The following is a 57,671-nucleotide window of genomic DNA, read 5'->3' as shown; positions in this document are numbered from 1 at the left end:
GCGGCTTCTTTTAAGGCCTGATTTCGGTACTCAACCGGAGTTAGGCCTTTTAGTTTAACCTTAATTCTCTTTTGGTTGTAATACGTTATGTATTCTTTGATTGCGCTAATTAGCTCATTTGCGCTTTCAAATTGACGTCCATGATACATTTCTGTTTTAAGTAAAGCGAAGAAGTTCTCTGCTACTGCATTGTCTAGACAGTTCCCTTTTCTCGACATGCTTTGAGTTAATCCTGCATCTTTCAACATTTTCTTGTATTTGCTATGGCGATATTGCCAACCTTGATCACTATGAACGATTGGCTTTGACCGACTATCAAGCTTTGCCAATGAATCTTCTAACATGCCAGTGACCAATGTTAAACGAACATGCTTTTCAACTCGATAAGCGACAACTTCTTGATTGAACGTATCTATTACAGGTGATAAATAGACTTTTTGCCCCTTTACTTTGAACTCTGTAACATCGGTTACCCATTTTTCATCGGGCTTGTCGGCGTTGAAGTCACGCTTTAAAACGTTAGGTGCTACTTGGCCTTGCTCACCTTTGTAAGAGCTATACTTTTTAGGCCTAACCGTGGATTTCAAGCCTAGCTCAAGCATTAATCTCTGTACTGTTTTCTTATTCATTTTGTACGTTTTACGCAACTCTAAGTGCACTCTACGGTAGCCATATCGCCCTTTATGTTCATGGTAAATATCACTAATGAGCTTCCGCTCCTCTTGATAAGGGACCGGTTTACCTAATGACTTTTTTTGGTAATAGAACACGCTTCTAGGTAGCTCTACAGCGTTAAGTAAGTGCTTAAGGGAATACTCATTTTTTAGAGCCAGAACTATCAACGCTTTTTCTTTGTTTGTTGACGTTTTTGCTGTTCCAGCTCCTCTAACTTTTTTAAAACAGCGTTCTCCGCTCGAAGGTAGGCAAGCTCTTCTTTTAACTCTTCAATGCTCTTCTGGTCATCAGATTTTTGGGCTTGTGAATTTGAGCGAAGTTTCATTTTTGGCCGACCTTTAGTTTTTGAGCGCAAGCCGTTTATGCCATCAGAGATATAGTGTTTTTCCCACATATATAAGATGCCTGGGCTAGACAAATTTAAGACAGCGCTAGTGTGGCTGATTGACCATTGATTTGTCCACATCAGATTTAATGCAGAGAACTTTGCATCTGCAGTCTGATATTCATGCCCGTCACGAAAGGCCTCAAATTGATGAATGGAGTATACCTGACTCCAGTATTTGACCAGCCTAGGATGTATTTTAAACTCTTTAGCTAGTTGAATAGGTGACTCACCAGATAAATGACGTTTTGAAACAGTTAATTTGAATTCTCGTTTATGCTTATACATAAAAAGACCCCCAATAATTGGTGTCCAACTATTGGGGGTCTGTTCAAAATGAACCAATTCGTTTTTAAAGCCTTTAAAGATGACTACAGATACCCATTGATTTGACAGCAGTTAAAAATGGTCATTGTTTTGCTATTTATCTAAATTTATGGATTTAAGGTTAAAGGATTAATGGATTTATCAAAGTTTGTCCCCTTATGGGTGTGCGCGATGCTTTTTGTCGTCCTAAGTGGTATCAGTCCAAGCGCTATTGGTGACCAAACTGAAAATGAAACTCGCGCTGATGAAATTTTGTTGCAATTACTTGAAGGCCTTATTCCTTTAGAAGATGATATTCAGCAAGCGATTGCTGAATTAGCAACATTAATCCACCCTGATGATACAGAAAGGCAAAAACGTTATGTACGAACTTATTGCTGGTATCAAAAAAACTCGACCCCAGAGCTGCTTCAGCAAGGTATCCGTTACGCTGATAACCAAATCATCCTTTATTCAGATCCGTTTCCATCAGAGATTTTAGCGGATTTATACCTGTGTCGAGGTTGGTTTAAAGACATGGCTTCTGATCCTGATGGTGCTTTTGGGGATGTCAATAAAGGGATTGAGTATGCCTATAAAATCGATAACCCTCGTCTAATTGCCGATGGTCGTAACATTCGTGGCAGAATGTATTCTTTCAAAGGCAATTACAGTGCCGCATTAGAAGATTTTATCACCGCCCAACAGTTATACGAGTCATTAAACTCTCCTTATTGGGAAGCCTATAATTTAAGTGATATTGCTTCGACTTATAGTCGCTTTGGCGATCCCGCTTCCGCGTTAAAGTATCAAATGAAGCTAGAGCAATATTATATTGATTCGGGGCAATTATTTAATGCTAATGACATTAATTATCAAATAGCTATTTCATTCCATAAGCTTAAAAATTATCAGCAAGCCATTGAGCGTCTTAAAAAAAGTCAACAATATTGGTTAGATGAGGGGCATCAAATCAATGCTGAGCTTATGTCTATTGAGGTGGCAGGTAGCATGATTATGCTTGGGCAATTTAATCAAGCTAAACTCCGTTTATTACAAGCTAAAACTCACATCAATGACAGTTTACCTAATGTGATGGGGCACTTATATTTTTATCTTGCACAAGTGATGGTGCATGAAAATAATCTGCAACAAGCTTTGGTCTATTTCACTAAAGCAAAACAAGCCTATCAGACGAGTCAAAATGATGTAAGGATCAGTGAAACGTTATTACTACAAAGTGAAGTGTTAGCTGGGTTAAACCGTTGGCAAGAGTCATTTCATACTCAAGCTGATTATATTGCGCTGCATCATCAAATGGATGAAAAAATCCTTGATGAACGTAATGCTGAAATGCAAGCACGTTTTGATACAGAGCAAGTTATCTCTGAAAATGAATTGCTCATAGAGGCCGCTAAAATCAAAGATGCGCAATTCGCTATTATGCAGCGCAATGAAAACATGCAGATCATTATTATTATTTTAAGCTGCATTATTTTAATTTTTGTTTCTATTTTTGCTTATAAGCAAATTCTCACCAAACGGACTTTTAAACGTCTTGCATTAACAGATTACCTCACTAACCTTTCTAATCGACGTGATACTTATGAGCGTGGAAATGATTTTCTTAAGCAAGCCGCTGCCGATAACCAACCATTTTCAGTTATTTCGTTTGATGCCGACTACTTTAAAGCTGTTAATGATTCACTTGGCCATGAAGTGGGCGATCATGTGCTGATTAAACTGGCGGAGTTAGCGGCAAATACAATGCGTGAAACTGACCTTGTTGGTCGGGTGGGTGGCGAAGAATTTTTAGTGTTGCTTCCGAATACCAATAAAGATACTGCCATATTCATTGCGCAGCGTTTAATTACCACTGTCGCGCATCACGATTGGTCAAGTATTGCACCTGAATTAAAGCAAACCATTAGTGCGGGTGTTGCCTCGTTTACGCATGAGCAATCATTTGAGTCGTTGCTGATTAAAGCCGATGAAGCGTTATACCTAGCAAAATCAGCAGGGCGTAATTGTGTTAAAGCGGCTTGATGGATTATTTGCTCAAAGATATTGGTTCGCCTGATGTATTTTCTTAATGCTGTTTGCTTTATTTAGCCTTGCGGGCAAGGTAAGTTGGGGGCTTCGCCCACACTAGACCAAAAGGTTGTGAACTGCGCCCCCTCTTGGAGCATCATGAAAATGCGATATTTAAATAACAGTCGGTACTTTCTAGGCTAAACCTTAGGCATAAAAAATGTGGCGCATAGACCACATCTTTTATCCAAACGAAGTTTGCAAATGGAGTAGCCTAATAATTACTCCACATCACTCTTTACTCTGGGTCGTAATCCAACACTGGCGCTAACCACTTTTCTGCTTCGGTCACGCTCATGCCTTTACGTGCGGCATAGTCTTCTACTTGATCGCGGCCAATATTGGTCACGCCAAAGTAACGTGATTTAGGGTGAGCAAAATACCAACCTGATACAGCAGCGGTTGGGAACATGGCGTAGCTTTCGGTAATATTTAAACCAATGGTTTCATCGGGTTTTAATAAATCCCACAGTAAGCCTTTTTCGGTATGATCTGGGCAGGCTGGATAACCCGGTGCAGGGCGAATACCTTTATAGCGTTCACGAATTAAGGCCTCGTTATCTAGCTGCTCATCAGCAGCATAACCCCAAAACTCTTTACGAACTCGCTCGTGCATGCGCTCAGCAAAGGCTTCAGCTAATCGGTCAGCAAGGCATTTAAGCATGATGGCGTTGTAGTCATCGTGGTTTGCTTCAAAACGGGCAACATGCTCGTCAATACCGTGGCCTGCAGTAACCGCAAAGCCACCCATGTAGTCAGCAACACCAGAGTCTTTCGGGGCTACAAAATCAGCTAAACAGAAGTTGTCATTACCCACTCGCTCAAGTTGCATCCGCAAGTGATGGGTCGTCATTTCGACTTGGGTTCTTGTCTCATCGGTATACAGTTCAATATCGTCATGGTTGACGGTATTGGCTGGGAATAAACCAATAACAGCTTTGGCAGTTAACCATTTCTCTTTGATAATGGTTTCTAGCATGGCTTTACCATCGGCATACAGCTTACGGGCTTCTTCACCGACAACTTTATCATCTAAAATTTCTGGAAAATGACCATGTAATTCCCAGCTTCTGAAAAACGGTGTCCAGTCAATTCGTTCAACTAAATCCGTCAATGGGTAATCATCAAACACCTGACGACCAAGTACGTTGGGCGTGAATGGGGTGTAGTTTTGCCAGTCATGTTGGCAACGGTTTTCTCGAGCCGCTTCAATTGAAACAATGGTTTTACGCTTGGTTTGCGACAGGCGTTTTTCTCTCATGATGTCGTATTCAGCGTAAGTTGCATCAATGGTTGCTTGGCGCGTTTCATTGCTAACTAATTTGCTCACCATGGGCACTGCGCGCGAGGCGTCAGCGATGTAAATCGCACCATGGGGGTAATGTGGGGCAATTTTTACTGCGGTATGAATTTTAGAGCAGGTGGCACCGCCAATAATGGCTGGAATGGTTAACCCTTCACGTTGGAAGGTTTTCACGTTATGCACCATTTCATCAAGGCTTGGGGTGATAAGCCCAGACATACCAATAATATCAATATTGTGCTCTTTTACGGCGGCAAGAATCTTCTCAACCGACACCATAACGCCAAGATCGAACACTTCAAAACCATTACAGGCAAGTACAACACCCACAATGTTTTTGCCGATATCGTGTACATCACCTTTAACGGTCACCATTAAAATTTTACCGTTTGATTGGCCTTCCACTTTTTCTGCTTCAATATAAGGGTTTAAATAAGCCACGGCTTTTTTCATTACCCTTGCTGATTTCACCACTTGCGGTAAGAACATTTTGCCTGAGCCAAATAAGTCGCCCACTACATTCATGCCATCCATTAATGGCCCTTCAATGACATCTAACGGGCGAACGGCTTGTTGGCGTGCTTCTTCGGTATCTTGGTCAATAAATTCGGTGATCCCTTTGACAAGCGCATGGGATAAACGCTCATTAACGGACAGGCTACGCCATGCTAAATCTTCCTTTTTAGCGACTTGCTGGCCATCACCACGATATTTTTCGGCAATATCGAGTAGTTGTTCGGTATTGTTTGAATCTGCAACTGGACATGGCAGGTTAAGTACCACGTTTTCAACTTTCTCTTTTAACTCTGGGTCAATGTCATCATAAATGGCTAACTGCCCGGCGTTAACTATGCCCATGTCCATACCGGCTTGAATCGCATGATATAAAAATACCGCGTGTATGGCTTCTCGTACTGGGTTGTTGCCTCTAAATGAGAACGACACATTAGATACGCCACCTGAAATCATCGCATAAGGCAAGGTGGCTTTTATGTCTTTAATGGATTCAATAAAGTCGACCGCATAATTGTCGTGCTCGTCAATACCGGTAGCGATGGCAAAAATATTTGGGTCGAAGATGATATCTTCTGGCGGAAAACCAACGACATCGACTAACAAGCGATAAGCACGGGTACAAATTTCGGTTTTACGTTGGCGGGTATCGGCTTGGCCGTCTTCGTCAAAGGCCATCACAATGGCTGCTGCGCCATAACGTTTCACTAAGGTGGCTTGTTCAATAAAGGCTTGTTCGCCTTCTTTCATCGAAATAGAGTTTACGATGGACTTGCCTTGTACGCATTTTAGCCCAGCTTCTATCACTTCCCACTTTGAAGAGTCGATCATAATCGGTACTCGGGAAATATCCGGCTCTGAGGCGATCAAGTTTAAAAACTTGGTCATCGACGCTGCGCCATCAAGCATGCCTTCATCCATGTTGACGTCGATAATTTGTGCGCCGTTTTCTACTTGCTCACGCACCACATCTAAGGCTTCTTCAAACTTTTCTTCTTTAATTAAGCGTAAAAACTTTGCCGAGCCTGTGACGTTAGCGCGCTCGCCAACATTCACAAATAGCGAGTTACCATCGATGGTTAGTGGTTCAAGTCCTGATAAACGACAAGCTACAGGGATGTCAGGAATACTGCGAGGTGCGTGGGTGATAACGGCATCGCGAATCGCGCTGATATGTGCTGGTGTGCTTCCACAACAACCGCCAACAATATTTAGCATGCCTTCCGCTGCCCAGTCGACAATGACCTCGGCCATTTCTTCTGGCGTTTCATCATAACCGCCAAATTCATTCGGCAGGCCTGCATTGGGGTGTGCTGATACATGACATTCAGCAATGCGAGATAATTCTTCGACGTAAGGGCGCAGTTCTTTTGGGCCTAATGCACAGTTTAGGCCGATTGATAATGGTTTAATGTGGCGTAAAGAGTTGTAAAATGCTTCAGTCGTTTGGCCTGTTAAGGTGCGCCCAGAAGCGTCGGTAATGGTGCCCGAAATCATCACTGGCAGGCGTTCGCCAATGTTGTCAAACACGGTTTCGATGGCAAATAAAGCGGCTTTGGCATTTAAGGTATCAAAAATGGTTTCAACCATAATGATATCTGCACCGCCTTCAATTAATGCGCTGGTGGATTCAATGTAAGCAGCCACTAGGTCATCAAAATGAATGTTGCGATAACCAGGATCGTTCACATCTGGGCTGATAGAGCAGGTACGATTGGTTGGACCAAGTACCCCGGCAACATAGCGTGGTTGGCCCGTTTGTTCGGCTATTTCATCGGCAGCTTGGCGGGCGACTCTGGCGCCTTCAAGGTTAATTTCAGCCGATAACGACTGCATGTCATAGTCGGCCATGGCAATTGTGGTGGCATTAAAGGTGTTAGTTTCAATAATGTCGGCACCGGCCAGCAAGTATTCTCGATGAATTTGCTTGATAATGTGTGGCTGTGATAACACCAATAAATCGTTGTTGCCTTTGACATCGCAATGCCAATCTTTAAAGCGCTCACCACGGTAATCGGCTTCTTCCAATTTGTAGTCTTGGATCATGGTGCCCATTGCGCCATCAAGAATAACAATGCGCTGTTTGAGAAGAGCACTAAGCTGCTGATATGTTTGACTGTAATGAGTCGTCTTCGCCATAACCGAATACCTTTTTAATGCAGGGCAATGCCGCCAAATTGCGTGCAAAGCGATTTTTTGCCAAATTGACTTTACCTTGATTGGCGGGCTGCCATCTAAAATTGCCAAGATAAAAAATATTTTGGACATTTATACGTATAGACGTCCATAATACGTGAGTTGTGACTAACAGGGCAAGGCTAAATTAAATGAAACATCTTCAAATGGTTTTCTTGCGTCATGGCCATTGTGAAGGCGGTGACATAGTGCGAGGTCGAACCGATGTTGCTTTATCATTTGAGGGGGAAGCTCAAATGAATCAAGCTTTTAATAGTCTGCCCAAACTGCCTGATTGTGTATTTACGTCGCCATTACAGCGCTGCCAACTATGGAGTGACGATATCGCAAAACAGCATGCTTTGCCCATATCGACATTAGCCGATTTACAAGAAATTGATTTTGGTGACTGGGATGGTGAGTTATGGCAGCACCTGTATCAGCAATATGGCGGGCAGGTAAGTGCTTATTACGCTAATCCTTGGGATGCAGATAACACGCCAAACAATGCAGAGCCATTGGCATTGTTTACTCAGCGGGTTGAGCAAGTACTCTTATTTATTCTGCAACAGCTGAGTCTTACTAAAAGGTGTGAGGATCAATCACACGCAAGCAGCTTAGTAGTTACCCATGGCGGGGTGATCCGCACTGTTATCGGGTTAATTTTAGATATGAGGAAATCGGCGACATTGTATAGCCAGCTTGCTATACCCTATGGTGCACTCGTTAGTGTTGACGCTTATATAGATGATAAACCACTCGTTTCACTTGATGACATCAGTTTTAGATTGAATTGGCCGACGCTAAGCGCCAAAATAGGCCAGCATTAACCCCTATTTTATAGGTGATAGGTATTGGGAATCGGGCAAGCCCGAACTGTACCCGCAACTGTGATTTATATGTGTTTATTCACCTTTAATAAGCGCATTTAAAAAGTCAGATACCAGCTTATCACTTTCATTTTTAACGCCTGAGCGGGAACACTCAGTGGAGCGTATATGAAGTTATTAATTTGCCGTACTTGCCAAGCAAGTGCCGCCCCTCATCTTTCTAGGCGTCATTTATGACAGCCGCTGCTTTGTCCGTTAGTCAATTAGCTTGGCGCGTTGATGATATCGATATTTTATCGGGTATTGAATTTGAGCTACCCCAAGGGCAAATGCTGGGGATTATTGGCCCTAATGGCGCTGGTAAATCAAGTTTGCTGCGCTGTCTTTACCGCTTTATTCGCCCAACTTGTGGTGAGATTGCCTTATTTGGCGATAATATCTGTCGCTATTCTGCCAAGAAATTTGCAACCCAAGTGGCGGTGGTGCAACAAGATACTCCCCCATTTTTTGATATGAATACCACCCAATTAGTTGCAATGGGATTAACACCACACAAAGGTCTGTTTGATGGTCAAACGACTCATGATATTCAGTTAGTTGAGCAGGCATTGCTGAAAGTGGGCTTAGCTGATAAAGCCTTTTTACAATATGGGCAATTATCAGGTGGCGAAAAACAACGGGCGTTAATTGCCAGAGCGATTGTTCAGCGGCCTAAGTTACTTATTTTAGATGAGCCAACCAATCATTTAGATATTCGTTATCAAATTCAAATTCTTGAATTAGTCAAAAGCTTAGGTATTACCGTAATTGCTTCAATTCACGATCTTAATTTAGCCAGTGCCATGTGTGACAGCTTATTACTGCTTAATAAAGGCCAGCTTGTTGCTAAAGGTTCCCCATCAGAGGTGTTAACTGAGGCGCAAATTGGTCAAGTGTTTGAGGTGTGCTGTGAAGTAACCGAGCATCCACAACATGGTAAGCCACTGATTAGTTACTATTATGGTTATCAGCGCGCCATTGGCAACAGTACCAGTAAAATAGCGAGCCCACATGAGTCAGAGTAAACACCAAGTTCGTTATCAGCTGTTGCTATTTTGCTTAATCCTTGTGACCTTACTCACCCCTATGGCTGCGGCAAGTTTTGGGGCTGCCAATATTCATTTTAGTGATGTGGTTCACCTTCTTGTTAATAGCCTATTTAAGTCAGAACTCACCCCCACGCAAGATCCATCAACCAGTGGCACTTTGGGGGGAAGTATTGTTGAGCGAATCATCTTTGAACTACGTTTTCCTCGCATAGTATTGGCGTTTGTGGCAGGCGCTGGACTGGCGATTGCAGGTAGCGTGTTACAAATTGTCACCCGTAATCCGTTGGCTGATCCATATTTATTTGGTATCAGTTCAGGGGCTTCTTTTGGCGCTGTGGTGGTGTTTTCAGTTTTAGCTGATACAGGCTTGTTTGCGGGTGTTGTTGATTCATCATTATTACAGGCTGCTGCAATTGCTAGCTGGTGGAACTGGCAAAATTTACTCCTGCCTATTGGTGCATTTTTAGGGGCGAGTTTATCGGTTTTAGTGGTGCTGAGTTTATCGGGTTTAGGGCGGGTCAGTCAGGTTGAACGCATGCTGTTATCTGGGGTGGCTACCTCATTTATGTTTGGCGCATTAACCAGTTTGTTGTTGTATTTTTCTAGCCCACAGGCTGCCGCGTCAGTTCTGTTTTGGACCCTAGGCAGCTTTGCTAAAGCCAGTTGGTCTGGGGTTGTGTTACCCGTATTGGTTGTACTTTTTAGCTTGGTCATTATTTTAGCCCTAAAGCGACAAATTGTGGCGTTGCAAGCGGGGGATGAAGCCGCCCATACCTTAGGGGTAAATGTGGCGAAGCTTCGTTTAAATATGCTGTTGTTATGCTCATTGATCACTGCGGTGTTAGTTGCTAGCTGTGGTGGCATTGGCTTTGTGGGATTGATGATCCCCCATTGTGTGCGCTTATTATTGCCCGGCCGTCAGCCAATGGTTATTACCGCGCTTGTGGGCGGAATTTTTATGGTGTGGATTGATGTGATTGCCCGCTGTGTTTTGGGTAATCAAGAGTTACCTGTTGGCATAATTACCGCTGCCATTGGCAGTGTTTTTTTCTTGTTTATTTTGCGTCATCGTCGTTAATGATGACCTAGTTGGTGTTATTTATAAGTAGTTGCCAAAAGGCATGGAGTCACTATGTTTGCCGTTGATCCTGTAACGCATCGATTTGATGAACAAATTCAAAGTAAAATTGATCAAAAAACCAAACCTAAAGGGGCATTAGGCCAACTTGAAGGTTTGGCAAAAAAAGTCGCTCAAGTGCAGTTAAGTCGTGATCCTAATATCAGCCAATTACATATAAAACAGCCGGGATTATTGGTGTTTGCTGCTGATCACGGCATTGCACAATATGGGGTATCGATAGCGCCCAGTGAAGTTACCCGCCAAATGGTGGCTAATTTTGTTCAAGGTGGTGCGGCCGTTAATGTATTTTGTCGCCAAATGGGTTTTAACCTTGAAGTGATTGATTGCGGTATGTTGGCGCCTCTAGGGGCAAAAGGGGTGACTGAACATCGTTTAGGTAATGGCACCGAGGCCATACATTTAGCCCCCGCAATGACCCTAGAACATGTTAGAAAAGGCTTTGAAGCCGCTGCAGAAGTGGTTGAGCGTCATGCGTTATCTGGCTGTAATTTAATTGCCATAGGTGAAATGGGCATAGGTAATAGCTCGTCGGCCGCAGCGATTATGGCGTCCTTATTAGATTTAGATGTACAAAAATGTGTGGGGCGTGGCACTGGCGTAGATGACAAAACCTTCGAGCTTAAAAAGGCATTAATCAATGAAGCCTTAAAAATGCATCGCAGTAAGCTGGTGTCGCCAGTGCATGTGTTAGCTCATTTGGGCGGCTTTGAAATTGTGCAAATGACAGGGGCTATTTTGGCCGCGGCTGAGCGTAAAATGCTAGTCGTGATTGATGGCTTTATTGCGAGCGCCGCTGCATTAGTGGCAGTGAAACTTCACCCTGCGGTAAGTGATTATTTGATTTTTGCGCATCAGTCAGATGAGCAAGGACATAAACTGATGTTGACTCATTTAAATGCCACGCCCTTGTTGTCACTCGGCTTACGTTTAGGTGAAGGAACCGGTGCAGCATTAGCACTGCCGTTAATTCAAGGGGCAGTCAATTTTTATAATGAGATGGCCAGCTTTGACAGTGCTGGTGTTAAAAACGTAGTGTAATTGTCATTAAAGGAACTTATGTCGACTAAATACCTAGGCTTGCGCCAATTAACTCTTTTTTTTGTGGCACTGAGCTTTTTTACCCGCTTACCTATCCCGTCATGGGTAACAGTTGATGCTGAAAAACTGAATAAATCCAGCCGCTATTTTGGCGTGGTGGGACTGTTAATTGGCGTTATTACTGGCGCAATCTTCTGGTTGGCACAACTAATTTTACCGGCCAGTGTGGCGGTATTATTGGCCATGGTCGTTGGCGTATTGCTGACCGGTGGTTTTCATGAAGACGGCTTGGCTGACACTGCCGATGGTTTTGGTGGTGGCTGGAGTGTTGCAGACAAGCTGAAAATAATGAAAGATTCTCGCCTTGGCAGTTATGGCGCGTTAGCCATTGGCCTCGCTTTGCTACTGAAATGGCAATTGTTGGTAGAGCTAGCCCTTTTTAGTCCGATGGCCGCAGTGACTGGTTTAGTGGTGGCTAATACCTTAAGCCGTGTATTGGCCAGCAGCCTGATTTTTAGTGAACAATATGTGCGTGATGATGACAGCGCGAAATCAAAACCGTTAGCCGAGCAGCAATCCTTAAATGACTTGTTTATTTTATTGGCGTCAGGGTTGTTTGTATTGCTGTGGCTTAATGGTGTGGTGGCTTTTAGCTTATTTATTATTTTATGGTGTGTCCGCTTTTTACTGGCCAACTTTTTTAGACGTCAAATCGGCGGTTACACTGGCGATACCTTAGGAGCGGCACAGCAAATATCAGAACTTGTCTGTTATCTGGTTATTCTTGCTGTTGGCTTAAGTTAATGCTGCATTTGGTGTTAGGTGGCGCGAGAAGCGGCAAAAGTCGCTACGCTGAGCAACGGGTGGCTGAAAGGCTTGTTGATGAAGACTTATCGGCAATTTATATTGCCACGGCAACCGCCGGTGATGATGAAATGCAGCGCCGTATTCAGCGGCATCAGCAAGACCGAATTACCAGTAACGTGAAATGGCACACCATTGAAGCCCCGTTGGCACTGGCAGCAACCCTGAAGCAAATTGATAAGCCTAATCAAATTATCTTAGTTGACTGTTTAACCTTATATATCACCAATCATTTATTCGCCTGTGAGCAAGGCGATTCAAATCAATGTGCAGCGCTGAACAGGTCTTGGTTAGCTGAAAAACAGCAATTATTGAGTCTGTTACCTAAGTTGCAAGCGGATATTATCTTAGTCAGTAATGAAGTGGGATCAGGCATTGTGCCGCTTGGTGAGCTAAGCAGAGAATTTGTCGATGAGGCTGGTTGGCTAAATCAAGCCATTGCCACCATTGCCGATGATGTCAGCTTAGTGGTTGCCGGATTACCTTTGTCACTTAAGTCGAGTAAACCATCATGAAAGCCGCTGATAGCCAAATTCAAGGGGCGTTAATGGTGCAAGGCACCACATCAGATGCCGGAAAAAGTACCTTAGTGGCGGGGTTATGCCGTTTATTTGCCCGTAAAGGCGTAAAGGTTGCACCATTTAAACCACAAAATATGGCGCTAAATAGTGCGGTAACTCTTGATGGTGGCGAAATTGGTCGTGCTCAAGCGCTGCAAGCCACGGCCTGTTATTTAGCACCCCACACTGATTTTAATCCAGTACTGCTTAAACCTAGCTCCGACACAGGGGCACAGGTCATTATTCACGGTAAAGCGTTAACCACACTAGAAGCAAACGCTTTTTTTGGCCCGCAAAGTCGTGGTTATAAAGCGCATGCATTAACGGCTGTGATGCAGTCATATCAGCGTTTAACCGCACAATACCAATTGGTACTGATAGAAGGGGCCGGTAGCCCTGCTGAAATCAATTTACGCCAAGGCGATATTGCTAATATGGGCTTTGCTGAAGTCGCCAATTGCCCAGTGATCATTATTGCTGATATTGATAAAGGCGGGGTTTTTGCCCATCTGGTTGGCACATTAGCCTTGCTAAGTGAAACCGAGCAAGCACGGGTCAAAGGCTTTGTTATTAACCGTTTTCGCGGTGATATAAGCTTACTGCAATCAGGCATTGACTGGCTTGAAAACCACACCCAAAAACCCGTACTAGGGGTATTACCTTATTTACATGACTTACATTTAGATGCTGAAGATGCGTTAATTCCACAGTCAAACAGTGTGACAAGCTCACCTGTAAATAGCGCTGAGCGTACCAAGCTAAAAGTATTGGTGTTGGTGTTTCCGCGGATCAGCAATCACACAGACTTTGATCCACTTAGATTACATCCCCAGATTGAGTTTAGTTATTTGTCGTTAGCCGACAATCCTTTACAAAGTGTGATTCAAGCCGATTTAATCATTTTACCCGGTAGTAAAAATGTGCGCGCCGATTTAGCGTTTATGCGCCAACTGGGCTGGGATAAACTGGTTAGTAAACACTTACGTTATGGCGGCAAAGTGATTGGTATATGCGGCGGCTATCAAATGCTTGGTCAGCACATTAATGACCCGCAAGGCATTGAAGATACCGCAGGATGCGAACAAGGTTTAGGTTTATTGGCTATCACCACTGAGCTAATGGAACATAAAACATTAACTCAAGTAAGTGGTTACTTACATTTAAATGGCCAGCAAGCAAGCTTCTGTGGTTATGAGATCCACTGTGGTCAATCAACCTCAACCCTTAGCGGTTTAGCCACGCCCATTGAGTTAACAACAGCCTCATTTGCCCCTAAATCCGATGGTCAAATCAGCGCCGATAATCAAATTTTTGGTACTTATATTCATGGTTTGTTTGATCAACCTGATGCCTGCCAATTAATTTTACAGTGGGCAGGCCTTGAACAAGCCGACCTAATTGATATCAACCAAATTCGAGAACAGCAATTAAATCGTCTAGCGGATGTGTTGGAAGCACATCTTGATGTCGATAAATTAACAGGAGTGATTGCATGAGCCGTGACACAAATGAAAACGACAACCAAGTCGATCAAAAGGCCCAACGCCATAAAGCGCGTCAGCAAAAAGTAAAGCAAGGCGTTGATGCTAAAATTGCCGCAGCTCAGGAAGAAAAGGGCATTTTGCTGGTACTGACAGGCAACGGTAAAGGTAAGTCGACATCAGGTTTTGGCTCAGTTGCGCGTGCTGTTGGTCATGGTCATAAAGCTGCCGTGGTGCAATTTATTAAAGGCACTTGGGCATGTGGTGAGCGCAATTTATTGGAAGGTGCTGGGGTTGAGTTTCACGTAATGGGTACAGGTTTTACGTGGGAGACCCAAGATAAAGCAAAAGACACTGAGGCCGCCATGGAAGCATGGCTTGAAGCTGAAAAGCTGCTAAAAGATGAGTCCGTTAACTTAGTGTTGTTAGACGAGCTAACCTATATGGTGAGTTACCATTATATTGAGTTAGAACGCGTGTTAACGGCACTTAAAAACCGTCCAGCCATGCAGCATGTGATTATTACCGGTCGAGCTTGCCATCGTGAAATCATAGAGTTAGCTGATACCGTGAGCGAGGTGCAACCGATAAAACATGCCTTTAATGCAGGTATCAAAGCGCAACTTGGATTTGATTATTAAGGTTTTTATTATCTGTACTAGCTCAGACTTGATCTGACAATAACCCCTTTACAGATACTGCTTCGGGACGCTGTACGCCATCCATGGCCGCTTAACGAAAACGTCCTGTTTTCGATACCCTCAGCCGCATCTGCACAGGGTTATTTTATCTCTTCGATTTGGCTTTATTTGGTATGCATTAGGTTTTGAAAGCTGGCTTGGCATCCATGCCAAGCTCACGGGTTCTTCAAATAAAGAGTCTCGATGAACTTAATTCAAATTGAATTGACAATAACCCCTTTACAGATACTGCTTCGGGACGCTGTACGCCATCCATGGCTACTTAACGAAAACGTCCTGTTTTCGATACCCTCAGCCGCATCTGCACAGGGTTATTCTATCTCTTCGATTTGGCTTTATTTGGTATGCATTAGGTTTTGAAAGCTGGCTTGGCATCCATGCCAAGCTCACGGGTTCTTCAAATAAAGAGTCTTGATGAACTTAATTCAAATTGAATTGACAATAACCCCTTTACAGATACAGCTTCGGGACGCTGTACGCCATCCATGGCCGCTTAACGAAAACGTCCTGTTTTCGATACCCTCAGCCGCATCTGCACAGGGTTATTTTATCTCTTCGATTTGGCTTTATTTGAACCCCAAATTAAAAGCGTAAGAGATACTTAGAATTTAATTAAATTGAATTTTGATGTTTTTCTATTGGTTACAAACATGGTCAAATCGAAGAGGCGAAAATTTCAGGTGTAAGTGCGGCCGTGACTACTGACCACCATGGCGAAGTTTCACTGCGTGAAACGCTTTGATCGCGACATTCCGTTCATCCTGAACATCCCAGCGGCAGGCAATTGATTAGATTGGAGTTATGGACTCACTTACCCTACCCAGTATAACTTTTATTAAAACATTGAATTAAAACTATAAAGTATCAAATATTAGGGAAAAAGTAGGCTAATCTCCAACATATTCATCGAGCGCGCCATTTAGGGAAGAAAAAGCCTTTCATTAAAAGTGCCTATCAGCCCCTTGTTAAAGTTCACCTTGGCCCAACTAATTCTGACCCAACTAATTCGCAAAATTAGGCTTGAAAGATGCAATCAGAACAAACGATTAGCCAATGTGTTGTACTAAAAACAACTACCCCAAAAAAGCAAATTCCTATAGCATAAAATGTACCGATAAATATGGATGTGGCATCGGCCTAGTCCAACAAGCGATTTATACCCTGCAAACAATGCAGCGCATAAATACTTAAACGTTAAGTGGCTCGGAGGCCCAGAGTATTGTTTACATTTATAAGAAGCCTTTTCTCGCATGATTTACTTTTTGAATTAAGTGAAAACAAACTTTCTATTAAAGCCTTCTCTTCTGATTTGTCGTATGAAGATGAACCTTATATAGCACTCGAAAACACTAAAAAAGGCGAAATAATAAAAGCAATTGGAAAGGAAGCCAAATCCCTTTCAGGCTCGAACATTAGAGTGCTTAACCCTTTTAAACACAATCGATCATTTATCGCCGACTTTATGTGTGCTGAGAAAATACTACAGCATGGTATGTACACTTTGCATAAATCTAAAATCAAACCTTCGCCTCGAGTCATAGTTCATCAATTGGAGAAAACCGACGGCGGTTTAACTGATATAGAAGAAAGAGTTTTACGAGAGCTAGCACTTGGTGCTGGAGCTCGTGAAGTAGTTATATATTTAGGTTCTAAAATTAACACTAATGTTGAAGACTTTGATAAAGTAAAATCAAGAGTATCAGCCACTTAACAAGTCGCTCAAGAAAGAACGTAAAACGCTTGGTTTGCGTTCATTCTTCGCTAATTATAACCAAGCATTTTACGCCTCTTAGCGAGGCGTTGTATTTCGAAGGTTTAGTGTATGAATCAGAACATAAATATTCGACCTGAACGTAATGATGATATTAATCCTATTGAAATTATCACAATTGAAGCTTTCAAAAATCATCCTCATAGCAATCAAACAGAACATAAAATAGTCACTAGATTGCGTGATAATAATGCACTTTCAGTGTCTTTAGTTGCCGAAATTAATGGCGAGGTGGTTGGCCATATAGCTTTTTCCAAAGTTCAGATAAACAATGAATTCATTGATTGGTACGGATTAGCTCCTGTTTCTGTTAAACCAGAATATCAAAATCAAGGTATTGGATCACAATTAATACTTGCAGGCTTAAATGCTATTCGCGAGTTAGATGCTAAAGGTTGTGTGCTGCTTGGAGAGCCAGAGTATTATAATCGATTCGGTTTCAAAGCGCTTAGTGAGTTAGTGTTCAAAGGGGTTCCGCCAGAGTATTTTCAATCATTACTTTTAAGTGGTGAAATGCCAAAGGGAAATGTTGAATACCATAAGGCTTTTGTATAAAAACGGCATTCATTGAGTTATATATCGGAGAGCTATAGTGAAAGTGATCAAGCGGCTATTAGGGTGGTCAATTGTTTGTATTGTGATTTTGATCAGTGGATATCGTTATCTAACCCCAAGCATTACAGTGGAAAATCGATCCAATGTGGATATTATTTCAAGCCGTGTTGAACTGCCAAGTAGTGGTTTAGATTTTGGTAAAGTAGCGGCTGGTGAGAAAAACGCAATCTATTACGATTTAAATCAAAATGATGGCACTATTTCGTATCATTTTTTGCTGTCTGACGACACTGAGATTATTGGTAAGTGCGGCTATGTTACCCGTAATCAGATTAATCATCGTACGGTTATTTATATTGAAACTTCCAAGCAGGCCACTTGTTTACTGGAAGAGTAATTTTTTAGCAGCCTTAGATATAGGCGACTAAAAGCTGAAGCGTTGATGTTTATGGCCTTTGATATTGAGTGGGTTGGTCTGTAAGGGGGAGGTAATAACATGACTAGCCAAACCTACACTACGGTTAAGCAATTCATGATTCGCGGTTGGTTTGAGTCGCTTAATGTTGTTACAGGTTCGACAATACATATAGCCTTTTAAGCTAATTAACAATTAAACCTGTTAATAGCAGTTTGGCATTTTAGGCCCCGTTTACTTAGTGTTAAACGGGCTGTTAAATCTGTGCAAACTCTTAAAAATAGTAACCAAAGTTAATGTTGAATCGTTTATTGGTATTACCATTACCGACCATAGTTCCACCAATGAATGGTTGGTTCTGCGCAACAACAAAATCCAAGTAGGTGTATAAACCTCCTGCGGACACTGCCATACCCGTTACATTCATAAAGGTGTCTTTAAGTGATGCCGATTTTCCAGTGACCAAAGAATAGTCATTATAGAAAGTTAAGTTAGATATAGGTCCCACATTTACCGGTAAGCTGTAGGCAATATTTGCGATATAGGTGGTCGCTTCTGCAGGGATTGAGTCATAAAAGTGATACGCAGCAACGACAATACGATCAACGTCCATGCCGTCTACATTATACTCGTAATCAGTTACTTGTAATTTCACGTTCCAACGTTCAACATCAAAAATACTATGGATAGCTGCGGCAAAGTTGTCACCATCAGCGCCGTTGGCGATTTCTAGCTGACCTGATTGTACTGAGCCACCTATTTCAAGATTCAGTTTATCGAACGTAAAGTTATGGGCGTAACGCAAATTAAAGGTATTCACTTCACCGGCTTCATAACCAGCGGTTGGTGCGTCATAAGCATCTTCACCGTCTAAACGAATACCGACTACATCATAGGCATAACGGTCGGTTCGATCTGATACGAATCCGTCAATCCCGCCTTGTTCATCGTTTTTATAAAAGGCGATATCAAAACGGTTAACATCGCTGTTGTATGTGTAATTTAGGCCCATATCATGGTCATCTTCAAGACCAAGGTAAAAGTTAGAACTGAAAAAATAGTTGTTTGATGCGTAAGTTAGCATACCAAATGGTACCTGAGTAACGCCGATTTTACCCTGCTGATGCTCGTCAAAGTGATAACCAATCCAAGCATGTTGCACTGCATTCATGTACTCAAACCAACGATATTGAGCTGAATAGATCAGGTTACCGTAACTGCCTGATACATCGATTCTAAATAGGTCGAAGTCAAAGTCGCCACCGCGGTCAGCGTTGGCATCATTAAAGTCTTCATAGGAGTAGTTGACACGCACAGCACCACCAAAATTAACTTTGACTTGTGCTTGTTCGACAGCTACATCTTTAATCTCTTCAACTTCGTTTACGACCGCAATATTCCGTTGTTCAGCTTCTTGCGATTTTTGTGTTGTCTTTTGTTGTTGTGATTCTAACTGTTCAATTCGTGCTTTTAAGGCTTGTAGTTCTTCTTCAACAGAGCTTGCATTGGCACTAGCTGATAAAGCTAACATGATACAGGTAGCGGTAAGTCTATAACGAGTCATTATTCTTCCTATCGGCTATGAACTGAAGGAATGTCGATCATATCTGATTGACATTCCTTGGCTGTTATTGCAACACAACAAATGCAAGTGGGCTTACCTAAAGCATCTATTGTCAATCTCTTGATTTTAAATTGTTAAATAATTGAAGCATGAAATAACGTTATTTTACATGTGCTTAGAATATTGCTGACCTGCTTGGTTAATCCCTACTTCCCTGTAGCCCTAGAAACTAGTTGTTCAATAATGCTATTATAGTTAGTGAACTAACTATTAGCTATCTAATTATTATATATCTAATTATTAGATGGCTTTTTATATTTACTATCTATTGCTCTCAGGAGGGTAACAATGTCGTCAGACATAGCATCAGAAGAAAATCTCATTTCACGCCTATGGCATATCACCACATTAAAAACCAAAGAAAGTATTCAGCTACTGTGTTTAATCGCCATTCTAAGTACCTACATCTTTGCCTTGCTCACCCCTAAAGGACTGAAGAGTAGCAAAGCGTCAGGGAGTCATTAATTTATGCATTACCTTAGCTATGTTTCATTGGCTATCTATTTTCTTGCGATGTTAGCCATAGGGTTGTTTGCTTTTAAACAGTCTACTAGCGATGTTTCAGGTTATATTTTGGGGGGCGTAAAGTGAGCCCTCAAGTGACAGCTTTGTCTGCAGGCGCTTCCGACATGAGTGGTTGGATGTTAATGGGCTTACCCGGTGCCATGTATTTAGTGGGTTTTGAAACCATTTACATTGCCATCGGTTTGCTTTTGGGGGCTCTGATTAATTATTTGGTTGTTGCACCTAAGCTAAGGGTTTATACCGAAGTCGCAAACGATGCACTCACTATTCCAGAGTTTTTTGCTAAGCGGTTTCATACCCCTACCGGTAATATTCGGATAATTTCAGCAGCTATTATCGTGATATTTTTCACCCTATATACATCAGCAGGGTTAGTTGCTGGAGGGAAATTATTTGAATCTGCTTTTGGCTTAAATTATGAGCTAGGGTTAGTCATTACCTTGGCAGTTGTGGTTTCTTATACCTTATTGGGTGGTTTTTTAGCCGTTAGCCTAACTGACTTTGTGCAAGGCTGTATTATGTTTGTCGCGCTGATTTTGGTACCCGTTGTCGCTTTTCAAGAGTTTACCAGCGCCGACAAAATGATGAACTTTGCATATGAGTCAATTCCTCACTTTGGTGATGCAATGCAAAGCATTACCTGGCTTGGGTTGATTTCAAGTTTATCCTGGGGTTTAGGATACTTTGGTCAGCCACATATCATAGTGCGCTTTATGGCTATTCGATCGGTATCTGACATCAAAATAGCTAAAAATATTGGGATGACCTGGATGATGGTAACCATTATTGGTGCCTTGGCAACCGGCCTTGTGGGGATTGCCTATGCGAATAAATTCGATATGAAGCTGACGGATCCTGAAACCATCTTTATTGTATTTTCAGAGTTACTATTTCATCCAATGATCAGCGGATTTTTACTGGCGGCCATATTAGCGGCCATTATGAGTACGATTTCGTCACAGTTATTAGTGTCTTCAAGCTCACTTACTGAAGATATTTATCGAGTTGTTTCAAAGCGTGAGGCTAGTGAAAAACAAATGGTCAAAATAGGCCGATATGCTGTTGCAGTGGTAGCAATTGTTGCCAGTATGCTGGCCCTTGATCGTTCAAACAGCATATTGTCGCTAGTGAGCAATGCATGGGCAGGCTTTGGTGCGGCATTTGGTCCATTAATATTGTTTAGCTTATATAAGAAGAATCTGACTCATAAAGCTGCTATCGCAGGTATTGTTTCAGGTGCTGCAACCGTACTATTTTGGATATATGCTCCGGTGCTGTCTGACGGTAAAGCGTTAACGACTATCATCTATGAGATGATCCCAGGGTTTCTGGTAAGTAGTGCGGCAATATGGGTAATCAGTGCCCTGGATAGTGCTCCCTGCGATGACACGGTTGATACCTTTAATAAAGCAGGTCGCGTGCTGGCTCAACAAAGATAGGGATTGCAACATGGTAAATAAACACTGGAAACGCATTGTCGTTAAAGTGGGAAGTGCCTTAATTGCCCCCCACAAAAAAGGATGTAGCAGTCATTTTCTGTTGGGTATTGCACAGTTTATTGCTAACTGTCGTGCCCAAGGATGCCAAGTGGTACTGGTTTCTTCAGGCTCAGTTGCCGCTGGACGCCACTTATTTCCAAATGCCACATCCACAGATGTAACCACTAAAAAAGCAATGGCCGCCGCAGGCCAAGCTAGCATGATGGCTACATGGGAAAAGCTATTTGATTTTCCTACTGCACAATTGTTGGTTACCCATGGTGATCTTAGAGATCGTGAGCGGTATATCAGCATAAAAGACACGCTGTTTAGCCTGCTAGATAATGACTTATTGCCGATCGTTAACGAAAACGATGCCGTAACGACTGACAAACTTAAAGTGGGTGATAACGATAATCTATCGGCAATGGTAGCTGCAGCGGCAGATGCTGATGCACTTATCATTTGCTCAGATGTGAGTGGGTTATACACCAAAAACCCTAACATTCATGATGACGCCAAGTTAATTAAGCAAGTCACTAAAATCACCAAAGATATATATGCGATGGCAGGTGGTGCCACTAGTGATGTTGGAACGGGTGGGATGCAAACAAAAATTGAAGCGGCAGAAAAAGCCATTTCTCACGGAATTGAAACTGTCATCGTTAATGGTTTTGAGCCTGATACCTTCAATCAACTGTTAAAGGGACTTAACCCTGGCACCTTATTCACCCCATTTGAACAGCCCATGCAGGAGCATCTACATTGGATGACCCATACCTCGCAGGCTCAAGGTGAATTAATAGTCGAAAATGACTTCAACGGTAATTTAGAACAACACAACTCTCAGCTGACTAGCGGTGATGTGATTGCAATCAAGGGTAAATTCTCTGTAGGTGATACCATTTTAGTGCGCAAAGGCGATGGCACTAAACTAGCAAAAGCCAAATCAAACTATAGCAGTTGCCTACTTAATTTTATCGCAAAACAGGTCGACCAAGAGTTTGCTCATGATGTTGAGCAAAAAAATGGTCCGCTGATTTCCGAAAAAAATATCGCCATACTGGAATAATTATGAGCTTAATTAAAGATTTATCTAAAGCTGCTGCCGATGCAGCACATGCACTTGCCGCGCTTAGCACCGCGGAAAAAAATACCATCTTAATCGACATGGCAAAGGCGATTAGAGCCCATAGCGATGAGATTCAAACTGCTAATGTAATTGATATGGCAAATGCTCACGAGCTAAAACTAAGTGATGCCATGCTTGACCGTTTAGCAATGACACCTGAGCGTATTGATGCGATGGCAAAGGGCGTTGAAGAGGTTGCGGCATTGCCAGATCCTGTTGGCACACTTCGTGACATGGGCCAGCGTCCAAATGGGTTGATGATCAGCAAAATGCGAGTGCCATTAGGCGTGGTGTGCATGATTTATGAGGCAAGACCTAATGTTACCGCCGATGCTGGCGCTTTGTGTTTTAAATCTGGTAACGCAGTGATTTTACGCGGTGGTAAAGAAGCACTACAAACCAGCACAGTTATCGCCAATATTTTACAGACAGTATTAACACATCATGGATTGTCGCCAGCGTTAATTACCGTGGTGCCTTCACCTGATCGGGCATTAATGCTAGAACTCATGCAGCAGCGAGATTACATTGATGTGATTATTCCGCGTGGCGGAGAAGACTTGATTCATTTTGTCACTGATAACAGCAAAATTCCGGTCATTCAGCATTTTAAAGGAGTGTGCCATCTTTATGTTGATAAAGAGGCCGACCTTGATACTGCGATGTCGTTATTACTCAATGGTAAAACCCAGCGCACAGGTGTTTGTAATGCCTTAGAAGGGTTATTGGTGCATCAAGATGTGGCTGCTGAATTTTTGCCCAAAGTTGCAGTCGCATTAGCAGAACATCAGGTCAAAGTGAATGCTTGTGCAACATCGGCTAGCTACTTTGATGAGTGTAATGTATTGGCCGAAGATGATTTTGGCCATGAATATTTAGGGCTAGAAATTGCCATTAAGCAAGTTGAAGATGTCAATCAAGCGGTGACTCATATTCGACGTTTTGGCAGTCATCACACTGAAGTGATTTGCACCGCGAATGAACTAACCGCCACTCGTTTTCAACGAACTGTGGATGCATCTGTGGTTATGGTGAATGCTTCATCGCGTTTTTCTGACGGCAGTGAATTAGGTTTAGGAGCTGAAATTGGCATTGCAACCTCTAAGTTGCACGCTTATGGACCTATGGGGTTAGAATCGCTAACTACTGAAAAGTTTCTTGTTAATGGTGATGGTCAGGTTCGCGCGTAATTGAACTCATATTACAATACGGCTCGCTTGCGGGCCGTTCTCGCTTATTCATAAGCCCGTTATGGTCATCGCTAATACAGACAAATAGATTAAGCTTTGTTTTTTTAAATGAGAAGCATGAGCTTAAGTCATATTTCTGGTATGGTACGGCCAATAATGTAAGAGGTGATTATGGAAAAGTACGAGCAACTACTCGTTTCGCTGCGCCGTGTTATTCGAGCTATCGATATACATTCACGCCAGCTCAATAAACAGTCTGGGTTAACTGGCCCTCAATTGATGGTAATGCAGGCCATCGCGGCACTTGAACGTCCATTAGCAAAAGAGATAGCTCAAGCCGTTGCTTTAAGCTCGCCTACCGTTGTGAACATTATCGACCGACTTGAGGCTCGAGATCTTGTGTTACGTACTCGCAGCACATCAGATAAACGTAAGTGGCACTTGTCATTGAGTGATGCTGGTGTCGAGATTTTACGCAGCGCGCCAAAACCGCTACAAGAACATTTTATTAATCGTTATCAAAATCTTGATGAGTACGAGCAAAATCAGTTGCTGTCTGCCGTAGAGAAAATTGCTTACATGATGGATGCGCAAGAGTTAGATGCTGCACCTGTGTTATTAGTGGGGCAGATCCAAGAGGAATCGTGATATTCCGGGCGTTGATTTAAATTTCAGGGTTGTAAATCACGTGAGCAGATTTATAAAGTATGCAATACCGCAAATCAATCTCAAGCAATCCACTTAATTGTTCGATACATGCTCTATGAGAATTTTAATGGCTGTTGCTCTTGTGACGATGATTGCTTTTATGGCAATAACTGCGTTTTATTGGAAAATAGCAAAAGATGAAATTTTCTACCTTTGCAGTAATTTTTCATTTGGTGTAACGCAAGCAAGTGTCATTAGGCAACTCAATACCGCCGACTTGTCTCACTATACACACACATTGAATGAAAGCGGCTCTATTATTGTGTTGAGTAGTCAACTTTATTTCGTGACTAATCAATGCACTATTGAGTTAGACAAACATGAAAAGGTGGTGTTTGCCGCTTATCAGTAAACTACGAGCATTTCTTACTGTTTAGCGTTAACAGGCTATCTTTTGGCTGATAAGTTGAGCATTTACATCCTTGTCTTGTTTATCTATTAAAGTTGGTTATCTCAGTTACCCCGCAATTCGCTATACTAAGCAAACCTTCTTTCTCATGGTCAACAGACCTTAACTAAGTGAAGCATTATGACTGTTATATTTACCACCAATTTCGGTGATATTCAGATTGAACTGGATATGGAAAAAGCGCCTGTTAGCTCAAAAAACTTTTTAAAATACTGCCAAGAAGGCTTTTATGAACACACGATTTTTCATCGGGTGATTAAAGGATTTATGATCCAAGGTGGTGGTTTTAATGCCAAAATGAAAGAAAAACCAACCCATGATCCAATTGCTAATGAGGCCAACCGTGGCTTAAGTAATGTATTGGGTACCATTGCGATGGCGCGTACCGATGCACCGCATTCAGCTACGGCGCAGTTTTTTATTAATACTGCTGACAATACCTTTTTAGACCACACAGCCACCACCAATAATGGCTGGGGTTATGCAGTATTTGGTAAAGTAACCGCTGGCATTGACGTGGTGAAAGAAATTGAAAAAGTGAAAACCACAACAGTCGCAGGCCATGAAGATGTGCCTAAAACGCCGATTGTGATTGAAAAGGTCACCCTTGTTTAAGCATCATCATTTAGGTTGTTAAGGCAATAGTGACTTACATAGTTAAGATAAGCATGATTTTAGTCGTTAAGAGGTTTGCTATGGTCATAGCGACTTTATCTTAGGAGTGACGTTGAACTTATCCGCAGCAGATACACAGCAGCTTATTCAAGCTAAACAATTACTGGAAAATCCGGGTCTTGCAGCCAAAATGACTGATTTAATCGGCAAGCCCATTGAGCAAGGGTTTGCTTTGTTGCCTAAATCTATCAGTAACGGCATAGGTAAAGTGACAGAAATGGCATTAACCAAAGCCGTTGATGCGGCGCTGTTTACCTTAAAAGATGCGCAGCATACCCCATCATCGAATAAGTGGTATAAGCTTGGGGTTGCGGTAAGTGGCGGTGTTGGCGGATTTTTTGGATTAAGTGCATTGGCCATCGAGCTGCCTATTTCTACCACCATTATGTTGCGTTCTATTGCGGATATTGCCCGTAGTGAGGGCGAGCAGCTTAACGATCTTTCTACGAAAATGGCCTGTTTAGAAGTGTTTGCGTTTGGTGGTGAATCAACTGACGACGACCAAGCTGAAAAGGGCTATTTTGCGGTGCGTACCGTGCTGGCTAATTCTATCGCAGAGTCGGCTCAATATATCGCCACCAAAGGTTTTAGTAAAGAAGCCGCCCCTATGATGGTGAAAGTGGTAACCATTGTGGCCGAGCGCTTTGGTGTGCAAGTAACCCAAAAAATAGCAGCACAAGCTGTCCCCGCAATTGGTGCAGCGGGTGGAGCAATGATCAATACGTTATTTATTGATCATTTTCAGGATATGGCCAGAGGCCATTTTATTGTGCGTAAGCTAGAGCGACAATACGGTGAAGCGCAGGTTAGGCAAACCTATGATGCGCTTCCTTAGCCATTTTCCTCTCAATCGCTAACCTTTTTGGTTAACTAACTTTTGTTGGCACGCTTGTACACAATGAACGCCACAACGGCAACTAATGCAATGGCGGGTGCTAAATCCATTAAGTGATGAAATAACCCGACTGCCCCATGGCCTTCATGGGCTAAGGCTAACGTTGGTGTACTTGCTAGTGCTAACGCCGCGATTGTGTTTCTCATGTTCGTTCCTTATACGTTGTGTTTTCTATTGGCTAATACCAATGTGATTGACATCAATTAACCGGTAAAGTCGTTTATTCGGTATCCATTTCTAATTGCATTAGCATCATGTCTTCGCCATCCATAATGCGGGTGTCATTGCTTTGGCAGTGTGGGCAAATCACCGTTCTAGCAGTTTGCTCTGACTCGATACCACATTGGTTGCACATCAACAGCAAGGGCTGAATATGCATGTTGAATGTGGCATTGGCGCAAATGCCATCTAATTTAAATGTTTCAAATGCTTGCGATAACAGTGCGGGCTCAACGCCACTTAATATGCCTATTTTTACCTCAACCCTGCGAATCGCGTTGGCTTGATGTTGTTTGGCTAGGTCTTCGCACTGCTCGATTAATGCGCTGACAATTGAATACTCGTGCATTAGCAAATCCTTGGCAGTAATTCACCTTGAGGTAAGTCAAGGTAGCGATGGCTGCCCCAAGGTGTGGTTAATACCACTTTGCCACTGTGTGCCGATGTTGCATGACCAATAATGGCAGCCTGTTGGCAATGGCCGTATCGCTGCATCACTTCAATGGCGCCTTGTGCAATTGCCTGTGGCAGGGCAATAATAAAGGTGCCTTCATTGGCTAGGTCAAAGGGTTCAAAGCCAAATAGCTCGCATAAGCCTTTTACTTCATCCGCAACCGGAATGGCTGACTCATTGACATCAATCCCAATATTTGAAGCTTTGGCCCACTCATTTAGCACAGCCGATAAACCTCCGCGAGTTGCATCACGCATGGCGTGAATGGGGATGTTAGCGGCAATGAGTTGCTCGACTATCGGCCATAGCGTGGCGCAGTCGCTGGTCAGTTCAGACTCTAACGCTAAGCCTTCGCGCGCCATTAAAATTGTGGCTCCATGACGGCCAATATCGCGGGACACAATAATGGCATCACCGGCAACAATATTGTTTGCTGACACATCTGGGTAAATAATCCGCCCTATGCCTGTGGTGTTAATGAACAGCCCATCGGCGCAGCCTTTAGGAACGACTTTGGTGTCGCCACACACGATGCGCGCCCCTGACTGATGAAGCTCTGCTGCCATGCTGTTGACTATGGTAACTAAGTCATCAATGGCAAAGCCTTCTTCAATGATAAAACTGCAACTTAAATATTCGGGCTGGGCAGCCATCATGGCTAAATCATTGACCGTGCCTGCAATGGCCAGTTTGCCGATATTACCACCCGCAAAAAATAGCGGCGCTACGGTGAACGAGTCTGTGGTAAAGGCGACAGGACCCGACAAATGCAATTTCGCTGCATCTTCTTCACTGCAAAGAATAGGGTTGTTAAAGGCTTCAAAAAACACTGACTTAATCAGTTGGTCCATTTCTTTGCCGCCACCACCATGGCTAAGCTGCACGGTTTTTAATGATTTTGTCATAGGTTTACCTTTGCTCCTCGTTTAAACCACCATAACGATAATAGGCGTTGCAGGCGCCTTCAGAGCTCACCATACAACTGCCAAGCGGGGTTTCTGGTGTGCAGCCTCGGCCAAATACTTTGCAGTCTTTGGGGTTGGCTAAACCTCGTAGAATATCGCCACACTGACAGGCTCTGTGATCATCAATTAAGGTAACGGGTAATCGACCTTGGTAGCGCACTTCTGCATCTAAATGACTGAACTCAGGTTTAAGTTGTAAGGCTGACTGAGCGATGGGACCTAAACCGCGCCACCTAAACTCAGGACTGACTTGAAAGTATTTATTCACTAACTGCTGCGCTGCTTGATTGCCGTCATAGCTAACGGCGCGACTGTATTGCACTTCGAGTTCGGCTTTGCCTTGGGCTTTTTGAGTCACAATTTTTAGAATCGATTCCATGACATCAACAGGCTCAAAACCCGATACCACCACAGGGGTGTGGTAGTTATTGACTGCGGCTTGGTAAATTTTGGCACCGCTGATCACGCTAACATGCGCAGGACCAATAAAGGCGTTTACTTTGGTGTTTGGTTCGGCCATTACCGCATCAATGGCAGGGGGCACAAGCACATGGTTGATATGAAATATAACATTATCAAGTTGTTGCTTGATCACTTGCTCAACTAACACTGCGGTCATTGGGGTTGAGGTTTCAAAGCCAATAGCAAAAAATACCACGGTTTTGTCGGGATTATCTTTGGCGATCACTAGGGTGTCTAACGGGTCGTATATTGGGCGAATATCGCAGCCTTGAGAGCGAAACTTTGCCAAACTGCCATTTGAGCCGGGAACGCGGATCATATCGCCAAGACTGACTAAAATAACGTTGGGCATACTGGCCAGCGCTGCGGCATGATCAATGCGCTCTTTGGGCATAATGCAAACCGGACAACCGGGTCCGTGAATAAAACGAATATTGGCGGGCAGTAACTGTAATAAGCCATACTTCATTATGGTATGAGTATGGCCACCACACACTTCCATAATGTTGACATCGCCAGTGACTTTTTTCGCCTCAAGTGCAATGGCTTTAGCAAGGTGGTGTAAGGTGTCAGGATCACGAAACCCTTGATATAAATCCTTTAGCAGCATTAGAGAGTTACTCCTGCTCAGACATTTTTTCGACGATTTCTTGATAGAGTGCCAAGCTTTCTTGGGCGTCTTGCTGATCAATCTTGTTCATCACAAAACCGATGTGAATTAACACATAATCGCCAATGGCTAATGGGTCTGTGATCAAGTGACTACTGACACGTCTTTTTACGCCCAGGGTGTCAACTGTAACACTGGCATCATCGTGAACTTCAACAACTTGAGAAGGAACCGATAAACACATAGTTTTGTCCTTATCTCTTGTGTGTGGCTTGAGATTCTTGGTTCAGCGCAGCGTATTTGGTAGCCAGCCAATCAATGAGTGGCAATAACGACTCAGGTTGTTTGACCGAAATGGTCATAATTTGTGCATGAGGGTTGAGCTTGGCTAACTGTTGCTTAGCGCTGTCGATGCTGAAGTCAAAATGCGCTATGAGATCCGCTTTGGTGATAAGCACCAGATCAGCGCGGCGGAACATAACGGGGTATTTTTCTATTTTGTCATCGCCTTCTGGCACAGAAAGCAGAACAATATTTTTATGGGTGCCGACATCGTAGCTTGCTGGGCAAACCAAGTTGCCTACGTTTTCAACAAAGCAAATGTCCAGTGGTGCAAGGTCAATATGATGCAAGGCACCATGAACCATAAATGCGTCTAAATGACAGGCTGAGCCGGTTTGAATTTGATAAGCATTAATGCCTTTGGCGATGAGGCGGTCGGCATCGCGAGAGGTTTCTAGATCACCTTCAATTACCGCATAATGTAAATCCGTATACTGACAAAGGTGTTCTAATAGGGTGGTTTTACCGCTACCTGGGCTGCTCATTAAGTTGAATGCACACACGTGATGCTTTTCGAAATGCTCACGATTGTGCTGGGCTTCAATATCGTTTTTATCCAATATTTTATGAATAACCGATAAGGTTTTTTTATCATTCAACTGCGGGTTAGTATGCAGTGAGTCATGATGATGGTCATGGGTGATAGAACAACCGCAATCCTGGCACATAATCAAATTCCATAACTATGATTTATTGTTAAAGTATGCGTGATATTTCGCTTACAAACCTTGATTGATGTCAGGTTTGAAAGACTTTTTAGCCGAATGACATTTTTGAATGTTAATGTGTGATTTACATCTCATTTAAAGAGGGGCTTCGCCTTTTGGTGAGTCATTTTGGTAACTGCTTGGCCTTGCTTAGATCAATTTTGGGGTTTGGTGATATTAATGAGATCTATCCATTTACAGGCTGTTTTGATGAATGCTATACCACAGCTGGCCTAATGCTAAGCCACCATCATTAATTGGTACTTGATGACTTGGCAGCACTTGATGATGGTTTTGCTTGGCTTGGGTTAAACATAGACTTAATAAGCATTTATTTTGAAATACGCCGCCACTGAATACCAAGGGATATTGAGGGTACTGTTGCGCCAATGATAACGAGGCATTTGCGATAGCTTGAATAAACGCATCACATAAGGCTTGTTGTAATTGTGGCTGATTTTCGCCTGTTTGAATCGTATCAATAATCTGCTTGAACAAATCTTGGCTATCCCACTGGGTAATGCCTGTGCTGTTGTCGATAATCGGCTTAATAGTCAGCTTGTTTTGAAAACTTGAGGCAATTAAGGCGTGCTGGTTCAAAGCCGCTTGAGCTTCGACCAACATGCCTGCTTGGCCTTCAAATTGATTCGTTTGTATTAGATTTAACGCTACGGCAAGGGCGTCAAATAAGCGACCGACTGAGCGGCAATACACCCCATGATTGGTATTTTTCCATAAAATATGCAGGTTAGTCAGTTGTGTGTCACTGAGTTGATTAATGGCATGAATCGGTAAGCGACGAATATCAGCAAGGCTAAAATGCGCAAATAGTAAGGCTAATAAAATACGCACAGGTTGCTTAATAGCTTGTTCGCCACCAATCAGTTTAAACGGCGTAAAGTGAGCGAGGGTTCGATAACCTTGAGTATCCGCTAGCATGACTTCGCTGCCCCAAAGCGAGCCATCATCACCTAAGCCTGTGCCATCATAACTAAACCCCAATACGGTTTGCTGGTATTGATTGGCGGCCATAGTGGCAAGAATATGGCTGTAATGGTGCTGTACTTGTTGCTGCTTTACGGTTTTATGCTGTTGGCAATATTGCTGTGCCCAGCGGCTTGGTGCGTAATCAGGGTGTTTGTCGCTGATCACTGTGGAGGGGTGAAATCGTATAAACGTTTAAAGGTCGCTAGGCTACGCTCAAAGTACATTTGTGCTTCAAGGCTGTATAAGTTGCCAATGTGAGGCGAGAGAATTAAGTTGCGATCAAACCCAAACGCAATGGCATTTTTTTGCTGGCCGCCAACGGCAAGTACAGTGTTATTTTGCAGTTTGATGTTTCCCGTTGGTAAGGTGAGCGGGGCATAGCCTCTGGCAAGGCGGATCACTTGCAGTTGGCCATTGATCACTTGTACCACACTGTCATCACAGGCGTTAATAATGGGGCGGTCATGGTCAACCATGGCATCAATTACATGGCCTAAATTATCAAGTAGTTGCTTACCATCACAAATAATTGGCTCGCCACTTCGGTTAGCGCTAGTGGCCACAATGGGGCGATTAAATGCGGCCATTAATAAAACATGTAAGGGGGTATAAGGTAAAAATAGGCCTAATCTATCTATTTGTGGGGCAACAGCATCACTTAATAATTCGCTGACGGCTGATTTTTTTTGCATCACCGTGATCGGCTTTTCTGCGCTAGATAACACATCCCATTCCGCTTGTGTGCCTTGTACCAGCGTTTGTGCTTGTACAAGGTTATTCACCATAACGGCTAAAGGTTTGGCGGGGCGTTGTTTGCGTTGTCTGAGTAAATTGACGGCGTTGCTATTGGTCGCATCGCAAATGAGGTGAAAGCCACCTAAACCTTTTATCGCAATAATTTTGCCTTGGGCTAACAGTGTAGCCGTTTGCTTGATGACCTGTTGATTGCTTTGCTGCTCCGACTCGTGAACGCTGAATGTAAATGGTTCAAGCTGATGTTCGACTAATTGTAAGCTCAATTTGGGGCCGCAATTTGGGCAACTGACAGGCTGGGCATGGTAGCGTCTATCCATAGGGTTGGTGTATGCCGCTGCGCATTGGTCACACATATCAAAGCCTGCCATTGAAGTGTTGTGGCGGTCGTAAGGTAAGGCGTTAATAATGCTGTAGCGGGGCCCGCAATTGGTGCAGTTTGTAAAAGGATATTGATAATGACGATTAGTCGGATCGTGCATTTCTGCTAGGCAATCTTGGCAAGTACTTTTATCTGCCGATAGGGCAACAATGGCGTGCTCGTTGCCTTTGTCGCTTTCAATAATTGAAAACGTCCTAATAGGTTGTTCAACAATATGGTAGTCAGTTTTAATGGCATCAATACGCGCAAGTGGTGGTGGCGAGTGCTCTAATTGGTGTAAAAAATGATTGATGTTGGTGGGCTCGCCTTGCAGCACAATGCTGACACCACGGTGATCATTAAGCACACTGCCGGTGAGTGACAATTCATGGGCAAGCCGATACACAAATGGCCGAAAGCCCACACCTTGAACAATACCATTCACAAATATGTTGACCTGTTCAAATGCCATATAGGGTTCCTTATTTGCCTTGGGCATCACTAAGTCTAGCGGCGTCGTTGACGAAGGAATATCCCACCAACCGCCAAGTTAGCGCCTTCTAAGTCTAATTGCTTGTTGATCACTAAAGGGGTATTTTTGCCGACTCGCATTTGGATACGCTTGGCTAACACTGGGTTGTCAAACTCACTGCCCGCTAACACTAAGTGCTTGATGCCGATATTTTTGTCTAGGTGCTCAATCCAATTGCTGAGGTAGTCGGCCAAAGAGTCATGAAAGGCAAAGGCAAGCTTGCTGGTATCGGTTTCACCGGCAATGCGAAAGCTCATCAGGGTGCCTAAGGTTTTGCACCAATTCAGGCTGCGATAGGCTTCGCCTTTAGTCAGCGGGAAATCAATACGGGGGGCATTGGCCCCATTAAATCCCATGGCGTCGGCAATAAAGCTATCAGCTAATTGTTGTGTGATAGATTCAGGCGCATCGTGATACACCCGACAGCCGATGATGGCTGCGGCCACGGCCATTAAACTGGTCAGTGATTTAGTGTGAGAAGTTAGCTCGATATCTAATAAGGCGTTGTAGCTGTCGGGATACATTTGTTTAAATTTATCCAGTAAACCGCTTTCACGACTCTGGCTGAGCTGGTGGCAAATTTCATAACCCGAGTTAGGAATATTGGCCATTTCAAAAAATAGCTCGGCGTTACCTTCTTTGTCTAAGGCTAAAATTTGACTGGCTTGATAATAGCTAAAAAATAATATCGCTGCGTGTTTAGCTTTTTTGCATGGGTTAGGCGGTGACATGGTTTGTAGCCCTGCCAATAAAGCACATTGGGCGGCGTGTGACTCAGGTAATACTTGCTTGTGTTCGGTGTGAATTGCGCTCCAGCTAACCTGTTTATCTATGCTAGTGGCACAGTAGTTAATATTGGCGATTTGTGAGATGGCTTCATCATGTAATGGATTAAATAATACCTCACACTGGCCCGCTTTTACTTGTTGCTTTGCTATCCATTGCTCCGCTAATCGTGCTAGCTTCAGTGGCGGGTTTCCATGGTGTTCACCGGGTGGATTTGAATGTGAATACAGCCAGTTAATGCCTCGTTGGCGCAGTTTTTCGGTCAAAATAACTAATAAACGATTACTGGCAAACTGCACATCAACCAATGCCGTTTTAAAATGGGCTTTACCTGTGTCATTGGTCATTAAAGTGATGCAGGGTTTTTCAATGCTAGATAAGGCCAGTACTTGATGATCGCTTAAATGAAAGTAGCCATTTAGATCATTCGGGTTACAGACAATAATACTGGGTCGGTCTTTGGCACTTAATGGCAAGGCCAGTGACAATGTCATATTGTCATCGGGTAAATGTAAGGTACTGTTATTAAGCAGTAAATCTGCGAAGGCAAAAATGTCTTGTTCGCTTAATGACTTCTGCGCCACTGATAACTTAGTCTCGCCATGGCAGTGCGAGCAAGCTAAATTGATATTGGCAAACTGCTGGCTTTGGTTATCGCCAAATAAGGGTTGGCAGTGTTGACAATAAGGCAGTGGAGCATAGGGCGTTGGCTTGGTAAGACTCAAAGATGACTGTGGATATTGTTTGTGCTCAACTCGCTGAATGCGAGTATCTATCAGCCAAACCGATAATAAAAAGTCTTCAGCAATCTCTTCTGCTAGTTGTTCTAATTGGGCTTGCTCAGCGAAGGCTTCTAGTAGGTAATGGGTATTATGTTGTTCATCAGTAAACTGCGCAGCGCGAATGTCAATGGCCTTTCGGTCCACATATTGGTGGCATAAATGACCATAAAGCGCCACAGGTTGACTACATATGAATTCAAATTGGATGCAGTGGTTCATCTTCGTGACCTCGTTTATAAGCATCGGGAATCACTAAATCAATGCTGACAGCATCGTCTTGTGACAGGCTAAAACCTAATGCGGATAGATAATTTATCAAGGTTTTTTCCATGGTTGGCACTGCGGCATAAAGGGCGTCAGTTAAGCCGAGTGTCATAGGGACGATAACGGTGGGAATAACACCTAATACCTGGGTTTGCGGGCGGTCGCCAACCATATCCATCATGGTGAGGGTTTGCAGCATTTCTACTTCATGTGCGCTGCCTTGCCAGTCAATCTCAGCGGGTGCATGGTCAAAATCAAAAAAGAACACCTCACCGGCTTTGGCTTGGGCGCTGTTAACGGTATCAACCACAATCAACTGATCATACTGGCAAATAATTGGAATGAGCCCTTGCGCAAGGGTGCCGCCATCCATGATGTCTAACTGATGGCTAGGGTGAGTGAAGGTATATTTGTCTTTGATATAATTGGTAAAATGTACGCCGATACCTTCATCGGCGTACAAAACATTACCAATACCTAATAGTAATATTTTACTCACTCAGGTTAATGTTCCTTGTGGTAATCATATCCAGATACAATGGAGTCTACTGAGTTTTGTTTGAAGCGAATACCTGACCAAACCGCCATGTAAACATGAATAACCACAAACACAATAAATGTCCACGTTAGGTAGTGATGCCAAATTCTCACCTTGGCTAAACCGCCCATTTGAGCTGTTATCCATGCCGCGCTTTCCCACAGCATGCCGCCTAAGCCTAAGTGATAAACATTGGCATAAAGTACTAAGCCTGTAATGCAAATAAACAAAGCCATCAATGAGATTGCGACGTAAGTCACAAACTGCAGTGGCCCATAAACTCCTGCTTTATTTAAATGTCCCATCCAAAGATAAGACTTTAATTGTACTATCCAACTGTTAACGCTCATGACGTCTTTAAATGATCGTCTTTCAATATTATTGCGACTAAAGAAAAACAAATAAAAACGGACTAAGGTAACGGCTGTGAGAACAAAACCAAACACAATATGTGCAAAACGGATCCAACCTTGAACCAATACATCGGTTGATTCAGGCGCTACCAAAAACGGCCATGAGATATAAAACCCTGTTACCACAAGCACTAAAATCGCCAGTGCCCGTAACCAATGGAAAATCCGAATGGCTGGGGTAAATATCAAATGTCGTGTGTGGGTTGCTGTGTGTGCCATAAACCCTCCTTATTTAAGTCATCCAGCCAAATTAAAAACCGTTGGGGTCAATTTTGAACTGACCTAAGGTTTGTTTTTTGTAATCCATCACGTGTACCGAACATGCCATACATGGGTCAAACGAGTGGATAATTCGAATAACTTCAAGTGGTTTAGTTGGATCTTCGAGTTGCAAGCCAATCAAGGAAGCTTCATAGGGGCCCATTTTACCATTGGCATCGACAGGACCGGCATTCCAAGTGGTTGGCACTACGGCTTGATAGTTTTCAACTTTGGCATTTTTAATTCTGATCCAGTGACTTAGCATACCGCGAGGCGCCTCGTTCATGGCGTGGCCAACGTATTCTTTGTTTGGGTCTATATCAGGCGTGACATAAGTGGTTTCATCGGATTGCATGTTAGTTAACAGCGCATCAAACGTGCGTAAACTAGCTTGACCCACCAATACGGTTTGCAACATACGCGCTGCGGTTCGGCCTAAAGTGGTAAATAAGGCACCAATTGGCAAGCCGGTACGGGCTAATAAGCCATTTACCGCATCCACAACGATTGAGTTACCACGGGCATAGTTGACTAATAAGCAAGACAGCGGCCCAACTTCAACCGGTTCATCTTGGTAACGAGGTGATTTGACCCAAGAGTATTTGCCGTCTCCATCAAGGGTGGGTAATTTGCCATAAACCGTATCGCGTTCAACAAAGCCGGTGTAATCAGGGACCGTGGTTCCATCGTAGGGATGTTGAGCACCTTCTGCTTTGTACCAAGCGTGGGTAACATCTTCTTTGATTTTGCTTGGGTCAATATCGCTAACGCCTGCTAAATCACCGTTCATAATGACACCTTGCTCAAACAGGTATTCACCATCAGCCATGATAAAATCGTTAGTGCATAAGAAGTTACTCACATTAACCCCGCCTAATACACTCGGTTCATTGCCAAAGGCTTCGGCTGCCATAACGATGTCGGCTTGATAGGCGCGTTCAATAAAGTCTTGAACAATAGCGTGTTTTTGCTTCCATTCTTGTAGACGCGCTGGGCTTAACATGTCGCGCACTGAGGTTACACCACCCACAACAATTGATTGTGGATGCGGTGATTTACCGCCAAAGATGGCGAGCATTTCCGCCGCAACACGTTGTACTTCAAGTGCTTTTAAGTAGTGAGATAGGGCAATAAGGTTTTGTTCAGGGGTAAACTTATAGGTGCCATTACCCCAATAAGCGTTAGCAAAAGGACCTAATTTACCGGTTTCAACAAACCCTTTAACACGCTCTTGTACCGCGCGTAACTCGCCTTCACCGGCGGCGATCGGTTTGTCTGTGTATTGTAAGGCAACTTGTGCCGCAACCGCAGGATCGGCACTTAATGCCGACACCACATCAACCCAGTCTAAACCGTGTAAGTGATAAAAATGCACTATGTGATCATGCATATAAAGTGATGATTGCATCAAGCTACGTAAATATTTGGCATTCAGTGGGATTTTAACTCCAAGAGCATTTTCAACGGCCTCGGTACCACAGCGATAATGCGAATAAGTACATACCCCACAAATACGTTGCACAATAAGCCCAACATCCATTGGGGTTCGGCCTTTTAAGATAACTTCAATACCGCGCCATAAGGTAGATGATGACCAAGCCTTGGTGATTTTGTTATTTTCGTCGACTTCCACTTCAACACGTAAGTGACCTTCAATACGAGTGATGGGATCAATAACGACTCGTTTACTCATGATTATTCCTCCAATGGCTTAGCAAATAAACTGGCAACGGCGTGTGCGCCAATCCCAACAACTGTGGCACCTAAAATGACTGCTCCAACGGTGTCAGCGGTTGCATCTATGCCATGTAATAATTGTCGTCCAAGTGGCCGTTCAAAGTCGGCCATGTCATCCCAAAAATTCGGTTCAGAACAGCCCATACAACCGTGTCCAGCTAATACAGGCCAGCTGGTATGATGGTTGAAGCGTTCAGTTGGGCAGTTGTTATAGGTGTAAGGGCCTTTACAGCCAACTTTGTAGAGGCAGTAGCCTTCTTTAGCACCATGATCGCCAAAGGTTTCAACAAATTCACCAGCATCAAAACGACCACGACGTTCACAGTTATCATGTACCCGAGCGCCATAGGCCCATTTAGGGCGGTTAAACATGTCTAAAGCTGGTAATTTGCCAAACATGATGAAGTACATCAGTGTGCCAACAATGTTCTTCTCACTCGGTGGGCATCCTCCCAAGTTGATTACTGGTTTATCAACAACTTCATGGACGCCTTTAGCCCCTGTCGGGTTAGGTGAAGCGGCTTGAATTCCACCAAATGCTGCACAAGTTCCTACCGAGATAATGGCAGCAGCACCTTGGGCCGCTTGTTTAACAATATGCAAACCTGTGTGACCTTTACAGCCCACGGTGAGATAAGCGCCATTGTTGGCGGTGGGCACCGCACCTTCTACAGCAAGTAGGTAGCGACCTTGGTAGGCTTCTAAAGCATGTTCAAGGTTTTCTTCTGCTTGCCAGCCTGCTGCAGCCATTAATGTTTCGTGATATTCAAGAGAGATATGGTCAAAAATGAGGCTGTCTAGATTAGGGGTGTCGGTACGGATAAGTGATTCTGAGCAGCCTGTGCATTCGGCCATATGTAGCCAAATTAACGGCACTCTGTCGGCCAGCTCAGCGGCTTGTGCAACCAAGTTACTAAAGGGGAGAGGCAGTGCCAGCATGGCGGTGACCGCAGCGCTCCATTTAATGAAATCTCGGCGACTAATTCCATTTTCAGCCATTTTTTGTTCTAAAGTGATCTGCTGTCTTGGGGCAAATTGGCGTAAGTATTCAAGACGCTTTTTGCCTTGCTCAAAGAGCGCTGCATGGGTATCCATAAGCTAACCTTCTAATCATTGACACTATGGGTTAATTTTTATCCATTGGATACAATATTAAGTAGACTTAGCTTGCTTCGATTTGATGCAAATCAATTGTTTATACGATGGTGTGTTATTGCTTTATTTGGTAGTTGTTAATTGTGATGTAGATCGAGTTTTGTCGAGTCAATTGGACATTTTGTCCTTTGTAAAAAAATTTTGTGATGTATGTCAGATTATTTAACCTGAGCTACGGATAAGAGATTAGCTAACACACTAATTTATTGTGATGTATGTCAGGTTATTTGCGTTACGTCGACACTTATTGCTGAGAGGCACTTGGCTCAAACTATTTGAGCAAAGTGCCATGACTGACTAGTTGTGGTTTTGCGGTTATTTTCTCTGCGATATTACGGATTAGCTATCGGTAATGAAACAAAAATGGTGGTGAGATTTTGTAAGTCATCAACGGAGAAACGAACATTACCTCCTTGGGCTTGTGTAAGCATTTTGGCGGAATATGTTCCTAAGCCTGAGCCATTGGGTTTACCGGACGACACATATTTATCCCAAAATGTATCGCGTATTTCTTCGGGAATAACGCCAGAGTTTTCTATTTTGATGCTGATCATGGCATCTTTTTGTTCGCAGTGAATTGCAACTTTGGTTCGCATTTTAGCTGCTTCAAAGGCATTTTTGATCAAATTTAATAGCAGTGAATAAGTTAAAATCGGATCGCCCATCACATCAAATTCTTGATTAGGATCCTCATCAGGAAGTTGGTAAGCAACAAGTTGTTTGTGACGAAAGGTCACATGCATCACATTCAAAATCCGTTTAATGACATGATGAATAGAGAATCGCTCGGCTTTTAATTGAAAACGGCCAGTTTCAATTCGATATAACACTGAAAAAAGGCTAATCGTATTGATGGATTGTTGCGCCATTTCTTCAATAAGGTTAATTTTGGTGTGTAACTCTTTCGGGTAGCTCTTATCTTGAGCGATCCGTTCTGCCATCGTGCTTATCGCAACCAAAGGGCCTTTTAAGTCGTGATGGACAATATCTTCAACGCTGTCTTTTAACTTCGCCATTGCTAACATGTTGTCATAGTTTGCTTGCAGGTCGCGCTGTAAATTGACGGTGGCTAATAAGTTTTTGACTCTTAACTTTAAAATATCAGGCTGAACCGGCTTGGTAATATAATCAACAGCTCCACCTCTTAAACCTGCTAACTGATTTTCTAGTTGAGTGAGTGCGGTCACAAACACCACAGGGATTTGGTCTGACTGTGGATGTTCTCGCATGGCTTTGAGCACTTGGTAGCCGTCCATATCTGGCATCATGATATCCAGTAGTACTAGATCGGGTGGGGTTGGCGATTGGCAAATTTTTAACGCTGCTGCGCCGTTTTTGGCAAAACGAATTCGGTAATCATCTTTTAATAAACCCACTAGATAAGATAAGTTATCAGGAATGTCATCGACAATTAAAATGCTGTTTTTTTCATCCATCACTGGGGGGGCGGGCACTTCATCCACTTCTTTGGGCGCAAGCTGTTCAAACAGATTTTTGCGCTCAGCCTTTAAGGCTTGTAACACTCTTGTTTGCAGGGTTTTAGCAGTAAAGGGTTTAGCGATAATGTTGGAAACATTGTATTTAATGGCTTGCTTAACCATGTCTCTATTAGTATTGGCGGTGACTAAAATGACAGGTATTGAATGCCACCTCGGGCTTGAACGCATAGTTTGCAATACATCAAGCCCATTACCACCGGGCATTAGCCAGTCTAACAGGACAATATTGACGTCATTATTTTCGAGTGTTTCTATTGCTCGGCGGCTGTTTTCTACCTGTAATACACGACCAAAACCATGTTGACGTAATTGCTCCATCATTATTTGACGCAGCGCATCCATGTCTTCAATAATCAACACTGTCATCTGGTTCAATTGCATAGCATTATTCCCTCACTCGGTTTAAGGCACTCGATAATTGCGCTAGTTTTTCTAAGGCAAGATCAAATTCAAACTGTTCTATGTCATTTTTTAATGATTTAAGTACTGCTTTGTGTGGCGTTAGCTGATTGACGCCATCGAGTTGATTCACCCAGTCTAAAGCTTGAGTGTTATATTGTTCTAAACACGTTTGTAACTCTGCCAGCATTTGGCTTATCGCATCATCATTGAGTTCACGCTTTGTCACTGTCTGTTGATTTTTTTGATGCCAGTTATCTAAGTCGGTTAATAATTGTGTTAGCTCTATGTGTAAACTGTGCAGCTTGCCATCCACTGTATTCCAATCGATTGAGTCACTGTCCTTTATCTTTAACTCAACTTTAGCTAGTTGCTGACTGGCATCGTTTGCCCCAACATTGGCCGTAACCCCTTTTAAGGTATGAATGCTAATTTTCAGTTCGGCTGCGTCATTATTCTTGAGTGCTTGAGTTTGCTGTTTAATTAGGGACTCACAGGTTTGAATAAATGATCGCAGTAGTTGCAGATAAAGTTGTGAATTATTGTCACAGTTCATCATACCGCGCTTAGTGTCTAACCCTTTAATTTTTGGCAATTTGATTGAGATATCATCATTTTTGATTTGTGGCGGCAATGGCTGCTGAGTTTGTGGTGTTATCCAGCGCGCCATGATGCTGTAAAGATCTCTTACATGCACAGGTTTATTGATTTGATCGTTCATTCCTGAAGCAATACCTTTATCTACATCCTCTTTCATCGCATTGGCAGTCATGGCAATAATAGGTAAATTGGCAAATTGCTTGTCAGCCCTGATGCGCCGTGTTGCTTCATACCCATCCATGAGTGGCATTTGGCAATCCATTAGTACCCCATCAAATCGCTTGTTTTGGACTAATTCAACGGCCTCGATACCATTGTTGGCGAGGGTGACTTTAATGCCAGCTTGTTGTAATAGTTCTAAGGCTAACTCTTGGTTGAGTAGATTGTCTTCAACCAGTAATACTTCCGCTCCTGATAATTTATATTTCATCTCTAAAATAGGCTGGTCGCCCAGTAATACGCTGGATGTTGGCTTATTACCGGTGACTAGCACAATCAAGGCATCAGCCATATTTGAAGGGGTTAATGGCTTAGCGAGTGATATAATTTGGTTGCTATTGCTAATGATATGATTTACTTCATCTTGTTCGGATATTCTATGAATAATCACCATTCGAGATTGAGGGCTTGATGCCAGTGCTGTGAGTAATTCGTCGCTACAATGTTGGTAGTCACAGATTAGATAGAAAGGTGCTGATGCATCAGCGCTTTGCATATGTTGGTTTATCTCTTCAATGGCACTTGGCACATCGTTAATTTTCACATCGATACCGAAGTAATTCGCATGTTTCATCAGGTAATCAGTAGTGATTTTGGGTAGGCCTAACATGGTAAATGAGCAATGTTTGGTGTACTCAAAACGTGCAGCTGGATCATGATATCTGCCTTCTTGCAGCGTCAGTTTTAAGTAAAAACGGCTACCTTTGCCTTCTTCACTTTCAAACCACACTTCTCCGCCCATAAGATTTGCCAGACGCTTACAAATAGCCAAACCCAGACCAGTGCCGCCATATTCTCGCGATGTGGAAGCATCAACTTGTTCAAACGAACCAAATAACTTGGCTTGTTTGTGTTTAGGTATACCAATACCAAAATCTTCGACACAAAAAAGCAGTTCGACATCGGTGCCATTTCGTTTAGAGGTACTTCTAACGATGATGTTGCTGTCTGGGTGAGAGAATTTAGCTGCATTATTACAGAAATTAATCAGTATTTGCCCTAAACGCATACTGTCACCCTTGAGGTAACGGGTATAGTCTGATGGGAAATCAAACAGTACCGTGATGTTTTTCTCATCGGTTTTAAAGCTAATGATATTGGCTAAATTACTTATCACCTCGTACATATCAAATTCAGCATTCTCAAGATCCATTTTATCGGCTTCAATTTTTGAAAAGTCTAAAATGTCATTCAGAATACCTAATAAGGAGCTTGCTGCACGATGTACGTTATCAACATAGTCTCGTTGTTTTCCTGATAAATCGGTTTGTAATGCTAAATACGACATGCCAAGAATCGCATTCATGGGGGTGCGAATTTCATGGGACATGTTGGCTAAGAAGTCAGACTTAGTCTGCGCTGCTGCTTCAGCAGCTTCTTTGGCTATCGCTAATTCTGATTGGATGAGTTTGTCATCGGTAATATCTAACGCCCAGCATAGGTTTGCATTTTGACCGCCGTGAATTGTGGGATAAGCGGTAATGTGAACATCAATAGTTTTGCCATTGGGTTTGATTAATTGGCTTTCAAATTCTTGTGCTTGATTCACATCCAATTGGGATATTTGCTTAAAATCCTCAGGGTTGCTAAACATCTCTGCCACCTGCTGGCCCACTGTTAGTCCTGTCATTTCGGTCATGCGTCTATTGGCATAACGGCAATTATTTTTAACGCATATCCAAACCCCAATCGGGCTTTTACCTAAGATGCTTTGCAGTACATCTCGCTCTTGAATTAATAATTGGTTAATGCGCAATCTTTCACTGATGTCATTAAATGAGCCTAAAATACATTGCTCACCTTCTAACTCAATCACTTTTAACGTGGCTTCTATGGGAATATTTTGGCCAGCTGAATTTAGCATTTCGCATTCGTATTTTAGGGTGCCCTGTTGTAATACTTTTTCGAGTCGACCAATTAATATGGCATGTGCATCTGAGGATTCTATGGCATAGAAATGAGTGAGTGGCTCACCGATTAAGTCATTTTTATCTGTGTATAACATTAAATCGAGTAATGATTGATTACAGTCGAGGATCACTCCGTTCATATTTGATAGCATGCATGCTTCAATAGAAACGTCGAATAATGATTGGAACTTAGCGCGACTGAGATTAAGTTGTTCTTCAGTCAGTTTTCGTTGTTCTATTTCTTGATTTAGGCGTCTATTCCAAAATCCGAAGACACTAAAAATCACCAAAAGAATAATAGCTAAATTGATCGCCCAATTAATTACTCGTTGTTTTTTAATGCCAAAATCGAACTTAGCATTTATCCAGCGGTCTTTAATGCCTTGCTTTTTGCGAGAAGAAATTTGCTCAAATGCTTTATTTAAAATACTTTGCAGTTCTGGTAAGTCTTTTCTGATGCCTAATGCCATGCCAAAACGATAATCTGATAAATCAACAATTTGTAAATCCTGTTGCCCAAAAGCTTCTAACATCTTTACGGCAAGTGGAGAGTGAACAAAAGCGGCGAAAACCTCTTTGTGGTTGACTGCCTTTAATACATTTTCAAGATTAGAATAAGCAACAACAATGAGCTCGGGGTGATCAAGTTTTAATTGTAACTCAGTAATATCTTCAGCAATAACAGCCACTTTTTTGCCGACCAGGCTTTCAAGCCCGATAATATCATTTACCTCATTTCGGGTGATTAGTACCGGCGAAAAATGAGCCAAAGCCTGAGTAAATAGCATCTCCTCATCACGGGCATAATGATCCGTAACTGGTGTTAACATATGCAATTTTTTGTCACGAAAGGACTTGAGTAACTCGTGCCATGTGGCTGCGGTAGAAACCTTAAATTCTATTGGTACTAAGGGTTTTATTTCTGCAATAAAGTCAGCAATTAACCCTCGGTGCTCACCACTATCGCTAATAAATGCAATCGGAGCCATATCTTGGTCGACACCTAAGTTAACTACAGGGTTATTTCTAATAAATGTCAACTCTTCCTTAGTTAACTTGGCTAAAAAAAGCTTGGTTTCTTCAATAATAAGTAGCTTAGAAACATTAAAGTCTGGTAATAACATATCAGGATTGTATGTTAATGATATATCTTTAAATTCAATAGCTTGTCCGTTTATATCTAGCAGAGGAAGATAGTTTTTGTAGTTACTAGGGTTAAGTATGACCGGTGGAATAACATAGTCAAACCCTTGGTTACGAACTTCATTATTATTTAAATAGTCAAATAGCAATACAGTGGCAAATGCGCCCATCATATCGGCACCGATTGCCGCCGCATTAATGTGTTTTTTAGGGATATCATCAGTAAATTCTGGCTGCCAGCTCAAAGCGCCTATTAACGGTCGGTTTGCAAGTTGCTGGCCTGCTATTTGGGAAATTGCGTCGGCCATCTCAGCATTCATTGCAATTACCACATTTAAATGCTTATTGTTAATTAGAGTTTCTTTGTACACCTCCTTGGCCTTTTGTGGATCCCAATCTGCATACCGAACCTTTATTTCAGCATTTTGCCAGCGAGCGGAGACATAATCGGTGAGCTTTTTTGTTCTTGCTGCAACCACCTTATCGTCTTGATTACCAGCGATAAGCAAGATGTTTGGCTGCCAGTTAGGATCATTTCTAGCAGTCAGTAGGCTTTCAAGTAGTGCTATTTCGGTATTAGGGGCTCTACCAAAACGGCCAACCCAATTTGGAGTATTGGCTTTTTGAATCAGTTTAGGATCACTACTATTTCCGTTAATACTGATGATCGGAATTTGGTGCAATTTGGCTTTGCTTAAAACCTGATCAAGTATGTCGTCATACTCAGCAAAAATAATGCCATCAGGCTGTTCTGCGATGGCTTGCTGTGTAAGATTGAGTACACTTTTTGTAGTCCCATTGCCGTAGATAACCTTAAGGTTAACGTTGATGTCATTGGCTGCAAATTGTGAAAATTTAGCAATGTCTCGCCAAAAAGGACGATCATTGCCTAAAATCATAGTGATATTTTTAGACTGACTTTGCTGCAATTTTTCAATGGCTGAAATTTGAGGCGTCGGATCTGCTTTGGGTTTACTTGCTTTATTTTCGCTGATGACATCAATGGACAAAATGATTAATGCAAAAGCGCACAAGTATAAGGCACCTATTAATATGCGTTTAGCTTGGGTGGGGATTGCACTAATGCTCATCATTAGGTTTCCTTAAAGAATATTTAGAATAAATTTGTGCCATGGTGTTGGATTAAATTCAGCGTACGACTCTTTGTTTTGTGAATTGAATTTTTGGTGATTGTTCGCGCTGGTCTATTATTTATCTACTTATGTGCATGGTTAAGATCCACTAAGGTATCTATACTAGAGCTAATAAATGCACACTTTGTCTATTTTGGCGATAAGTTGCGCTAATTATATACATTACCGGACAGTAATTAAGCTTTATCGTTTGTTTGGATACCAATTGTTACAAGCTTTGTGAGTGTTGTTTGGGTTGACGTTTAGTTATGCTGAATGCGTGATTTATTTGTTGCGATGGCGTGGCCGAATGTTGGTGGTTGGTTATAAAATAGCCGTAAGTTGCAATTTGTTACCTTGTGTGATGAATAAATGTTTTATATTTACTGGCCGCCAACTTGGCTGCAAATTTTGTTAACACCTCAGCAGGTAGGATTTAACAATTTAGGCTCACTTTGATGGTGTTTATTTTTGTTGAATTTAAGGTTGCAACATGACGGTTAATGAACTGACTACAAAACCTACTATTTTAGTTGTTGATGATATGCCGGATAATATTCGTATTATTCATGGTGTCTTATCGGATCAATTTATTATTCGCGCAGCCACATCGGGTCAAAAAGCCATTGAACTAGCACAGGTACAGCCATTACCTGAGTTAATTTTATTGGATGTCATGATGCCATTAATGAATGGTTTTGATGTTTGCAAGCATTTAAAAGCCAATCCGGTTACCAGCCGCATTCCGGTTATTTTTGTTACCGCGAAAACGGAAGATTTAGATGAGCAAACTGGATTAGAGTTAGGCGCGGTTGACTATCTTTCAAAGCCTATACGACCTGCCGTGTTAAAAGTGAGGGTCAAAAATCAATTAGCACTGTCCAACCAAGCAAGACAGCTTGAAGAGTTAGTTCAGCAGCGCACCAAAGAATTAGAGCAAACACGCCATAAAATTATCCTTAAATTAGGTCGAGCAGCTGAGTTTAGAGATAATGAAACTGGATTGCATATTGTGAGAATTGGCCATTTAAGCCGAATGTTAGCGCAGCATATTGGTGCGACTGAAACATGGTGTGAGCTGATTTTACATGCCTCGCCTATGCATGATATTGGCAAAATTGGTATTCCAGATGCTATTTTATTAAAGCCCGGAAGATTGACTGATGATGAGCGCACCATAATGCAACAGCATCCTGTGCTTGGGGCTGAAATCTTGGGTGATGATGACAATGCTCCCTTGTTGGTCATGGCCAAAGAGATAGCTTTATGTCACCACGAATATTGGAATGGTAACGGTTACCCTCAAGGCTTGAGTGGTAAAAACATTCCCTTAAGTGCGAGAATTGTTGCCATTGTTGATGTATTTGATGCACTGACTTCAGCCAGACCCTATAAGCAGCCTTGGCCAACTCAAAAAGCGCTAGATTATATTGCGGATGGGGCTGGTAAGCAGTTTGATCCTGATTTGGTCACGGCCTTCTTACAATGTCGTGAACAAGTGGAACAAATTAAATTGCAGTTTTGGGAACCGGATGCTGAATTTGAGTTAACCTAGCTGTTTTGCGTTACTTGGTTAATTTAGGTCACTTTGATGGTATCTAAATATTGTTTTTCAAGGGCTTTCAATAAATGAAAGCCCTGTTTGTTTTTGCAATTAGTAACAAATTAAATTAGCTGCCACTAAACTGTTGCTGTAGGTTGGACGTATTCTGGTTTAATTATTTTTGCAATGGAAGGTCGAATAATGAATAGCAGGTTGTTGCTAATTGCAGGTTTGCTGGCATGTCCGTTTACGGTATCTCAGGGTGTTGCGGATACGAGTGTTAATTTTTCCACCATTTCCCACCAAGCTGATTTTGAATTAACTCAACCCATTATTAGTGCCAATGTACTGAGTCTCCCTGGCAAAGAGCTATTAGCTTTTGGTGTGGATGATAAACGTCAGCGCTGGCTTGCCATCTATGGTTTATTGCAGATGGATAACATTGAGCCACAATTGGTGCTGCTCGATAAGGTGATACTCAGTCATGACTTGTTTCGTTATGACATTCTTGATGCCGATGAGCTCAAACTTGCCGCCACCAATGCTACTGAATTGCAAACCTTGTATTTTTTAAACTCGCAAGCATTATTGCAATATCTACCTGCTAGTCAGACAGCTATCGATAAGCCAAAGTCTGCCAATCAAAATGGTCGAATAGAAGAGGTTGCCGCTGTTAATTCGATTACCATTCTACCTCGTGGTGACTTTATTTCTCGCGGTGATTTTGTTGCGCATATTAATAATGATGCCATTGCGGATGTCATCATCAGTGACTTTAGGACAGCGCATTTATTGTTAGGTACACAGCAGGGGGAGTTTGCTCGACAATCCATTCCTATATTGCCGATTGTTGAGCTTACCAGTGAGGGGCGGAGTACAGCCAAGCACCGCTTTATCATACCGATATTAATTTCGATGGCTTACAAGATATTGTTAAGGTCGGAGAGGGAATGTTGGAGGTATTTTATCAACTTCCTTCTGGGCTTTTTGCCGCCAATGCAGAATATTTATCGGTAAGTCAGCCTATTAGTGGTGTGAACTGGTGGAATAAGCGTGATGCTTATGGGCGTCCGCTAGATCAAAGTGATTTGTTGTATCGCAAAGTGGAAAAAATTGCCGACATAGATGGCGATAAGATTACCGATCTAGTTGTACGTTACACCAAAAGCTCGGGGGTGTTTGATCGCAGTAATGATTATGAGATTTACCTTGGAAGCAATGATGAAGGCAAGTTAGATTTTGGCCGTGAACCTTCAAGTATCATTCGTGCTGAAGGCACGTTAACCGATTTACAATTTATTGATTTAGATAATGATAACCGCCTAGAGGTGCTGGTATCAGGTTTTGATATTGGCGTGTCACAAGTGATTGGTGCCTTACTGTCAGGTAGCATAGACCAAGATGTTTATCTGTTTAAAATGGATCAACAAAGTCGCTTTAAAGATAAAGCCAATTTGACTAAACAAGTGCAACTGAACTTCAGTTTAACTTCTGGCCAAAGTGGTAAGCCGGTGGTGACTTTAGGCGATCTTAATGGCGATGGTTATGATGAGCTTATTCTGTCAAATGATGATAATGAGCTAAAAGTCTTTTTTGGCCAATTCGGTAACATTCCTTTTAGTAAAAGTAACCAAACACTCACCATGACATTGCCAAAAGAGGGCTCAATGGTATCGCTTGGTGATATTAATCTTGATGGTAAAGACGATATTTTATTGCAATATGGCCGCCAAGATGACAAAGCACTGCAACGGCAGATTAAGGTATTACTTAGCCAATAATCTGGTTTAACAATCCTTTATATCAAATTGTTGATTTACCATAACGGTATAACAATCGAAATAAATAACTGATAACAGCCTTAGATTTTTAGATTGTAAAATAACTACTTATCAAAATTATGCCTGCTTATCAGGTATTCCCCTAGGCTGTCGCTGTTCGCTTATTAACTGTTATTGGTATTTTTAGGGTATTTATATCAGCAAATACTGAAAGTGATGTCGATCGCAAAATGACTTATTGAAATCAAAATTTCCTGTTGATTTTATCACTAGAGTGTACACTAACCTTAAACATGTAAATATTATACATGATTAAGATTAGGAGAGTATATCCATGTTCTGTGTTCAATGTGAGCAAACAATTCGTACCCCGCAAGGCAATGGTTGTAGTTATTCTCAAGGTATGTGTGGCAAGTTAGCCTCTACCTCAGATTTACAAGACTTATTGATTTACATGCTGCAAGGTGTTTCTGCTTATGCAGTTAAAGCCCGTGAATTCGGTATTGTTAACGCAGATGTTGATACATTCGTCCCTAAAGCATTTTTTGCGACCCTAACAAACGTGAACTTTGATGACGATCGTTTGGTGGGTTATGCCCGAGAAGCACAAGCTTATCGTGAACAGTTAAAAACGGCTTATGTTACGGCTTGTGAAGCTAACGGCCAAACACCTGTAGTGATAGCAAATCAAGGTCAAATTAATCTTGCTGCTAGCAAGCCTGAAATGCTTGAACAAGCGCCTGTCGCATTACCTAATCGTGGTGATGTACATGAAGACATCATGGGGTTGCGTTTATTGTGCCTCTACGGGTTAAAAGGTGCTGCTGCGTATATGGAGCATGCACGCGTACTGGATCAAACTGATGTTGATGTAGCTGGCCGCTTCCATGAAATCATGGCGTTTTTAGGTGAAGATTCTATTGATGCTGACAAGTTATTTACTACCGCGATGGGCATTGGTCAGCTTAACTATCGCGTGATGGAAATGCTTGATACTGGTGAAACCTCAGCATTCGGTCATCCAGAGCCAACTGTGGTAAATACTAAGTCTATTAAAGGTAAAGCTATTTTAGTATCTGGTCATGATATGAAAGATCTAGAGCTAATCCTGCAACAAACCGAAGGTAAAGGGATTAACGTGTTTACTCACGGAGAAATGTTACCGGCATTAGCATACCCAGCATTTAAAAAATACTCTCACTTAGTAGGTAACTACGGTAGTGCTTGGCAAAATCAGCAACAAGAATTTGCGACATTCCCTGGTGCTGTTGTAATGACTTCTAACTGTATTATTGACCCAAATGTGGGTGACTATTCAGATCGTATCTTTACCCGCAGTATCGTTGGCTGGCCTGGTGTAACTCATGTTGAAGGCGATGACTTTAGCGCTGTGATTGATAAAGCGCTTGAGCTAGAAGGCTTTAAATATGATGAAATCCCACACTCGATTACGATTGGTTTTGCGCGTAATGCATTAATGGCTGCGGCACCCACTGTAGTTGAAAACGTCAAAAATGGTTCAATCAAACACTTTTTCTTAATTGGTGGTTGTGACGGTGACAAAGCTGAACGTAGCTATTTTACCGATTTGGCCAAATCTGTACCTGATGATTCACTTATTTTGACCTTGGGTTGTGGTAAGTACAAATTTAACAAACTTGAGTTTGGCGATATCAATGGTGTGCCACGTTTACTTGATGTTGGCCAATGTAATGATGCTTATTCAGCCATTCAATTAGCATTAGCGTTAAAAGATATTTTTGAATGTGACATCAATGATTTGCCATTAAGCTTGGTATTATCTTGGTTTGAGCAAAAAGCGATTGTGGTGTTATTAACCTTATTATCGTTAGGGGTAAAAAACATCCGTACAGGTCCAAGTGCACCGGGTTTCTTAACTGATAATCTTGCTAAGATCTTAGAAGATCAATTTGGTTTACGCACTACCACCGACGTTGAATCAGATTTAAAAGCAATGATGACAGCGGCTTAATCATCTTCTCTGTGGCGATATCAGCTTCATATGATATCGCCTTTTTTGTTCTTTTTTCTGCTTATAGGTGTCACATGACTCGCTCAGGATTTTCATTTTCAGCTGCTTTATCATCTGCCCATGCCAAAGATAAACCCGAAAAGTCCCAAGACTCTGTTAAGCAAGCCTCGTCGCCACCTAAAGCCGCTTTTTCATTTTCTGGGGCGCTATCGGCTGCGCAAGCAGATAGCAAACTGAAAACAGCAGCTAAGCCTGTAGGGTTTTCATTTTCGGCAGCATTATCAGCTATTGATGATGAAGCAAAAGAGTCAGACGTTCAGGTTGAAGACACGCCCAAAGCAACGACACTTAGCAATGCAAATATTTTAGCCGCACAAAGTTGGCAACGCGGTGAAGTACAGCTTAAATGTGTTGAAAAATCGCATGAAACCCATGATGTTATCAGTTTTCGTTTTCAAGGCGTCGAGCCAGTTAAGTTTAATTTTAAACCTGGGCAATTTATTACCTTTAAGTTAAACATTGACGGTAAGCCAGTTTATCGTAGCTATACCATCGCATCGTCACCTTCTCGCCCCTATTCTTTGACTGTGACCATTAAACAAATTGAAGGTGGTTTGGTATCAAATTACTTAGCTCAGCAGCTAAATGTAGATGATCAAGTTACAGTCACTGGCCCTGATGGCGCATTTAACTTGGTTGATATTCAAGCTGATAAGTATTTGTTTCTCAGCGCGGGCAGCGGTATCACTCCTATGCATTCAATGTCGCGTTGGTTATGTGATACTCAAGTTGGTAGTGATATTGCTTTTGTGCATAGTGCACGTTCGGTAAATGATATTATCTTTGCTGATTCAGTGGGGTCAATGGCGCAGCGTAGCGAAAGTTTCTCCTTAAGCTATATTCTTGAATCAGATGAAAAACTTACATCAATTCAGCAAGCTAATAAACAAGCTCAATATATACTTGGTCGTTTAGATATTGATAAGCTCACTAAGCTAGTGGTTGATTATCAAACTCGTACCGTGTTTATTTGTGGCCCTGAACCCTACATGGCTGCGGTTAAGGCTATGTTGGAACAAGCCAATTTCGATATGAACAACTTCTATCAAGAAAGTTTTGGTGCAGTGCCTAACGTTTCTGTTAACACGGCAAGCAATCAAGCTGCCAGCCAATCTTTTATCTTAAATATCGCCGATCAAGATATTCCACTTTCCAGTGAACAAACCTTACTTGAAGGCATTGAATCTGCAGCTTTACCCATTATTGCTGCGTGTCGAAGCGGTGTTTGTGGTGCTTGTAAGTGTAAGGTTACTAAAGGCACCACTCAATCAAGTAGTTCAATGACATTAACCGAGCAAGAAATTGCCGAAGGCTATGTGCTGGCATGCTCAACTAGGCTCACTTCAAACGCTAGTTTAAGTTTGTTTTGAGGTGTTACATATTAATTCATCAATTTAATTTTTTAATCATCTACATCTACTCAAAGTCTGCTTCGGCAGGCTTTTTTGTATGTGCTATTTAATACTTTAGGTTGCTAATATGTTAAAAAGTTAATGACAACGTTGTCATTTTTGTGGTTTAGTAAGTTACTCCCTTAAAATTGAAAGCTTGCCGAGTTATTTGACGTAAGGTTGTCTTATGATATTGAAAACAAAAATAATACTGTTTGCTATCCTTTTGTTTATTGCAACGCTTGGCATCGCCTTTGGCGGTTTGCATGCATTATCTGATTCTAGTCATAGCGACAATATTGCTCGCATAAATCAATTAATGAAAAGTACAGCCAATATTGTGGCGCAATTTGAGCAATTTCAGCAATCAGGGGAATTAAGCGAAACGCAGGCAAAATCATTAGCAATTCAAGTACTGCGAGAAAATAAATACCATGATTCAGAGTATGTTTATGTTGTAGATAATAATATGAATTTTGTGGCAACGCCCCACGATCCACAGTTGCATGGCACCAGCTTTAATGATTTTGTTGATGCTAACGGACAAAGCATTGGTCAAATGGTACAGCAACTTGTAGGTAGCCAAACGGGTAAGATTTTAACCTATGAATGGACCTCTCAGCGTGAAGGGCAGGTGGTTTCATTAACCTCAGTGGTGCAACAATCCGAATTATGGCATTGGTATGTGGGGACGGGTATTAGTTACGCTGAAGCTGATGCAAGGTATTGGTCTGTCGCCAGTGGTCTACTTACATTTGCTGTGATTGTCGCCATCATTTTATCGCTTAGTTTGGCAAGGTTTGGTTTTAAATTGCATCACTCACTAGGTGCTGAAATTGAACAGGTTCATCAATTTGTATTAAGTGTCTCTAGAGGTAACTTGCGCCAACAGTCCACATTAGCTAATGCGCCTGATAACTCTGTGGTTGGAGCTATGAATTATATGCAGGTGGGGTTACAAGGTGTGGTGCAGGGGATTAAAAGCGTCGCAGATGTGCTGCATCACCAGACTGATAGCTCTAGCCAGCGTTCCCATGAATTAGATAAGCTTACGCGGGCAATGCACGACGAAACCCAAATGGTGGCTTCAGCCATTACCGAATTAACAGCTTCCTCAGCTAATGTGGTTCAGCACGCAAAGCAGACCGCCGCTTCAGTGAATGCGGCTGAGCAGCAGGGCATTAATGCACATCGATTAACCCAAGAGTCTGCGACCACGATTTCATTGCTTGAAACGCAAATAGAAAGTGCTGGCAAGAATATACAAATCTTAGATGATGAGGTCAGTAATATTGCCAGTGTGTTACAGGTGATCCAAGGGATAGCTGAGCAAACTAATTTATTAGCATTAAATGCAGCAATTGAAGCCGCAAGGGCTGGAGAGCAAGGGCGTGGTTTTGCGGTGGTGGCCGATGAAGTCAGGCAGTTAGCTCAGCGAACACAAACAAGCACAGAACAAATTAAACAAATGATCGATAAGCTGCAAAAAGCCACTCAAGATGCTAAATCATCTGTGGTTCAAAGCATTGCGACTAGTGAAGAAACGGTGACCAAGTCTGTGCGCGTTGCAGATGAACTTAAAAATATTGCTCAGTCATTGTCTGATATAGCGCACATGAGTCAACAAATATCCGAAGCCGCTACTGAGCAATTGGCGGCGGGAGAAGACTCTGCGCAGCGAATTGTATTGATTGCTGATACGGCTTCTAAAACCAATGAAGTGTCAGAAAAAGCCCATAGCGATAGTGAGCAAGTGAAACTGCTCACAGACAAATTAGAGGTCGAAATCCACAAGTTTCAAATTTAATATTCAATGATAATTGCCATGCAAGGTTTAACAATTTTGAGCTATCGCACGAATGGTTAGCCAGCATAGCGTTATAATTGGATTTTAAATATGAGGAGTAACTAATGTCTAAATCCATTCATGGCCGTAACGTCATTAATCTAATGAAACAACACTCACCACAGCCACGTGATCAATGGTTAGCATTAGTGGCTCAGGAGTTTGGTGCCAGCGCTGAATTTCACACTTGCCAAGCAAGTGATATGACAGCACAACAGCTTATTGACATGTTTATTGGTAACGGACGTTTAACGGAAACCGCTGAAGGATTTACGATTAATCAATGTGGTCACTGTGCGGGTAAAGAGTCGCATTCACACGCATAACACAGGATTGATAATACACAAATGCCAGACATTGTCTGGCATTTGTGTATTTAACTTTAATAGGTTAGCCACTGACTAACCAATAAAGCTTAAGTAGCCCTGCAAAATAATTGCATTCACAATATCGATAAAAAATGCACCGACTATGGGGACTACCATAAATGCTTGTGGTGACGGCCCTGTGCGTGACACCAATGCCCCCATATTCATTACCGCTGTGGGTGTTGCTCCCATGCCAAAACCACAGTGGCCGCCAGCCATCACCGCTGAGTCATAATTATTCCCCATGACTTTAAAAGTAACAAAGTAAGCAAACAATCCAAGGATAATGGTTTGTGCCACCAAAATAACCAGAAGAGGAATGGCTAAATCAAAAATTTCCCATAATTTTAAATTCATTAATGCCATCGATAAAAACAATGCTAATGCAACTGTACCAAGAACATCGACAGATTCTCGGTTGATTTTATAACCACGTGATACTTCGGTGATATTGGTGATCACCACTCCGAAAAATAATGCATAAACAAAGTCAGGCATTTTTAACCATGTCAGATCAAAGCTTGCAACTAAATGACTGGTCCATTTTGAGCCTGCAACGCAAAGCAGCATGATAAACAGGACTTCTAAAATACTTTTTGCGGTAACTCTATCTTCTTCAAGTTGATCATAGGTGACAATATCGGGGTGAGATTTGTGATGATTTTTACTGATCCCAAATGACGATATTAACTTGTTTTTGTTAATAAGGCGTTGCGCAACAGGGCCACCAATAATCCCGCCCATAACAAGACCAAAGGTTGCTGCGGCCATGGCAAATTCAAAGGTTTGAATGCCGTAATCTTTCTCAAAGGTTTGTGCCCAAGCTGCGCCTGTTCCATGCCCACCAGAGAGGGTAATTGACCCTGCAATCAGGCCCATAATTGGCTCTAAGCCTAACGCTGACGCAAGACTGACCCCAACCGCATTTTGAATCACAATGTAAACAGAAGCGACGCCTAGAAACAGGAATACTTTGGCACCGCCTTTCATTAGCAATTTATAACTGGCAGCAAGACCAACAGAGCTAAAAAACATCAGCATCAAGGTGTTTTGCATTGATAAAGAAAATTGCAGATGAATATTGTTGAAGTGAAGAAGGGTAATTATCCCAGCAATAATTAGCCCACCAACAATGGGTTCGGGAATGTTGTATTTACGTAGGAAGGAAATGTAACGATTAACCGCATGACCAATAAACAGTACCATTAAGGCAATGATGAATGATTCTAACTCGCCTATGGTGATGATGTTATTCATAAGACTCCTAGTCAGTAAATTCGCCTGATAAGTTTAATTATGAAATCAGAGACAAATAATAAATGTAACTCGAATAGATGGTGCTCACGAGCAAAAGGAAAGTGGTTTATTCTGTCATAAGATCGCGTAAAAGTCTTGTTTTGCAGAATATTTGACTGGTTTAAGTTATTGATTGGTATATATGATGTTACATTTGGCGGTGATGTAAATGTTATTAAACAAACCATTGTCGATTGTTAATAGTCATTAACTTGTTTTCTTTGAAGTTTACTGCTTTCTTATTGGTGTTTTGAAATAAAAAATCAGTGGCCAATATGAGTTGGCCACTGATTTACTTTTATGTTACTCGTATTCAGATGAATAAGTTTCTGAATATGAATGAGAGTAAAGCTCGAAAAGATTTCCAAATGGATCTTCTAAATAAACCATTTTGTATGGTTTGCTATCGTCTTCTGGGTGATAGCGCATGATGTCCATTCTGACTTTGCCGCCAAATTGTTCTACTCGTTCGATAACACCTTCAAAATCTTTGGTTTCTAAACAGTAGTGGAAAATACCAATACGGCTGAAATCAACATGATGTCTTTCTTGTCTGTCTTTCATTTCAAACAGTTCAAAGCCGATGCCATCAGATGTAACTAAATGGGCGATGTTGAAGCCTTTAAAGCCTTCACCAAAAACCGCGATACACATTCTACCAATTGCGGATTCTTTTTCTTCTGTGACAGCTGATTTTCCCATCACAATCTCAAGACCTAGTGCTTTGGTATAAAACTCAACGGCTTTATCCATGTCACCAACCATAATACCTACATGACTCATTTTCATATCAATTTACCTTTATGTAATTCGTTAATGTGTTGTTTGTTTTGATGGCGTAAGTATAGGTAGATTTAATAGAATCTAAAAATTATTAAAAATTTTGTTTTTGATAATTTTTTGTTATTAATGCTGTTTCGTTATTAAAAGGGCTATTTGGCTAAATGGATTTCCAGTTGTGTATGCTATTAAGCACCTTATATAAAAAAGGCTTATTTGAAATTCAAATAAGCCTTTTTTCGATTGATTAAACGGTATTGGTTAAATTATGAGTCGATAAATCATTTTTATATTAACGACGTCTTCGACTACGGCGGCGTATTCTGCTTTCTCTGTCTGCTGCACTTTCGTTGACTATCGCTTTTTCATCCTCATCGTAATCGTCATCATCGTCGATATCTAAATGATCATTACTGTGTGCTAGCTGAACTGGAGAAGGGGGAGATTTTTTCTCTGTTAATTCTGTCGCTAGTTCACCAGGAGGTTCAACTTTTTTATCACCTCTAAATACTGATTTGAAGATGCTAGTAACGCCTTGGCGCTTAGGTGTTGCTTCAGCTTTAGCTGTTGCTTCTTCTGTTTGGGCTGCGTTGCTTTTCTCGAAAACGGCTTCTAGCTGCTGCTCAAGTTCGGTTCTCATGTCGTCTTCAAGCTCTGCTTTTGCATCGGCTTTGTTGATAGCAGGCGGTGCAATATCATCAATTGACTCTCCAGGCTTCACCCGCACAGCTACATTATCTAAGCTGGCTGATGGCTTGTAGGGTTGGGGGTCTAATGATGCTGTTCTTGGGCGGATTTCTGCAACGTTATCTGTTTTTACCGTGTTAACTTCAGCTTCAGCAGTATCTTTAACC

General features: G+C 42.2%; 46 protein-coding genes, 2 pseudogenes and 1 riboswitch (2 of these 49 running past the window's edge). Of the genes and pseudogenes, 27 read left to right on the top strand and 21 right to left on the bottom strand.

All coding sequences use genetic code 11. The features are described 5' to 3' along the window. Both HBH39_RS13725 and HBH39_RS13720 read right to left on the bottom strand, forming a co-directional pair. Positions 1 to 842 carry the 5' portion of an IS3 family transposase gene (locus tag HBH39_RS13725; protein WP_167679184.1) on the bottom strand. It extends 4 nt beyond the left edge of the window, so 842 of the gene's 846 nt are visible here — the first part of the coding sequence; it begins with the start codon at positions 840 to 842; the stop codon falls past the left edge of the window. Further along, a complete protein-coding gene (locus HBH39_RS13720) occupies positions 839 to 1,348 on the bottom strand; it encodes a helix-turn-helix domain-containing protein (protein WP_167679183.1) in 510 nt (169 codons plus the stop codon). The genes HBH39_RS13725 and HBH39_RS13720 overlap by 4 nt, the downstream gene beginning before the upstream one ends. Positions 1,349 to 1,558: 210 nt before the next feature. Here HBH39_RS13720 and HBH39_RS13715 point away from each other — a divergent pair, with 210 nt between their 5' ends. Continuing rightward, complete coding sequence (locus HBH39_RS13715) at positions 1,559 to 3,412, top strand: tetratricopeptide repeat-containing diguanylate cyclase (protein ID WP_167679182.1); 1,854 nt, start codon at positions 1,559 to 1,561, stop codon at positions 3,410 to 3,412. A gap of 283 nt (positions 3,413 to 3,695) precedes the next feature. On the opposite strand, the gene metH is transcribed toward HBH39_RS13715, so the two are convergent. Then, a complete protein-coding gene (gene metH, locus HBH39_RS13710) occupies positions 3,696 to 7,412 on the bottom strand; it encodes a methionine synthase (RefSeq protein ID WP_167679181.1) in 3,717 nt (1,238 codons plus the stop codon). A gap of 188 nt (positions 7,413 to 7,600) precedes the next feature. On the opposite strand from metH, the gene HBH39_RS13705 reads away from it, so the two are divergent. The 11 genes from HBH39_RS13705 (at position 7,601) to HBH39_RS13655 (ending at position 17,874) form a co-directional block, all read left to right on the top strand. Beyond that, on the top strand, positions 7,601 to 8,278 hold the full coding sequence (locus tag HBH39_RS13705) for a histidine phosphatase family protein (RefSeq protein ID WP_167679180.1): 678 nt from the start codon (positions 7,601 to 7,603) through the stop codon (positions 8,276 to 8,278). A 2-nt stretch (positions 8,279 to 8,280) separates the two neighbouring features. Continuing rightward, positions 8,281 to 8,414: riboswitch (cobalamin riboswitch) on the top strand. A gap of 97 nt (positions 8,415 to 8,511) precedes the next feature. Continuing rightward, positions 8,512 to 9,342, top strand: coding sequence for an ABC transporter ATP-binding protein (locus tag HBH39_RS13700; RefSeq protein WP_167679179.1), 831 nt, complete (start codon positions 8,512 to 8,514; stop codon positions 9,340 to 9,342). Then, positions 9,329 to 10,444, top strand: a complete 1,116-nt coding sequence (locus tag HBH39_RS13695; RefSeq protein ID WP_167679178.1) for a FecCD family ABC transporter permease — start codon at positions 9,329 to 9,331, stop codon at positions 10,442 to 10,444. Before HBH39_RS13700 ends, HBH39_RS13695 begins: the two co-directional genes overlap by 14 nt. A 54-nt stretch (positions 10,445 to 10,498) precedes the next feature. Then, on the top strand, positions 10,499 to 11,545 hold the full coding sequence (gene cobT / locus HBH39_RS13690) for a nicotinate-nucleotide--dimethylbenzimidazole phosphoribosyltransferase (RefSeq protein WP_167679177.1): 1,047 nt from the start codon (positions 10,499 to 10,501) through the stop codon (positions 11,543 to 11,545). A gap of 18 nt (positions 11,546 to 11,563) precedes the next feature. Then, a complete protein-coding gene (locus tag HBH39_RS13685; protein ID WP_167679176.1) occupies positions 11,564 to 12,349 on the top strand; it encodes an adenosylcobinamide-GDP ribazoletransferase in 786 nt (261 codons plus the stop codon). Next, positions 12,349 to 12,924, top strand: coding sequence for a bifunctional adenosylcobinamide kinase/adenosylcobinamide-phosphate guanylyltransferase (gene cobU / locus HBH39_RS13680; RefSeq protein WP_167679175.1), 576 nt, complete (start codon positions 12,349 to 12,351; stop codon positions 12,922 to 12,924). The genes HBH39_RS13685 and cobU overlap by 1 nt, the downstream gene beginning before the upstream one ends. Further along, on the top strand, positions 12,921 to 14,465 hold the full coding sequence (locus HBH39_RS13675) for a cobyric acid synthase (protein ID WP_167679174.1): 1,545 nt from the start codon (positions 12,921 to 12,923) through the stop codon (positions 14,463 to 14,465). The genes cobU and HBH39_RS13675 overlap by 4 nt, the downstream gene beginning before the upstream one ends. After that, positions 14,462 to 15,091, top strand: coding sequence for a cob(I)yrinic acid a,c-diamide adenosyltransferase (gene cobO / locus HBH39_RS13670; RefSeq protein ID WP_167679173.1), 630 nt, complete (start codon positions 14,462 to 14,464; stop codon positions 15,089 to 15,091). The genes HBH39_RS13675 and cobO overlap by 4 nt, the downstream gene beginning before the upstream one ends. A gap of 1,279 nt (positions 15,092 to 16,370) precedes the next feature. Continuing rightward, on the top strand, positions 16,371 to 16,862 hold the full coding sequence (locus HBH39_RS13665) for a rod shape-determining protein (protein ID WP_244325654.1): 492 nt from the start codon (positions 16,371 to 16,373) through the stop codon (positions 16,860 to 16,862). A 111-nt stretch (positions 16,863 to 16,973) separates the two neighbouring features. Then, positions 16,974 to 17,477 carry a GNAT family N-acetyltransferase gene (locus HBH39_RS13660; protein WP_167679171.1) on the top strand — a complete coding sequence of 168 codons (504 nt, stop codon included), beginning with the start codon at positions 16,974 to 16,976 and terminating at the stop codon, positions 17,475 to 17,477. A gap of 37 nt (positions 17,478 to 17,514) precedes the next feature. Further along, positions 17,515 to 17,874 (top strand): hypothetical protein, encoded by a 360-nt coding sequence (locus HBH39_RS13655; protein WP_167679170.1) that lies wholly within the window; start codon positions 17,515 to 17,517, stop codon positions 17,872 to 17,874. Between the two features lie 292 nt (positions 17,875 to 18,166). Here HBH39_RS13655 and HBH39_RS13650 read toward each other — a convergent pair whose 3' ends face one another. Beyond that, complete coding sequence (locus tag HBH39_RS13650) at positions 18,167 to 19,456, bottom strand: carbohydrate porin (protein ID WP_167679169.1); 1,290 nt, start codon at positions 19,454 to 19,456, stop codon at positions 18,167 to 18,169. Between the two features lie 348 nt (positions 19,457 to 19,804). On the opposite strand from HBH39_RS13650, the gene HBH39_RS13645 reads away from it, so the two are divergent. The 8 genes and pseudogenes from HBH39_RS13645 (at position 19,805) to HBH39_RS13610 (ending at position 26,468) form a co-directional block, all read left to right on the top strand. Further along, positions 19,805 to 19,981, top strand: coding sequence for a hypothetical protein (locus HBH39_RS13645; RefSeq protein WP_167679168.1), 177 nt, complete (start codon positions 19,805 to 19,807; stop codon positions 19,979 to 19,981). A gap of 3 nt (positions 19,982 to 19,984) precedes the next feature. Beyond that, positions 19,985 to 21,480 (top strand): annotated as a pseudogene (gene putP / locus HBH39_RS13640) (sodium/proline symporter PutP). A gap of 10 nt (positions 21,481 to 21,490) precedes the next feature. Next, positions 21,491 to 22,591 (top strand): glutamate 5-kinase, encoded by a 1,101-nt coding sequence (gene proB, locus HBH39_RS13635; protein ID WP_167679167.1) that lies wholly within the window; start codon positions 21,491 to 21,493, stop codon positions 22,589 to 22,591. A 2-nt stretch (positions 22,592 to 22,593) separates the two neighbouring features. After that, positions 22,594 to 23,841 carry a glutamate-5-semialdehyde dehydrogenase gene (locus tag HBH39_RS13630; protein ID WP_167679166.1) on the top strand — a complete coding sequence of 416 codons (1,248 nt, stop codon included), beginning with the start codon at positions 22,594 to 22,596 and terminating at the stop codon, positions 23,839 to 23,841. Positions 23,842 to 24,012: 171 nt separating this feature from the next. After that, complete coding sequence (locus HBH39_RS13625; RefSeq protein ID WP_167679164.1) at positions 24,013 to 24,489, top strand: MarR family winged helix-turn-helix transcriptional regulator; 477 nt, start codon at positions 24,013 to 24,015, stop codon at positions 24,487 to 24,489. Between the two features lie 127 nt (positions 24,490 to 24,616). After that, positions 24,617 to 24,901, top strand: coding sequence for a hypothetical protein (locus tag HBH39_RS13620; RefSeq protein WP_167679162.1), 285 nt, complete (start codon positions 24,617 to 24,619; stop codon positions 24,899 to 24,901). Between the two features lie 177 nt (positions 24,902 to 25,078). Next, entirely contained in the window at positions 25,079 to 25,573 is a 495-nt protein-coding gene (locus HBH39_RS13615; protein WP_167679160.1) for a peptidylprolyl isomerase, read from the top strand. Between the two features lie 106 nt (positions 25,574 to 25,679). Next, positions 25,680 to 26,468, top strand: a complete 789-nt coding sequence (locus tag HBH39_RS13610) for an EcsC family protein (protein ID WP_432280120.1) — start codon at positions 25,680 to 25,682, stop codon at positions 26,466 to 26,468. A 35-nt stretch (positions 26,469 to 26,503) separates the two neighbouring features. Here the strand turns inward: HBH39_RS13610 and HBH39_RS13605 are convergent, their stop codons facing one another. The 14 genes and pseudogenes from HBH39_RS13605 to HBH39_RS13540 all read right to left on the bottom strand — a co-directional run bounded on the left by HBH39_RS13605 (position 26,504) and on the right by HBH39_RS13540 (position 45,720). Then, on the bottom strand, positions 26,504 to 26,674 hold the full coding sequence (locus tag HBH39_RS13605; protein ID WP_167679156.1) for a hypothetical protein: 171 nt from the start codon (positions 26,672 to 26,674) through the stop codon (positions 26,504 to 26,506). 74 nt (positions 26,675 to 26,748) lie between these two features. Next, positions 26,749 to 27,096 (bottom strand): hydrogenase maturation nickel metallochaperone HypA, encoded by a 348-nt coding sequence (gene hypA, locus HBH39_RS13600; RefSeq protein ID WP_167679154.1) that lies wholly within the window; start codon positions 27,094 to 27,096, stop codon positions 26,749 to 26,751. Beyond that, the gene (gene hypE, locus HBH39_RS13595; protein WP_167679152.1) at positions 27,096 to 28,106 is read right to left on the bottom strand and encodes a hydrogenase expression/formation protein HypE; all 1,011 of its coding nucleotides are present in this window, start codon (positions 28,104 to 28,106) and stop codon (positions 27,096 to 27,098) included. Before hypE ends, hypA begins: the two co-directional genes overlap by 1 nt. A 4-nt stretch (positions 28,107 to 28,110) precedes the next feature. After that, positions 28,111 to 29,238: a hydrogenase formation protein HypD gene (gene hypD, locus HBH39_RS13590; RefSeq protein ID WP_167679150.1), complete on the bottom strand. Its 1,128-nt coding sequence runs from the start codon at positions 29,236 to 29,238 to the stop codon at positions 28,111 to 28,113. A gap of 7 nt (positions 29,239 to 29,245) precedes the next feature. Next, positions 29,246 to 29,482: a HypC/HybG/HupF family hydrogenase formation chaperone gene (locus HBH39_RS13585; RefSeq protein ID WP_167679148.1), complete on the bottom strand. Its 237-nt coding sequence runs from the start codon at positions 29,480 to 29,482 to the stop codon at positions 29,246 to 29,248. A 10-nt stretch (positions 29,483 to 29,492) separates the two neighbouring features. Next, positions 29,493 to 30,248, bottom strand: coding sequence for a hydrogenase nickel incorporation protein HypB (gene hypB, locus HBH39_RS13580; RefSeq protein WP_167679146.1), 756 nt, complete (start codon positions 30,246 to 30,248; stop codon positions 29,493 to 29,495). A gap of 234 nt (positions 30,249 to 30,482) precedes the next feature. Next, positions 30,483 to 32,798 (bottom strand): annotated as a pseudogene (locus tag HBH39_RS13575) (hypothetical protein). Positions 32,799 to 32,895: 97 nt separating this feature from the next. Continuing rightward, positions 32,896 to 34,707 (bottom strand): NiFe hydrogenase, encoded by a 1,812-nt coding sequence (locus HBH39_RS13570; protein ID WP_167679144.1) that lies wholly within the window; start codon positions 34,705 to 34,707, stop codon positions 32,896 to 32,898. Then, the gene (locus HBH39_RS13565) at positions 34,685 to 35,251 is read right to left on the bottom strand and encodes a HyaD/HybD family hydrogenase maturation endopeptidase (protein ID WP_167679142.1); all 567 of its coding nucleotides are present in this window, start codon (positions 35,249 to 35,251) and stop codon (positions 34,685 to 34,687) included. The genes HBH39_RS13570 and HBH39_RS13565 overlap by 23 nt, the downstream gene beginning before the upstream one ends. 5 nt (positions 35,252 to 35,256) lie before the next feature. Beyond that, on the bottom strand, positions 35,257 to 35,922 hold the full coding sequence (cybH, locus tag HBH39_RS13560) for a Ni/Fe-hydrogenase, b-type cytochrome subunit (protein WP_167679140.1): 666 nt from the start codon (positions 35,920 to 35,922) through the stop codon (positions 35,257 to 35,259). 31 nt (positions 35,923 to 35,953) lie between these two features. Next, positions 35,954 to 37,657 carry a nickel-dependent hydrogenase large subunit gene (gene hyaB, locus HBH39_RS13555; protein WP_167679138.1) on the bottom strand — a complete coding sequence of 568 codons (1,704 nt, stop codon included), beginning with the start codon at positions 37,655 to 37,657 and terminating at the stop codon, positions 35,954 to 35,956. Positions 37,658 to 37,659: 2 nt separating this feature from the next. After that, positions 37,660 to 38,796, bottom strand: coding sequence for a nickel-dependent hydrogenase small subunit (hyaA, locus tag HBH39_RS13550; protein WP_167679136.1), 1,137 nt, complete (start codon positions 38,794 to 38,796; stop codon positions 37,660 to 37,662). 392 nt (positions 38,797 to 39,188) lie between these two features. Next, positions 39,189 to 40,736, bottom strand: coding sequence for an ATP-binding response regulator (locus HBH39_RS13545; RefSeq protein WP_167679134.1), 1,548 nt, complete (start codon positions 40,734 to 40,736; stop codon positions 39,189 to 39,191). 4 nt (positions 40,737 to 40,740) lie between these two features. Then, the gene (locus HBH39_RS13540) at positions 40,741 to 45,720 is read right to left on the bottom strand and encodes an ATP-binding protein (protein WP_167679132.1); all 4,980 of its coding nucleotides are present in this window, start codon (positions 45,718 to 45,720) and stop codon (positions 40,741 to 40,743) included. 532 nt (positions 45,721 to 46,252) lie between these two features. Between HBH39_RS13540 and HBH39_RS13535 the strand changes: the two genes are divergently transcribed. The 7 genes from HBH39_RS13535 to HBH39_RS13505 all read left to right on the top strand — a co-directional run bounded on the left by HBH39_RS13535 (position 46,253) and on the right by HBH39_RS13505 (position 54,699). Further along, a complete protein-coding gene (locus tag HBH39_RS13535; protein ID WP_167679130.1) occupies positions 46,253 to 47,314 on the top strand; it encodes an HD domain-containing phosphohydrolase in 1,062 nt (353 codons plus the stop codon). Between the two features lie 189 nt (positions 47,315 to 47,503). Beyond that, on the top strand, positions 47,504 to 48,319 hold the full coding sequence (locus HBH39_RS13530) for a hypothetical protein (RefSeq protein ID WP_167679128.1): 816 nt from the start codon (positions 47,504 to 47,506) through the stop codon (positions 48,317 to 48,319). Beyond that, positions 48,253 to 49,083, top strand: coding sequence for an FG-GAP repeat domain-containing protein (locus HBH39_RS13525; RefSeq protein WP_167679126.1), 831 nt, complete (start codon positions 48,253 to 48,255; stop codon positions 49,081 to 49,083). The genes HBH39_RS13530 and HBH39_RS13525 overlap by 67 nt, the downstream gene beginning before the upstream one ends. A 334-nt stretch (positions 49,084 to 49,417) precedes the next feature. After that, entirely contained in the window at positions 49,418 to 51,076 is a 1,659-nt protein-coding gene (gene hcp, locus HBH39_RS13520; RefSeq protein WP_167679124.1) for a hydroxylamine reductase, read from the top strand. Positions 51,077 to 51,150: 74 nt separating this feature from the next. Beyond that, entirely contained in the window at positions 51,151 to 52,506 is a 1,356-nt protein-coding gene (locus HBH39_RS13515; protein ID WP_167679122.1) for a hybrid-cluster NAD(P)-dependent oxidoreductase, read from the top strand. 208 nt (positions 52,507 to 52,714) lie between these two features. Continuing rightward, complete coding sequence (locus tag HBH39_RS13510) at positions 52,715 to 54,334, top strand: methyl-accepting chemotaxis protein (RefSeq protein ID WP_167679120.1); 1,620 nt, start codon at positions 52,715 to 52,717, stop codon at positions 54,332 to 54,334. 104 nt (positions 54,335 to 54,438) lie between these two features. Next, entirely contained in the window at positions 54,439 to 54,699 is a 261-nt protein-coding gene (locus HBH39_RS13505; RefSeq protein ID WP_167679118.1) for a YecH family protein, read from the top strand. A 75-nt stretch (positions 54,700 to 54,774) separates the two neighbouring features. Here HBH39_RS13505 and gltS read toward each other — a convergent pair whose 3' ends face one another. The 3 genes from gltS to HBH39_RS13490 form a co-directional block, all read right to left on the bottom strand. Beyond that, on the bottom strand, positions 54,775 to 55,998 hold the full coding sequence (gltS, locus tag HBH39_RS13500) for a sodium/glutamate symporter (RefSeq protein WP_167679116.1): 1,224 nt from the start codon (positions 55,996 to 55,998) through the stop codon (positions 54,775 to 54,777). 342 nt (positions 55,999 to 56,340) lie between these two features. Beyond that, entirely contained in the window at positions 56,341 to 56,826 is a 486-nt protein-coding gene (locus HBH39_RS13495) for a VOC family protein (RefSeq protein ID WP_167679114.1), read from the bottom strand. A gap of 283 nt (positions 56,827 to 57,109) precedes the next feature. Next, positions 57,110 to 57,671: the 3' portion of a DUF4339 domain-containing protein gene (locus HBH39_RS13490; protein WP_167679112.1), read on the bottom strand. It continues 530 nt past the right edge of the window; the window shows 562 of its 1,092 coding nt (coding positions 531-1,092); the start codon falls outside the window, past its right edge; it ends in the stop codon at positions 57,110 to 57,112.

This window comes from Shewanella aestuarii, from assembly GCF_011765625.1.
In the GTDB taxonomy this organism is placed as follows: Bacteria; Pseudomonadota; Gammaproteobacteria; order Enterobacterales; family Shewanellaceae; genus Shewanella; species Shewanella aestuarii_A.
The sequence above is the reverse complement of the archived record's forward strand: the minus strand, read 5'-3'. Positions and strand labels throughout refer to the sequence as shown.

What these genes read in the sequence shown, in the direction of transcription:
- cobO (WP_167679173.1), top strand. Translation starts at nt 14,462, where the DNA reads ATGAGCCGTGACACAAATGAAAACGACAACCAAGTCGATCAAAAGGCC.
- HBH39_RS13630 (WP_167679166.1), top strand. Translation starts at nt 22,594, where the DNA reads ATGAGCTTAATTAAAGATTTATCTAAAGCTGCTGCCGATGCAGCACAT.
- HBH39_RS13675 (WP_167679174.1), top strand. Translation starts at nt 12,921, where the DNA reads ATGAAAGCCGCTGATAGCCAAATTCAAGGGGCGTTAATGGTGCAAGGC.
- HBH39_RS13685 (WP_167679176.1), top strand. Translation starts at nt 11,564, where the DNA reads ATGTCGACTAAATACCTAGGCTTGCGCCAATTAACTCTTTTTTTTGTG.
- hyaB (WP_167679138.1), bottom strand. Translation starts at nt 37,657, where the DNA reads ATGAGTAAACGAGTCGTTATTGATCCCATCACTCGTATTGAAGGTCAC.
- hypE (WP_167679152.1), bottom strand. Translation starts at nt 28,106, where the DNA reads ATGACAAAATCATTAAAAACCGTGCAGCTTAGCCATGGTGGTGGCGGC.
- HBH39_RS13505 (WP_167679118.1), top strand. Translation starts at nt 54,439, where the DNA reads ATGTCTAAATCCATTCATGGCCGTAACGTCATTAATCTAATGAAACAA.
- HBH39_RS13495 (WP_167679114.1), bottom strand. Translation starts at nt 56,826, where the DNA reads ATGAAAATGAGTCATGTAGGTATTATGGTTGGTGACATGGATAAAGCC.
- HBH39_RS13645 (WP_167679168.1), top strand. Translation starts at nt 19,805, where the DNA reads ATGTCGTCAGACATAGCATCAGAAGAAAATCTCATTTCACGCCTATGG.
- HBH39_RS13525 (WP_167679126.1), top strand. Translation starts at nt 48,253, where the DNA reads ATGTTGGAGGTATTTTATCAACTTCCTTCTGGGCTTTTTGCCGCCAAT.
- HBH39_RS13650 (WP_167679169.1), bottom strand. Translation starts at nt 19,456, where the DNA reads ATGACTCGTTATAGACTTACCGCTACCTGTATCATGTTAGCTTTATCA.
- HBH39_RS13660 (WP_167679171.1), top strand. Translation starts at nt 16,974, where the DNA reads ATGAATCAGAACATAAATATTCGACCTGAACGTAATGATGATATTAAT.
- HBH39_RS13705 (WP_167679180.1), top strand. Translation starts at nt 7,601, where the DNA reads ATGAAACATCTTCAAATGGTTTTCTTGCGTCATGGCCATTGTGAAGGC.
- HBH39_RS13540 (WP_167679132.1), bottom strand. Translation starts at nt 45,720, where the DNA reads ATGATGAGCATTAGTGCAATCCCCACCCAAGCTAAACGCATATTAATA.
- HBH39_RS13700 (WP_167679179.1), top strand. Translation starts at nt 8,512, where the DNA reads ATGACAGCCGCTGCTTTGTCCGTTAGTCAATTAGCTTGGCGCGTTGAT.
- HBH39_RS13545 (WP_167679134.1), bottom strand. Translation starts at nt 40,736, where the DNA reads ATGCAATTGAACCAGATGACAGTGTTGATTATTGAAGACATGGATGCG.
- hcp (WP_167679124.1), top strand. Translation starts at nt 49,418, where the DNA reads ATGTTCTGTGTTCAATGTGAGCAAACAATTCGTACCCCGCAAGGCAAT.
- metH (WP_167679181.1), bottom strand. Translation starts at nt 7,412, where the DNA reads ATGGCGAAGACGACTCATTACAGTCAAACATATCAGCAGCTTAGTGCT.
- cobT (WP_167679177.1), top strand. Translation starts at nt 10,499, where the DNA reads ATGTTTGCCGTTGATCCTGTAACGCATCGATTTGATGAACAAATTCAA.
- hypA (WP_167679154.1), bottom strand. Translation starts at nt 27,096, where the DNA reads ATGCACGAGTATTCAATTGTCAGCGCATTAATCGAGCAGTGCGAAGAC.
- HBH39_RS13720 (WP_167679183.1), bottom strand. Translation starts at nt 1,348, where the DNA reads ATGTATAAGCATAAACGAGAATTCAAATTAACTGTTTCAAAACGTCAT.
- hypB (WP_167679146.1), bottom strand. Translation starts at nt 30,248, where the DNA reads ATGTGCCAGGATTGCGGTTGTTCTATCACCCATGACCATCATCATGAC.
- gltS (WP_167679116.1), bottom strand. Translation starts at nt 55,998, where the DNA reads ATGAATAACATCATCACCATAGGCGAGTTAGAATCATTCATCATTGCC.
- HBH39_RS13535 (WP_167679130.1), top strand. Translation starts at nt 46,253, where the DNA reads ATGACGGTTAATGAACTGACTACAAAACCTACTATTTTAGTTGTTGAT.
- HBH39_RS13715 (WP_167679182.1), top strand. Translation starts at nt 1,559, where the DNA reads ATGCTTTTTGTCGTCCTAAGTGGTATCAGTCCAAGCGCTATTGGTGAC.
- hypD (WP_167679150.1), bottom strand. Translation starts at nt 29,238, where the DNA reads ATGCTGCTAAAGGATTTATATCAAGGGTTTCGTGATCCTGACACCTTA.
- cybH (WP_167679140.1), bottom strand. Translation starts at nt 35,922, where the DNA reads ATGGCACACACAGCAACCCACACACGACATTTGATATTTACCCCAGCC.
- HBH39_RS13625 (WP_167679164.1), top strand. Translation starts at nt 24,013, where the DNA reads ATGGAAAAGTACGAGCAACTACTCGTTTCGCTGCGCCGTGTTATTCGA.
- cobU (WP_167679175.1), top strand. Translation starts at nt 12,349, where the DNA reads ATGCTGCATTTGGTGTTAGGTGGCGCGAGAAGCGGCAAAAGTCGCTAC.
- HBH39_RS13620 (WP_167679162.1), top strand. Translation starts at nt 24,617, where the DNA reads ATGGCTGTTGCTCTTGTGACGATGATTGCTTTTATGGCAATAACTGCG.
- HBH39_RS13605 (WP_167679156.1), bottom strand. Translation starts at nt 26,674, where the DNA reads ATGAGAAACACAATCGCGGCGTTAGCACTAGCAAGTACACCAACGTTA.
- HBH39_RS13570 (WP_167679144.1), bottom strand. Translation starts at nt 34,707, where the DNA reads ATGAACCACTGCATCCAATTTGAATTCATATGTAGTCAACCTGTGGCG.
- proB (WP_167679167.1), top strand. Translation starts at nt 21,491, where the DNA reads ATGGTAAATAAACACTGGAAACGCATTGTCGTTAAAGTGGGAAGTGCC.
- hyaA (WP_167679136.1), bottom strand. Translation starts at nt 38,796, where the DNA reads ATGGATACCCATGCAGCGCTCTTTGAGCAAGGCAAAAAGCGTCTTGAA.
- HBH39_RS13585 (WP_167679148.1), bottom strand. Translation starts at nt 29,482, where the DNA reads ATGTGTTTATCGGTTCCTTCTCAAGTTGTTGAAGTTCACGATGATGCC.
- HBH39_RS13530 (WP_167679128.1), top strand. Translation starts at nt 47,504, where the DNA reads ATGAATAGCAGGTTGTTGCTAATTGCAGGTTTGCTGGCATGTCCGTTT.
- HBH39_RS13615 (WP_167679160.1), top strand. Translation starts at nt 25,079, where the DNA reads ATGACTGTTATATTTACCACCAATTTCGGTGATATTCAGATTGAACTG.
- HBH39_RS13515 (WP_167679122.1), top strand. Translation starts at nt 51,151, where the DNA reads ATGACTCGCTCAGGATTTTCATTTTCAGCTGCTTTATCATCTGCCCAT.
- HBH39_RS13510 (WP_167679120.1), top strand. Translation starts at nt 52,715, where the DNA reads ATGATATTGAAAACAAAAATAATACTGTTTGCTATCCTTTTGTTTATT.
- HBH39_RS13695 (WP_167679178.1), top strand. Translation starts at nt 9,329, where the DNA reads ATGAGTCAGAGTAAACACCAAGTTCGTTATCAGCTGTTGCTATTTTGC.